This is a genomic window from Flavobacterium chungangensis, from assembly GCF_042654045.1.
In the GTDB taxonomy this organism is placed as follows: Bacteria; Bacteroidota; Bacteroidia; order Flavobacteriales; family Flavobacteriaceae; genus Flavobacterium; species Flavobacterium chungangensis.
Window position 1 is genome coordinate 1 of the sequence record NZ_JBHSFY010000013.1, and the last position, 57,671, is coordinate 57,671.

The following is a 57,671-nucleotide window of genomic DNA, read 5'->3' on the forward strand; positions in this document are numbered from 1 at the left end:
CCTTTAACCGAGTTATGCCTTTTCATAACTTCTTCTACACAACGAAGTTTAAATTCACAATTGTACTTGACTTTTCTTTCCATAAAAATGCCCCCAAATAGTGTCTAACTTTTTGGGGGCAGTTCACAAAAAAGACAGCTCTTTTTTGTAAGCTTCGGAGAAGCGAAATGTTTATAGAACTTTAATAGTGCAAATGGAAAAAGCTCCAGCGGAGCGACATATTTAGAACATAAGATTTCGCTCCGCTGGAGCTTTATATTGTAAACATTTCTTATTTTCTATAAATATTTCGCTTCTCCGAAGCTCTATGTGTATTTTTATAATAAAAAGGAGCTATTTCGTATTGAAATAGCTCCTTTTCTGTTTTTAGCTTTATATGTAAATTACTTCACTTGGAAAGTAACTCTTCTCACGATCTGACGTGCCTCTTTAGAATTTTTGTTAACAGAAGTATCTTCTCCGTTAGCAATTACATTCAATCTTGATGCGTCAATTCCTGCATTAACCGCTACTTTTTTCACAGCCTCAGCTCTTTTTCTAGATAATTCAGTGTTGTAGTTTGAATTTCCAATTTCATCAGCATAACCAATAATATCAGCCGATTTTCCAGGATTGTTTTTTAAGTATTTCACTAAGAAATCTACCCCTGATAAAGATGCGTTTGTCGGTTTAGACGAGTTGAAGTCGAAATAAACGTTTACATAACCTCCGTTGATTAATTCTTCAACAGTATTGTTTGTAGCCGTTCCAGCGCCTTTCTTTTCGTAAGTTTTGTCTAAATAGCTTTCTAACTCATCTGGCACACCATTTTGATTCGTATCAATAGATTGTCCTTTTGTGTTAACAGCAACTCCTGCAATGCTATTTGGTTCTAAATCGTATAAATCAGCAACTCCATCTTTGTCTGAATCGATAAGACCAGTTTCGATTAAGTCCACTCTTTTTTCCAATTCACCAATTCTATCTTCTTCACCAATCCAGTCAGCATGTTTCTGGTTTTTTCCTAAGTAGAAAGTCAAACCAACAGAAGCATTCAATAAAACACCATCAAAAGAACCTGTTGATGTGTTACCCATTCCGTCAAAGTTCCAATTTTGTCTTCCGTTTACAATTCCAGTAAGGTCTCCTGTTAAAGCTACACGATCACTTAATCTAATTTGTCCAGTTAAACCAGCAATTCCGTGAGCCATGTAATCTTGTCCTCCAAATCCTGTTTCTGTACTAATTTGAGAAACTCCAAAACCACCATGCGCCAAAAGACCGATTGTATTTGTCCAAGTTTCAAAATTTAAAGCACGTCCAACGTTAACAACCCCTTGTAAACTTGCTCTAACATAACGGCTTTCAAAGTCTGGAGTGTCTTTTTTCTCTTTAAATTGGTCATAACCAACATCTAATTTTAAACCAAATTTTGGATTAAACATATATCTTACACCTAAATCTCCGTGAAAAAAGTTCAATGATTCAGTAGTATACCCTGGAGTCATTGTTCTGGTTGGTTTATTAACACCACCATTTAGTTCGATCGACCATTTGTTGTATTCTTGATCTACGCTAGGTTTGGTAGAAGTGGTAGCCATATTTTGAGCGCCTGCAGCAAATGATAGTAATAATAAGGATGCTGATACTAATTTCTTTTTCATGATATCAAAAATTAAATTGTTTTTATTTTAAACTCATGAACAAAATTAGAGGTCGAATCTTAGAATGCGTTGTATATGCCCTTACATAATTCCCATCTTTTGGCTTTTAATTATGTAAATACGTTAAAATAAGTACAATAGAAAGCATAAAAAAAGGACAAAATTCACATTTTGTCCTTTTGCTCTCCTGAAAAAGTATTAATTATTTCAAATCTGGTTGATAAATTTTAACAGATCCATCTCCTTCACTGCTTACTATTAATAAGCTTCTTTTTGTAGGACTTTTTGAAGCTGGAATGAATAATAAACCTTCTGGTGCATCACCTGTTTTTACAGTTTGTAAATACTGTGGAGAAGTTGGATTTGAAGCATCATAGACCATTAGCGCATCAGATCTTTCTAAACCAACAAATAAAATATTTTGAGTTCCCATTTTTGCTACAACTACAGCTTCTGGCTCAGAACCTTTGTCATCACTTCTTTTATCGTCGTATGTGCCAATTTCATTCGTCTTTTTGTCCACATCATTTTTACTGTCAAAAACAATTTTTCCAGTGTTTCCATTCCAAATAGAAAATGATCTTCCTCCAAAACTTACCATTTGATCCAGATCTCCATCTCCGTCAGTATCTCCCATATCTGTAACAAGGTTTAATCTGCCTAAATTAGTATCTAATTTTAAAGTAGCAGCATCTGGAAAAGCGGTTGCATCAAGTGTCATGTTTTTCATACGCTTCACATCAGAGTAAGCAGCGTATTCTCTTGCATCACCTTCGTTAGCAGTAACAAAATATGGAATATTATTTACTGTATAATGGCTGATAGCATCTGGCATATATAGACCTTTTACTTTCCATGGACTAAAGGCGATTTTATTATCACTATCGCTTACATCAATTGCATTCTCAGCAGTATTGTAATCTTTTAAGCCTAAAGGATAAATTGCTGTGATGGTTTTAGAAGTTAAATCTACTTTTGCAACGCCATTGTTTTCTTGTAGTGTCACCCAAGCAGTTTTAGAATCGTCCGAAATAGTAATATATTCTGGTTCGATATCTTGAGCGAAACTAGTTTTAGCAAATTTTGAAATTCTGAAGCCATCTTTTACCAATGCCGCAGCTTGACCGGCAAACGAGCTGAAATCTAAAGTTGTGACATTGTAAGTGCTAGTTTCAATAATAGAAATTGTTCCGTTTGGATCTTGAGAATAATCGGTATTTGGCTCGCCTTCGTTAGCTGTCATGATATATTTTCCATCTGGAGAAAAAGTAATCATATCTGGCAATGCACCTACTGTAACTTGTTTGATTAAACTGTAATCAGAAGTATTAAAGACTACTACTTTCCCGTTTCCTTGTTTGTTTACAGTAGATTCTAAAGCAACAGCCAATTTTCCGTCAAAAACAGAAACACTGTTCGCGGCACCTTCGTAAGCAACTAAATCAATTTTTCCTATTTTAAGAGGTTTTGTTGGATCAGCAATATCAATAACGTCAATTTGGTTTACACCGCTGTTGTTTACCGTAAAAAGCCTTTTTGTTTTCTCACAATAAGCAGAGATTTCTGCAGCAGCTTCTCCGCCAATTGTAATAGAACCAATTTCTTTAAAAGTTCCTGGGTTTTCGTTTACAACAACTTCTGGTTCGTTGTTCGAATTTTCATCATTGTTACAGCTTGCCAATATAAAAAGAACAGCTAATAATGAGATTGATAAATTTTTCATGTGTTAGTTTTTAGTTTTTGCAAAAGTAATTCTGGCCTCTCTGTTAAATATTAAGGCTGTATTATTTAATCTTTAACTTAATTTTTGCAGGATATTTTTTGTGAAATAACATACGATTTTGGTTCAAATGTTTTAAAATCCTAACGAATGCTTATCTTTGCACTTTCTAAATTAGAACGTATTTATGTCAACAGATAATAGAAGATTTCCAGCAGAATGGGAAAAACAACAAGGAATTGTATTGTGTTTTCCGCACAATGGTAACGATTGGCCAGGAAAATACGAAGCTGTTCAATGGGCTTTTGTAGAGTTTATTAAAAAAGTAGCGACTTTTGAAACTGTTTTTTTAGTGGTTGCCGATGAAAAGCTTAAAGAAAAAGTAGCCGATATGCTTGAAAGAGCTCGTGTAAACCTTAAAAACGTTTCTTATATTATTCATAAAACCAATAGAAGCTGGATGCGTGACTCGGGACCAATTATCGTAAAAAACGGTTCGAAAAGAGAAGCATTGAATTTTAATTTTAACGGCTGGGCAAAATATAAAAACTATCAGTTGGATAAATTTGTTCCTGGTAAAGTGGCAGATTTTATTGATGTTCCTTTAACTCAGGTGATGTACAAAGGAAAACCTGTAATTGTTGAGGGAGGAGCAATTGATGTAAACGGAAAAGGAACTTTACTAACTTCTGAAGAGTGTCTAATGCATCCAACAATTCAGGTGAGAAATTCTGGCTTTACTAAAGAAGATTATGAAGCCGTTTTTAAAGAATATCTTGGAGTTACCAATGTAATTTGGTTAGGAGATGGAATTGAAGGCGATGATACACATGGTCATATTGACGATTTATGCCGATTTGTAAATGAAGATACTATTGTTACGATTGTAGAAACAGATAAAAACGATTCAAACTACAAACCTTTGCAGGATAATTTGAAACGTTTGCAAAATGCAAAATTAGAAAACGGAAAAGCGCCAGTAATTGTAGCGTTACCAATGCCAAAACGTGTAGATTTTGAAGATTTACGTTTACCAGCAAGTTACGCAAACTTCTTGATTTTGAATAATTGTGTTTTAGTGCCAACATTTAACGATAGTAATGATCGAGTAGCTTTAAATATATTAGCAGAATGTTTCCCTGATCGCGAAGTAATCGGTATAAGTTGTATTGATTTTATTTGGGGATTCGGAACATTGCATTGTTTAAGTCAGCAGATTCCTGCATAAAAATAGTAGCCTTGGATTAAAAAAAATCACTTTGGTCTTTTTAATCTTCGATAAAATAATCAGATAGAGAGAGACTTTCTTATATTATTTGAGCTGTCACCAAAAGTGGCAGCTTTTTTTTGTTGTATATTTAACAGACAGATTTGCCGTGTGTACTAACATCCTTCTTATATTCGTATGTTCAATAATGCAGAAATGCAGATTTAATTTTATATGAAGAAAATATTTTTTATCCTTTCCGTGCTTTCTTCCGGAGTTCTTTTTTCACAGTCTGAGTCGCAGGAAAAACCAGAACTTACATTTGCGACCTACAATGTAAGTATGGAATCTGATAATTACTCTCCCAAAGGCGCAATGGGAAAATCGGAGCAGATATTGATTTATCAACTTAATTCAGGGCATAATACTCAAATCAGAAATATCGCCAAAATTATTCAGACCGTTAGGCCAGACGTTATTCTGCTAAACGAATTTGATTATATTAAAGACCCTGAACTTGGTGTGAAGGCGTTTATTAAAAATTATTTGAATGTGAGCCAAGGCGGAGCAACATCTATTGATTATCCTTACTACTATTATTCGACAGTGAATACGGGGCAGCCAAGTCCTTACGATTTGAACAATGATGGAAAGTTGGATAGTTTTGGAAATGATGCATGGGCATTTGGTATGTATCCTGGTCAATATGGAATGATGCTTTTGTCTAAATATCCTATTGATGTTAAGGCGGTTCGTACTTTTCAACATTTTAAGTGGAAAGATATGCCAGGAGCATTGCTTACCAAAAAAGCAGATGGATCGGATTGGTACAGTAAGAAAGCATGGAAGGAATTTCCATTATCTTCAAAATCTCACTGGGATGTCCCTGTACTGGTAGACAATGAAACGGTTCATGTTTTAGTCAGTCATCCAACTCCTCCTACTTTTGACGGTGCTGAAGATCGCAATGGGAAAAGAAATCATGATGAAATTCGATTCTGGAGAGATTATATTTCAGATAATTCAGCTTCGTACATTTATGATGATAAAGGTGTTAAAGGTGGTTTGTCTCCTAATTCTCGATTTGTTATAATGGGTGATCAAAACGCTTCACCAGTTGAAGGGGATGCTATTAGAGAAGGAATAAAGTCTTTAATAGACAGTCCGAAAATTAATAACGACTTTACGCCTGCTAGTAAAGGAGGTGCTGAATTTAGTCCTGAAAATCCTTTTGGAGTTAATCATACAGCCTTTTGGAGAATGAGAGCTGATTACGTATTGCCATCCAGACTTGGATTTAAGGTTGTCAACAGCAGTGTATTCTGGCCTGCCAAAGGCCAACCAATGTCGGAATTGGTTGAAAAACGCGAATCAAGTTCAGATCATCGTTTGGTTTGGATAAAGGTAGTTTTGGAATAAATAAAACTTTGCCTTTTAATTTACGAGATTAAATAAAGCATAAAAAAACCTTGGGATAACCAAGGTTTTTTGTTTTATATCTCTTCAGTTTTATCTGCTCTTCATTGTTTAATAAAAGGAGGTAACAATTGGCTAGAAACTTCTCCAAAACCAATTCTAACTTCCGTATTTTCACAGAATCCACGAATAATTACAGTGTCATTATCTTCGATAAATTTACGTTCGCTTCCGTCTTTTAGCTTCAATGGATTTTTTCCTCCCCAAGTTAATTCTAGCATAGAACCAAAACTATCAGGAGTTGGACCAGAAATTGTTCCAGAACCCATCATGTCGCCAGAGTTTACACGGCATCCATTAGAAGTATGATGCGCTAACTGCTGACTCATTGACCAGTATAAATATTTGAAGTTAGATCTTGAAACAATAGTTTCTTCTTCTTGATTTTCAGGCTTTAAGGAAACTTCTAAATGAATGTCAAAAGCTTTTTTTCCTTTGGTCTGCAAATACGGAAGTGGTGTTGGATCTTGTTTAGGTCCCTTTGTTCTAAAAGGCTCCAAAGCATCCATAGTCACAATCCAAGGTGAAATAGAAGTCGCAAAGTTCTTAGCTAAGAATGGTCCAAGTGGCACATATTCCCATTTCTGAATGTCGCGAGCACTCCAGTCATTTAGTAAAACCATTCCGAAAATATAATCTTCAGCTTCATAAGTTGAAATATTTTCGCCCATTACATTGACATCTGTTGTAATAAAAGCAGTCTCTAATTCAAAATCTACTAAACGTGAAGCACCAAAAACAGGCGTGTCGTGTCCAGCTGGCAAAGTTTGTCCCATCGGTCTGTGAACTGGAATTCCAGATGGTACAATGGTAGAACTTCTTCCATGATATCCAACCGGAATATGAAGCCAGTTGGGCAACAAAGCATTGTCTGGATCTCGGAACATTTTACCCACGTTTGTAGCGTGCTCTCTACTAGAATAAAAGTCGGTGTAATCACCAATTAAAACAGGAAGTTGCATCTCTACATCTTCAATTTTAAATATAACAATATCTCTATGTTTTGTTGAATCTCTTAATTGTGGATTAGTTTCGTCGAATATATCTGCAATACGATTTCGAACTAAACGCCATGTTTTTTTTCCGTCAGAAATAAAATCATTTAGCGTATCCTGCATAAACATATCATCGGTTAATTCTATTCCTTCAAAATAGTTTAATTGCTGTAAAGCACCTAAATCTATGGCGTAATCGCCAATTCGCGTTCCTACGGTAACGACATTTTCTTTAGTAAGAAATACACCGAAAGGAATATTCTGAATGGGGAAGTCGCTATTTTCTGGCACTTCTAACCATGATTTTCTACTGGTATCGTTGGCAGTTATTGGCATGTTTAATGTTAATTATTTGTTGAAAAATTACTTGTCAAATATATCATAATCTAGCAGTTTGACAAACGTTTTTTTGTATTTTTGCGTGAAATTAACGAAAAACAAAAAAATGCAACGCGACGAACAAATTTTTGATCTTATCCAAGAGGAGAAAGAAAGACAAATTCACGGACTAGAGCTTATTGCTTCTGAGAATTTTGTAAGTGATGAAGTAATGGCAGCAGCAGGGTCTGTTTTAACTAATAAATATGCTGAAGGTTATCCTGGTAAAAGATACTACGGCGGTTGTGAAGTAGTTGACGTTATTGAGCAAATTGCTATTGACAGAGCTAAAGAATTATTTGGCGCTGAATATGCAAACGTACAGCCTCACTCAGGTTCTCAAGCAAACACAGCTGTTTATCACGCTTGTTTGAATCCTGGTGATACGATTTTAGGTTTTGACTTATCTCACGGAGGTCACTTAACTCATGGTTCTCCAGTAAACTTCTCAGGACGTTTATACCGTCCAGTTTTCTACGGTGTAGATGCTGAAACTGGTCGTTTAGATTATGATAAAATTCAAGAAATTGCAACTAAAGAACAGCCAAAATTAATTATCGCTGGAGCTTCGGCTTATTCTCGTGATATGGATTTTGCTCGTTTCAGACAAATTGCTGACAGCGTAGGAGCGATCTTATTTGCTGATATTTCTCACCCAGCTGGTCTTATCGCAAAAGGATTATTAAGTGATCCAATTCCACATTGTCATATTGTTTCTACAACAACTCACAAAACATTAAGAGGACCACGTGGAGGTCTTATTTTAATGGGGAAAGATTTCCCGAATCCACAAGGATTAACAACTCCAAAAGGAGAAATCAGAATGATGTCTTCATTATTAGATCTAGCTGTTTTTCCAGGAAATCAAGGTGGACCTTTAATGCACATTATCGCTGCTAAAGCGGTTGCTTTTGGTGAAGCTCTTAAAGATGAGTTCTTTACTTATGCAATGCAATTACAAAAAAATGCAAATGCAATGGCTGACGCTTTCGTAAAAAGAGGTTACAACATTATCTCTGGCGGAACTGACAACCACATGATGCTTATTGACTTAAGAAATAAAAATATTTCTGGTAAAGAAGCTGAAAACGCATTAGTGAAAGCTGAAATTACAGTAAACAAAAACATGGTTCCTTTTGATGATAAATCTCCATTTATCACTTCTGGAATTCGTGTTGGAACAGCTGCAATCACAACTCGTGGTTTAGTTGAAAAAGATATGGAAACTATCGTAGCTTTAATCGATAAAGTTCTTACTGATCATACAAATGAGGATGTTATTGAAGAAGTTGCTGAAGAAGTAAACGAATTAATGAGCGAAAGACCAATTTTTGCGTATTAGTTAGTTTAAAGTTTAAGGTTTCAAGTTTAAAGTTTTGTAATGCGTAAATAAACGTATTATGAAACTTTAAACTTTTTTTTCGTTTAGAAAAGAAACTTGAAACCTTAAACAAAATAAACCTAAAACAAGTTAAAAGACATGGGCGTATTAAGATTACAATTGCCAACCGACCCAAGATGGGTAAATATTGTTGAGAAAAACATTGAAGAAATCTTGACAGATCACGCTTGGTGCGAACAGAAAGCAGCAACAAACGCGATTACGATTATTACGAATAATTCGGAGCATCAAGATTTAGTAAAAGATTTATTGGCTTTGGCCAAAGAAGAAATAGATCATTTTGAACAGGTTCATAATATCATCATCAAAAGAGGACTAAAACTAGGACGTGAGCGTAAAGATGATTACGTAAACGAATTATACCAATACATGAAAAGAAGCGGAGATGGAAGCCGTGTTTCTGGACTTGTAGAAAGATTATTATTCTCCGCAATGATCGAAGCTAGAAGCTGTGAACGCTTTAAAGTGCTTTCTGAAAATATTAAAGACGAAGAATTAGCCGTTTTCTACAGAGAATTAATGGAAAGCGAAGCAGGACATTATACCACTTTTATCACATACGCTCGTAAATACGGCAAAGGAATAGACGTTGAAAAACGCTGGAGAGAATGGTTGGCTTTCGAAGAATCAATTATTACCAATTACGGAAAAGGAGAGACTATTCACGGGTAGTTTTTTTAGTGTTCAGTGTTCAGGTTTTTTAGTATTCAGTCGCGGTCACAGTCACAGATCTCAGTTTTTACGTTTGTCACGTTGAGCGAAGTCGAAACGCGTTCCAATTAGAAACTTTGTGAATCTCCGTGATATCTTTGTGAATCTTTGTGGAATTAAAAACAGCTTTCTCAAACACAAGTCAGTAATTGTTCACAAGTTCAAGCTTTTGTTAATCTAAAATCTACCATCTAAATTCTAAAATTCCTTACATTTGAGAGTAATCAAAATCTCGAACTATGAGAATAGAAATGGACCTGAAATTAGGATTTAAGGATGTAATGTTTAGACCTAAGAGATCAACGCTCAAAAGCAGATCTGAAGTTTCGCTAGAACAAAATTTCAAATTTTTGCACAGTACAGCAAGCTGGACAGGAATTCCAATAATGGCTGCCAATATGGATACGGTTGGAACTTTTGAAATAGCGAAAGTTTTAGCAAAAGAAAAACTCTTTACGGCCATTCATAAACATTACACTTTAGAAGAATGGAATGTATTTCTAAAGAACGTAAATCCAGATTTTTACGATTATATTGCCGTAAGCACAGGAACAGGAAAAGAAGATTTTGAGAAAGTAGGAGCAATAATTACTGCAAATCCGTTATTGAAATTTATTTGTATTGATGTTGCAAACGGTTATTCGGAACATTTTGTTCAATTTTTGAAGAAAACCCGTAAACAATATCCCGATAAAATTATTATTGCAGGAAATGTAGTCACAGGCGAAATGACCGAAGAACTTTTGTTGGCTGGTGCCGATATTGTAAAAGTTGGAATTGGTCCAGGTTCTGTTTGTACAACTCGTGTTAAAACAGGTGTTGGTTATCCGCAATTATCTGCAATTATTGAATGTGCCGATGCCGCTCACGGTTTAGGCGGTCATATTATCAGCGATGGCGGCTGTTCAACTCCTGGTGATGTTGCCAAAGCTTTTGGTGCTGGAGCAGACTTTGTAATGTTGGGAGGAATGCTCGCAGGACACACAGAAAGTGGTGGTGAGCTAATAGAAGTAAAAGGCGAAAAATTCAAACAATTTTACGGAATGAGTTCTAAAACTGCCATGGATAAACATTCTGGAGGCGTTGCAGAATACAGAGCAAGCGAAGGAAAAACAGTTCAAGTTCCGTTTAAAGGAGATGTGATTCACACTGTTTTAGATATATTAGGCGGAATAAGAAGTACTTGCACTTATGTAGGAGCTTCAAGATTAAAAGAATTGACTAAACGAACGACTTTCATCCGCGTAAGCGAGCAAGAAAATCAAGTTTTTACAAAATAAATATGATTAAAATTACCGAAGCATTTGTTGAAGATATTGCTAAAATTCAAGAAATAGCGCACATAACTTGGCCGATTACGTATGGCGAAATTTTAACAAAAGAGCAACTGGATTATATGTTGGATTTGATTTATTCTGATGAAGCATTATCAAAACAAATCCAGAATAAAGAGCAACTGTATTATTTGATTTCAGATTCTAATGCTGTAATCGGATTTATTGGAATTGAGCATCATTATAAAAGCGAAGCGATTACCAAAATCCATAAAATTTATCTTTTACCAGAAACGCAAGGAAAAGGTTATGGTAAAATTGTTTTTGAAGAAATTGCAAAAATGGCTTTAGAGAATAATTCAAAAGAGCTTTTATTAAACGTAAATCGCTTTAATACGGCATTAAATTTCTATAAAAAGCTAGGTTTTGATATCAAAGAAACGGTTGATATAGAAATTGGAAATGGATATTTAATGGAAGATTATGTGATGGGGAAAAAGTTAAACGTTTAATTGTAATATTCGATTTTTCGTTCCATAACCAAAGTTGGTATTCCTTCTTTTTTATTATCTAAAAATACATTACATTTTATCCAATTGTTGTAATTGTCATATTCATAGCTGTAAAAGAAATGCTTTGAAAAAAAAGTTTGTTCAGGATATTCGGGAATGAATTCTTTTTCAATTTCATCTCCTCCTTTGTTAAAAGTTTTTATTGTATTACTAGTATTCTCTCTTGTTTTATCGGCCGAATAATATTTTACTTTTTCAATATAATCTTCTGTAGAATTATAAAGGTATTCTTCACTAGAGGCTATATTTCCTTCTACATCATAAAATTGTACTTGTGAAATTCTTCCTTTTAAATCATATTTATATTTTACTTGTGTTTCTTCAAATTCTGATCCATATTTCTGAATGATTTTTTGAGAAATTATTTGATCTTTTTCATTGTACAGATATATTTTCTTGGTATCAAAATCTCCAAGTTTATAACTTTTTGAAAAATGATCGGTTGATGTTTTAATATAAGTTATTTCTTCTTTAATTCTGTTATTACTGTCAAAATTATATTTATAAATATATTGAAGTTGGGGTTTGATTTCAGTATTTATTGTTGCGGTTGTCTCGGATTCTTCAGAAGAAGAGTATGTATTATTGGCTTGAATTAAGAGATAATAATCGTTTATTGGAAAATACTTTTTGTTATATGATTTATATTTTTCTTTGTTTTTTCTATCAATAGAATCATAATCAATATAATTGACATATATTGCTTTTAAATTCAAAGGAGTGTCTTTTTTTACTAAAAGATCAACGATATTAATTTTTCCATAACCATTTTTATCAAGGTCTAAATATAAATATTTGTAAAAAGACGCATTATGTTGTAAAAATATATAATTCTTAACGCCAAGGGATAAGTTTTCATCAATTTGCGAATAATAGACTTGTGATGATTTAACAGGGCCTTTAAGATTTGCTTCTGATTTTTGATTGTATAAGGTGTTACGCTTTTCAATGTTTTGTGCGTTTGTAATAAATGAAAATAAAATTAAATTTAGAAAACAGTATTTTATAATAAACTTCATAGATAATATTTTTTAATTTTTGTCAGCTATTATCACATCATGCTTAAATAATAATCCTTTCACTTCATTCAAAGAAAAAACAGCTTTTTTCAATTTCGTTTTAGAAGGATCGATAGTATAATTATAACTCGTTTTAAAATCGGCTTTATTGGCGATGGCTTTGTTGAATTCAGAACGGTATAAATCACAATTATCGAAAATTACGCCAGTTAAATCAGCGGCCATAAAATCTACCGCTATTAAACTGCAATTGATAAACGGAGTTCCTTTTAATTTTAAAGTATAAAACTTAGAAAAGTCAAGGATGCAATCATTAAAGCGAACTTCAAAAATAAGCTTGTCACACATGGCAAAATTCACTTCTTTAATTTCGCAACGATTAAAAGTTACGGTTCTAAAAGCGACATAATTAATTTTTGCTTCACTGAAAATACAGTCATTAAAAACACAATCGATAAAAGTAACAGCTAGAAAAGTGCAAGCAGAGAAGTTACAATTGTTAAAAACACAGCATTCGAAGTCTTTAAAATTAAGATCATCTTTGGCGTAAACAATCGTATTGTATTCTTTATCAAGAAAATATTCGCTTTCTTTTTTCAACCTTTTTCGATAATTATTTGAAGGTGAAAAGGTAATAATTTACCATAGAAAAATGCGAACAAATTATAAATGATTTTGATTCCATTCTCATTTTTAATCCATAAAATGCTGTAGCTTTACACTTATTTTTTAAGTTAAAACATATCAATTTTTATTATATGGAACCAACAAGAAAGGAACATGATTTTTTAGGAGAATTAGAAATTCCGAATCATTTATACTACGGAATCCAGACTTTTAGAGCTGTAGAGAATTTCAACATCACAGGAATTCCAATTTCAAAAGAACCTTTATTTATCAAAGCTTTAGGATATGTAAAAAAGGCTGCAGCTTTAGCCAACAAAGATTGTGGCGCTATTGATGCAAAAATAGCAGAAGCAATCTGTTACGGAAGCGATCAGGTTATTGGTGGTAAATTTGATCAAGAATTTGTGAGCGATTTAATTCAGGGCGGTGCAGGAACTTCTGTAAACATGAATGCAAACGAAGTTATTGCCAATATCGGACTTGAATATTTAGGTCATAAAAAAGGAGAATACAATTTCCTTCATCCCAATAATCATGTAAACTGTTCTCAGTCTACTAACGATGCATATCCATCGGCATTTAGAATTGCATTGTACTTGAAAATGGAAACTTTTATTAAAACTTTAGCTGGTCTAGAAGTTGCTTTCGCTAAAAAAGGCGAGGAGTTTAAAGAAGTTTTAAAAATGGGAAGAACACAATTGCAAGATGCAGTTCCTATGACTTTAGGACAAGAGTTTAAAGCTTACGCGACAACAATTGGCGAAGATATTCAGCGTTTGAAAAATGCTCAGGAATTATTGTTGGAAATTAATATGGGCGCAACAGCGATTGGAACAAAAGTAAATGCTCCAGAAGGTTATCCAGAAATCTGCGTAAAATATTTGGCAGATGAGGTTGGAATTCCTTTAACGCTTTCTCCAGATTTGATTGAAGCAACGGTAGACACAGGCGCTTACGTTCAGATTATGGGAACATTAAAACGTTCTGCGGTTAAGATTTCTAAAATCTGTAATGATTTACGTTTATTAAGTTCAGGCCCAAGAACGGGTTTAAACGAGATTAATCTTCCGGCGCGTCAGCCAGGATCTTCAATTATGCCAGGAAAAGTAAATCCGGTAATTCCAGAAGTGGTAAATCAGACTTGTTTTTATGTGATTGGGCAAGATTTAACGGTTACAATGGCAGCAGAAGCAGGACAATTGCAATTGAATGTAATGGAGCCTGTTATTGCTTTTGCGATGTTTACTTCGTTAGATTATCTTTCAAATGCGATTCAGACTTTAATTGATAAATGCATCAACGGAATTACTGCAAACGTTGATCATTGCTATAATATGGTTATGAATAGTATCGGAATTGTAACCCAATTGAATCCGATTATTGGTTACGAAGAAAGTGCAAGTATTGCTGGAGAAGCGTTAAAAACGGGTAAAAGCGTGCATCAAATCGCTGTTTTAGAACGAAAACTAATTACACAGGAAAAATGGGATGAGATTTATTCTTTAGAAAATCTAATTCATCCAAAATTTATCACTAAATAAAAATAACAATACTATAAATTAAAGCCGTCAAATTTATTTTTGACGGCTTTTTTTGTTAAAATATTTTTGAATTAATTAGTTTAAGTTTGTAAGATGTTGAAAATAAGACTTATATTTACAAGAGGATTGAATCTCGTTTCCTAAAACAAAACTTTGTAATGGTGATTTTTTTAAAAAATAATGCCGGTCAATACAAGTCTAAAATCTTAGGATTATTACTTCTTATTTCTTTTAATTTATCTGCTCAAGAGGAAATTAAAAATCCTGAAATTAAAACTCCAACAATCTGTCCTCCTAAAACATTATTTGATCTTTTTAAGAAAGATGACGATGCTTTGGTTGTTAAACCCACAAAGAACAATTTCTTTTTATTAATTCCCGCAATTGGTTCACAGCCTGCAACGGGTTTCTTTTTTGGCGCTGTGGCTCAGTATACCTTTAAAGGAAAAGAAGAAAAAGACAAATATTCAATTGCCAACGTAGGAATTACTTATACGGTAAAAAATCAGTGGCTGGTTAACATTAAAAACAATATTCTGCTGAAGAATAATAAAATCTTTTTGAGTGGAGATTATCGATTGTACTTATTTTCGCAACCTAATTATGGTTTAGGAACCGATATTATTCCGCCCAGACGTGACCGCCCGCCAGGGTTTAGTGTAGATTCTCTTGCTCAGGCAATGGATTACAATTATTTGAAGTTCCATCAAACAGTTTCTTTTGAGGTCAAAGAGAACTACTATGTCGGAGGGGGTATAAATATTGACTGGTACTCAAGGATACAAGATGAGGAATTGGATGTTGCAAACGGAAAATATACTTATCATTACAATTACAGCCAAAAATACGGATTTGATAATTCTGAATATTTTTTAAATGGAGTTAGCCTGAATCTGGTTCATGATTCTCGTGATAATCAAGTAAATGCGTCAAAAGGCTGGTTTGCCAACATAAATTATAGATTTAATCCTGTTCTATTTAATAATCAGGATTATAGCAATGTTCTATTTGCAGAATACCGTCATTTTATTCCTGTTTCTCATAAAAATCCGCATTATATTTTAGCTATTTGGACATACGGGCAATTTGTGACCAGAGGAAAAGTTCCGTATTTAAATCTTCCTGCAATTGGCTGGGATCAGCGTAGTAGGAGCGGAGAAGGGTATACACAGGGATTATTTAGAGGAAATGGGTTGATTTATTTGTCTACAGAATTTAGGTTTCCCATTACATGCAATCAATTGTTAAGCGGTACGGTTTTTACCAATTTTGTAACCGCCAGTAATTCTGATAATGATTTAAAATTATTCAAATCGATACAACCAGCGGCTGGTGTTGGTTTGAGAATCTTAATTGATAAAGCTTCCAAAACAAATCTGATTTTGGATTATGCTTGGGGGAACAATTCTAAAGGATTCTATTTGAATGCTGGAGAGACTTTTTAATCTCAAAAATTAGGAATCAGAAACTTTAAGTGCAAAATAATATCAAAAAGCAGACTATCGTGTCTGCTTTTTTGATTCTTCATAATTAAATCATAATTTGTATTGATGTGCCAAATTATGTTAAATTGTATTCTTATTTTTGTTGTATATACAAACTTCTTAAGATGAAATTACTTATAGTTGAAGACGAACCAAATCTATTATCAATATTAAGAAAAGGATTTGCAGAAAATAATAATGAAGTAAGCGTTGCAATGGACGGTAAAACGGCTATGGAGATGATTCATAATTATACCTTCGATGTAGTGATTTTGGATGTTATGCTTCCTGATGTTAATGGAATTGAAATTTGCAGAAGACTTCGCGCAGCAAAAAACTTTGTGCCAATTTTACTTTTAACAGCTTTAGGAACTTCAGAAAACATTGTAACAGGATTAAATGCTGGTGCCGATGATTATTTGGTTAAGCCTTTTAAATTTGGCGAATTAGATGCCAGAGTAAATGCGCTGTACAGAAGATCGCAACAGGAAACAGAAAAAATAGATACCATCACAATTGCTGATTTAGAAATAAACGGACGCGCCAAAACCGTTAAAAGAGATGGAGAAAACATCATTTTAACCGCCAAAGAATTCAAACTTTTATATTATTTGGCTAAAAACACAGGCAGAATCGTATCGCGCGATCAGATTTTGGATAATGTTTGGGATATTAATTTTGATATGAATACCAACGTTGTTGATGTCTATATTACATACTTAAGAAGAAAGATAGATAAGCCTTATTCGTCTAAACTTATTCATACCATGAAAGGTTTGGGGTATGTTATAAAACCATAATATGGATATTAGAAAAAAAATTACTTTTAATTACGTTGCTCTTTCTACCTTCAGTACTTCGTTATTGTGTATCATCGTGTTTTTCTTATTTAGAGAAAACAATCGATATCATTTTTTGAAGCGTCTGGATGATAGAGCAAAAATTGTTTCTTCTATTCATTTTCAAAAGGACCCAGAAAAGATCAAATATTACAAGAACCTTAAAAAGAATGGTCTTGAAGAATTGATCGAGGAAGAAGAATATGTATTGAAAATAAACAGCCACAATAGTTTTGATTACAATACCAATCTAAATCTTCCAAATTCTTTTTATACCAATATTTTAAGAACAGGAAAAGATTCTTTTGAAAGAGATAACAAATATTATTTAGGACAGATTTTTCAAGAAAACAATCAAAAATATATTGTAATTGTTGGCGCGAGAGATCGAAAAGGAAAAGATACGACCGTTTATATCGTTAAAATTATGCTTTTTGGCGGAATCGGTTTTGTGATTCTGGCTTTTCTTTTAGGGCGATTTTTAGCAAAACGTGTTGTCGATCCGGTGGCAAGAATTACAAAAGAAGTAAAAAGAATTAGTGCTTCTAATCTTCATAATCGTTTGCCTGAAGTTAAAAATTCTGATGAAATTTCAGATTTGACCAATACTTTTAATAATATGCTGGATCGTTTGGAAACGTCTTTTGAAATCCAAGCCAACTTTATTAATAATGCCTCTCACGAATTAAAAACGCCAATTACAACTATTATTGCCGAAGCAGAAATTATGCTGCTGAAAGAAAGAGAGCAACAAGAATATATAGAGTCGCTGCAAAACATCTACAGTCAGGCTTCAAGATTAGGAAATTTGACGGAAAGCTTGCTGAAATTGACTCAAACGGGTTATGACGGACAAAAACAAGTGTCTGATATTGCTCGAATGGATGAATTGTTATTGGATGTAAAATCAGATTTGGATAAAATTTATCCAGACAATCGCGTAAGCATTAGACTTAATTTTGCTCCAGAAGATTCTAATCTATTATTGCTGCCATGCAATAAACCGCTTTTAGAATTGGCAATCAATAATATTATTACCAATGGTGTAAAGTATTCTGATAACAATGAAGTGTTTGTGAGTCTTTCTGCTAATAAAGAAATGATTAAAATATCGATTAATGATATCGGAATCGGAATTCCGCCTGAGGATATTCCGCATTTGTACGAGCCTTTCTTTAGAGGTAAAATCGCTGCCAAGTATATAGGATATGGTTTGGGACTTCCGTTAGCATCTAAAATCATTAGAATGCATGATGGCGAACTTCAAGTGCAATCGGAGCAAAATAAAGGAACAATTGTCACGATTATCTTTAAAAAAGGCAACATTAAAAAATCTAATGTTTAATTTTAGAAAATTCTAATTTTAGATTAATTAAGGTCTAATTTGCGGACAGTTATTTTGTAAGTATAAACTAAAAGATGTACTTATGAAAAACTTTCTTATACCTACGACTTTAAAAGATGATACAATCTCTGCTGTTAAATCTGCGGTGAATCAGTCCAAAAATACGGAATCAGAAATTATTTTAGTATTAGTTTCAGAAGCGCCCGATACGTTTTCTTCTTCTGGTTTTTTGAGAGAAATGAAATCTGGACTTACCAGAAGTCAGGAAGAAGTTCTAGAAACCTGCCGCTATATTGTTGAACACACTTCAAACATAAAATTAAAAGTCCACAACCAATACGGACTTTCAGCACCGATTTTTAAAAGGCTAATTGAAGCTTTTTCAGTCAAATTGGTCATTCTTACCCATTCTTATAAACAAGAAACCAAAAGAATTCATCAGTATTTGGTGCAATTGGCAGGAAATCAGAAATGCCCAATTCTACATTTAAGCACAGAGATTAATAAAGAAGTTTTCCATAAAGCACTTTACGTAGAAAATTCTAGTATGAACATTCATGTAAAAGATGTTCAAGATTTTTTGAGCGCCAATTTCTCTTTTGAGATTGTAAGTCAAACTGCCAGTTTTGAAGACGACTACGAAAAAGTCGCTCCATTCTTATCAGAAGCCATTTCTAAACATAATATTGATATGTTGGTAGAAACCAGAAAAGGCGAAAAAATCAAATTTAAAAAATCGAAAAAAGAAAATGTCAATGAAAAACTAGGTCTTCCTGTTCTTTCATTGTACGAAGAGATGGTTTGATTTCTGAGATTCTAAGTTCCTAAGACACTAAGTCTCTAAGCTTTTTAATTCTTAGCATCTTAGAAACTTAGAATCTTAGCCTCTTAAAGAATATTAATTTAATTTAAAACCGAAAATATGTTATTAAAGAAAAGAATACCAATGAAGTACGTTCTCGGGAAAATTAAAGTAGAAATTGTATTGGTATTAGCATATACCATACTATTTGAGATTTTTCATCATTATTTCATCAATCTTCCTGTAGATATCCCGATTGCTATTCCGACCATGATTGGAACCATAATTTCCTTACTGTTAGCTTTTAAATCAAATCAAGCTTATGACAGATGGTGGGAGGCACGAATTGTTTGGGGCGCTGTTGTAAACGACTCCAGAACTTTGATTCGTCAGGTTTTAACGTTTTACGAAGATCCAGATTTCTCTGTTGGAGCAAGCGAATTCAAAGAAAATTTTGCTAAAAGGCAAATTGCTTGGTGTTACAGTTTAGGTCAGTCACTTCGAAATAGAGATGCAATACAACCAATTGAAGGCTTAATTAGCGAAGAAGAAATCAGATACATCAAAAATCATCAAAACGTTCCAAATGCAATTTTGATGCTACATGCAAGAGATTTACGAACTGCTAAAAACGAAAAGAAAATTAACATGTATCAGCAAGTTGAAATCGATAATACTCTGTCTAGATTATGTGATGAAATGGGGAAATGTGAGCGAATTAAAAATACGATTTTCCCAACAACCTACAGTATGTACATTAGATTGACTTTGTGTTTGTTCATTTTTCTATTGCCTTTCGGACTAACGAGCGTTTTAAGCTGGTTTGCAATTCCGTTGATTACTGCTATTGGAGCTGCTTTCTTTTTGATCGAAAGAATGGCGATTCATTTGCAAGATCCGTTTGAAAACAGACCAACAGATACTCCAGTTACTGCAATTGCAAATACAATTGAAAAAAATATTAAACAAATGCTAAACGAATATCAAAGCGAATTTGATATCCTGAAAGAATTTGATTTAAAAGACGAGCCTAAGAAAGTCGAAAAAGACGCTTATTTTGTCTTATAACTAATTAATTTTGGTCTGCTTTTAATTGTTGGCTGGACAGTGTGTAGTTGCGCTGTCCAGTTTTTTTATTGTTATTTTGAAGCAATAAGGCACAAAAATATTTTAAATATAGCCAGCGGTTTCAACCGCTGGAACGCAAAGAATGGTAAAACCCACTATGTGTTCCCGTGGTTGAAACCACGAGCTATGTTAATTTGATGGTGTTAATCTTGGGTGTTTTTATTTTACAGATTCAATTTTATCATTTCGAATGAAATGAGAAATCACGCAAGTATATAGGGAATAATTATAACACAAACATCTTAAATATAGCCAGCGGTTTCAACCGCTGGAAAATAAAGAATGGCAAAAAACTACTATGTGTCCCCGTGGTTGAAACCACGGGCTATGTTAATTTGATGAGGTTCTAAATATTTACAACTGCTTCGCCAATCTCCCCAAGGTCTGAATAGCAGTTCTCAACTCATTAGACCAAGGCAATCCAAAACTCAGTCGCATGCAATTTGAAAATTGATTCTGAAAGGAAAAAATCCTCCCTGGCGCAATACTAATATTATGTTTAAGCGCTAAATGATAAAAAGCTGCGGTATCGATTTTTTTATCCAATTCTACCCAAAGAAAGAATCCCCCTTGAGGCTGGCTTACTTTTGTTCCCGCTGGAAAAGATTCCAAAACGGTATTGATGTAATTGGTGCAATTTCGATTTAAAATCTGTCGAATTTTTCTCAGATGATTCTCATAACGGCCATTTTTCAAGAAATCTCCAACCACTTCATGTGTAATAGTGGTGTTAGAAATAGTATGATATAATTTCGTTCTTAAAACTTCTTTTTTAAATTTTCCTGGCGAAACCCAACCCACTCGATAACCTGGCGCTAAAGTTTTAGAAACAGAACTGCAGCACAAAACAATGCCGCTTTCATCATAAGTTTTGCAATTAGTTGGTCGACTTGTACCAAAGTATAGATCGCCATGAATATCGTCTTCAATTAGTGGAACATTGTAGAAATCCATCAAACGAACAATTTCTTTTTTATGTTCATTTGGTAGCATGCTTCCCGACGGATTACTAAAATTACTCATCAAAACGCAAGCTTTTACCTTATTGGTAGAAAGTGTTTTTTTGACCGCTTCCAATTCGATTCCCGTAGTCATATTGGTAGGAAGTTCCATTACGTATAAGCCTAGAGATCGAGCCAATTGCAGGATTCCAAAATAAACTGGACTTTCTGTAATAATTGTATCTCCCGGTTTAGTCAGTGTTAATAAGCAATCTGAAATAGCAGAAATACATCCTGGAGTAGTGATAATATCCTCTTCCGTTAGAGAGCCGCCCCATGTAAAAGACCATCGCGCAATTTCTTTTCTTAAATTGCTATTTCCTTGAATTTCCTCATAACTCGTTCCGCTGTTCGGTAATTGTCGCATTGCCTGAACCATTCCTTTATTCAGTTTAGCAATCGGAAGTAATTCATTGGATGGAAAACCAAGCGAAAGCATGGTAACATCTTTAGTTCGCATATCACCGTAAACCAAATCGATTAAATCTTCGGGTTCAATGTTTTCTAGGCTTAATTGCGGTTTGCTTGCCGAAGGTTCAGCAATTACTCGAGCAGAAATATTACTCACATAATAGCCAGATTGCGGTCTAGATTCGATAAGAGAACGGCTTTCAATTTCGTAATAGGCTTTACTTACAGTACTCATGCTGTAACCCGTTTCGGCGCAAACTTCGCGTATAGAAGGCAGTTTATCGCCAACGTTTAAAACGCCCGATTTGATCTGTTTCTCGATTCGATCAGCAAATTGAAGATATAAGTAATTCGAATTTTTCATAAAATAAAAACTGTTATGCTGCAATTTACAAAAACTGTATCTGTATTGCTGTTTTATTTTTAAGAAATTTGCCAAATCAAAACAGAACAATTTCAAAAAGCAAGTTTGTGAAGACAACAAAATATTATATCGCGGCGATTTCAGCCTTTATTATATGGGGACTTTTTAGTTTGGTCTTAAAGCCAATACATGAATATCCGTCATTAGATATTTTGTTTTTTCGTGTTTTTAGTTGTGCGGGTTTAATGCTTTTAATTGCTTTTTTATTTAAAAGAAAACAAATAAGAGAAACCGTTGCCATTTTTAAAGCTATGCCAAAATCAGAAAAAAGAAAATCGATTCTTCTGAATATTGGCGGAAGCGCATTTTTAATGGCCAATTGGTTTACATTTATCTATGTAGTAAATCATGTAAGCGTAAAAGCGGCTTCTCTAGCTTATTTGGTTTGTCCCATTTTAACGACTTTATTGGCTTATTTTATACTGAAAGAAAAACTGCTTAAAACACAATGGCTTTCTGTAGGATTAAGCATTTCAGGTTGTATACTACTTTCGTACAGTGATATAATGGATATGCTGTTCAGTATTATTATTGGCTTAACCTATGCGGCTTATTTAGTAAGTCAGCGTGCCAACAGAGGGTTTGACAAGTTTATTGTTTTAACTTTTCATATAACTTTATCAGCATTATGTTTATTGCCATTTTATCCAAGTTACGGAGGACCAGTTCCAACAGAGTTTAAATTCTATTTCTGTATCGAGACAATTGCAATTTTGTTTACAATTATTCCGCTTTTCCTGAATTTGTACGCGCTTTCTGGAATCAATTCTTCAACAGTTGGAATGTTATTAAACATCAATCCGATGATTGCATTTGGTTTGGCGGCCTTTTTTTTCAGAGAAAACATTACACCTTTACAAATTACAGCATATGGTATCATTTTTACCGCAGTGTTAGTTTTTAATTCACATCATATTTTTGCGATTAAGCAAAAAATGACCTCAATATCCAAAGGTTCATAAGGGTTAGTTTTCATATTTTTTATTGGTTTAAAATCGAAAATTATAAGAACCTTAACAGGATGTTTAAACAGGAATGACTATTTTTCATTCCTGTTTTTTTATGCGATAAGCCGAAAAAATATTTAGCCACAGATTTTACAGATTAAAAAGTTTTTTTTGCGTTGTATTTTTCACGCAGATTTTGCAGATTTAAGCAGAGACTCGCAGATTTATATAATTTAAAATCAAAAATAAATCTGCTGAAATCTGCAAAATCTGCGTGAAAAATCCTTTTAATCCTTTTAATCTGTGGCAGAAAAAAATACTATTAAAAACCGAATACTATTGATATGAAAAATACCAAACTTCAAGCCTTTACTCCGTTGTTTTATTTAGTGTGGTCAGATGATTTATTGACTCAGAAAGAATTTGCAACTTTAAAAGAGTTTATAAATTCCCTAACTGTTTTATCAGAAGAAGAAAAAGAATATCTGCTTTCTAAACTAGATATTTCTAATCCGCCTTCGCGAAATGAACTCACACAATGGAAATTGGATATTGAAACAAGTATTCACGACAAATCTTCGATCAAGTCGATTTTTGATATTGCGAAAGCACTTTCAGGAAACGATTTGGATTTAACGCCAATCGAATCAGATTTCAAAAAACTAGAAAATGATTTAGGAATTTTAGGAGAAGAAGCGCTTCAAAACTTCAAAACTAAAGCTGGTTCTTTTACGGCCAATTCTCATACCGACGCAAGTTTTGATATTCAGAAAATAACTCAAATTTTAGACGGAAAAGAAGCGGACATAATCAAAAGAGTAAAATCGGTCATTTCAAGGCCTGAATTTGCTTATGAAACTTCGACCGATATTAATGTTTTCAGACAAACCGTTTACAAATGGTGCAAAATTTTAGCCGATGAAAATCTGGGAAATATGGCGTACCCAAAACAATATGGAGGAGGAGAAAACATAGCCGATTATTTTGCGATTATGGAAACGTTGAGCTATCATGATTTGAGTTTGGTAATCAAATTTGGTGTTCAGTTTGGACTTTGGGGAATGAGCGTCCAATCGTTAGGAACAGAAAAACATTATGCTAAATATTTAAAAGATATTGGTTCGCTGAAACTTCCAGGTTGTTTTGCCATGACTGAAACACATCACGGATCGAACGTAAAAGGTTTGGAAACTACAGCAACTTACAATCATAACGATCAGACTTTTACCATTCATACACCAAATAAAAACGCTCAAAAAGAATATATCGGAAATGCAGCTGTTCATGGACAAATGGCAACTGTTTTTGCGAAATTGATTATCGACGATCATGATTATGGTGTAAATGCTTTTGTGGTGCCGTTGCGAGATCCAAACGGAAATGTGGTAAACGGAGTAACAATTGGCGATTGTGGTCATAAAATGGGATTAAACGGCGTTGATAACGGAACCATCAGTTTTGATAACGTTGTGATTCCGAAAGACAATATGCTAGATCGTTTTGCTTCTGTAAATGATAAAGGCGAATTCGAAAGTCCGATTCCGAGTGATAACAGACGATTTTTTACCATGTTAGGCACTTTGGTTGGAGGAAGAATTGGGATTCCGCGTTCGGCTTTAGCCGCAGCAAAATCGGGACTAACAATTGCCATTCGCTACAGCGACCAAAGAAGACAATTTGGACCAGAAGGAGGTTCTGAGGTTCCAATTTTAAATTACAGAATGCACCAGCGCAGATTGTTGCCACATTTGGCTAAAACGTATGCAGTTCATTTTGCATTGCAATACTTAACCAACAGATTTTTAAACAAAACTGAAGCCGAAATGCAAGAAATTGAAGCTTTAGCAGCGGGAATGAAATCGTATTCTACTTGGAGTACGAGAGATATTCTGCAAGAATGCAGAGAAGCGTGCGGAGGAAAAGGTTATTTGTCTGAAAACAGAATTGATGCGCTTAAAAACGATACCGAAATTTACACAACTTTTGAAGGAGATAATACGGTTTTGATGCAATTGGTTGCTAAAAACCGTTTAGCAGAATTCAGAAAATCATTTGGGGAAATGGGCTCGTTAGGAATTATTAATTATGTGTACGAAAATGCAAAAACGGCTATTTCAGAGAAAAACCCGATAGCGACACGAAGAACAGACGAGGAACATTTGTTAGATGGAGAATTTCATCTTCAGGCATTCGTTCATCGAGAGAAAACAATCTTGGCTTCGGCTGCAAGACGTATCAAGAAATTAATAGACGGCGGATTAGAACCTTACGATGCGTTTAATGTCGTTCAGCACCAAATGATTGATGTAGCTGAGGCCTATTTAGAAAGAATAGTTTTAGAGCAATTTCAACTTGCCATAAAAGCAGTTGAAGATGAATCTTCAAAAGCCATTTTGACGAAATTGACTCAATTGTATGCTCTTTCGCAAATCGAGAAAAATAAAGCTTGGTATCTGGAAGACGGTTATATGGAAGCGGTTAAAACCAAAGCAGTTCGTAAAATCGTAAATCAGCTTTGTTGGGATATTCGTCCCGATGCTGTTGCTCTTGTAAATGCTTTTGATATTCCAGAAAGCTGTTTATCGGCGCCGATTGCGCTTTAGATTTTATATGATTTTAGAGGAGCTTTGTCAAAGTTTAAAGCTTTGATAAAGCTCTTCTTTTATAAATTTATTTATAGGATTGACATTCTGTTTGCTAAATTATTTATATCATAAAGATTGTAATTCTATTTTTGGTTAATTATAACCACTGTTGAAATAATTCATTTTTTATATTTTCGCTTTGCTATATTTGTAATTCCTTTATATTAAAATCGCTTTGAAAAAATATTACTTATTTCTATTTCTTATCCTAAACTTTCCTCTTTTTGCATCGGAAAGTACAGATAGTATTTTAAAAGAATTAAACGAAGCGATTAAAAACAAACAGCATTACGTAAAGATTAAAGAAGAAAGAATTGCGAACTTCAAGAAAATAAAATCTGATAATCTTACGAAAGAGCAGGAGTACAATTATAATAAAACACTGTATTTAGAATATCAGAAATTAAATTCAGATTCTGCTATTCAATATGTAAAAAAGAACCTCAAAATTGCAGAAGAACTTCATGACAAAGAGCTCTTTAATTTAGCGCAATTGCAATTGGTAACGCTCTATTCTTCGTCAGGAAAATATCGTGAATCTGAAGCTCTTTTAAAAAGCATTAATAAAAAAAGTATAGCGACTTCATTACTTCCCAACTATTATATTTCGTATCGCGAGTTTTTTGAACATTATGCGGCCAACAGCTATAGCCCTGAATACAGAAAACAGATTGGAAAATATCGAGATTCATTATTAAGTATTTTAAATCCGAATACATTGGATTATAAAATTAATAGAATCCAGCAAGATATTTTTAGTGATAAGAAATACAACGATCCCAAAAAACAGTTATTAGCTTTATTAAATAAAACCAATGAGGAAAGTCCGCAATATGCGATGATTACTTATTTGCTTGGAAAAATTGCCGAAGCTACACATGATTTAGAATCGAGAAAAAAGTATTACGCGCTTTCTGCTACTTCAGATCTTAAAAATGCCAATAAAGACAATGCTTCATTGCAAGAATTGGCATTGGTTTTTTATGAAATTGGCGATGTTGATATGGCTTATAAACTCACACAATCTGCTATTGAAGATGCATTGTACTGCAATGTACAGTTTAGAACTTTATTGATGTCAGAAGTGTATTCTATTATCAATACCGTTTATCAGGAGCGCGAAGCGCAGAGAAAAAGCGAATTACAGATTTATTTACTTTGCATCAGTTTGCTTTCTCTGTTTTTGCTAGTGGCTATTATCTATGTTTACAAGCAGATGAAAAAGGTTTCGAGAATTAGAAGCGAATTGTATGACACGAGCCAGAAATTGGCAGAATTAAACAAAGATATTACCGAAACCAATAGTCAACTTCAGGAAAGCAACCTGCAATTGTCTGAATCTAATTTGGTTAAAGAAGAATATATTGCGCATTTCTTCAATCTGTGTTCGACTTACATCAATAAATTGGAAAATTATCGCATTATTCTAAACAAAAAAGCAACGGCAAAACAATTCGATGAAATTTATAAAATTCTAAAATCAACTACTTTGGTTGATAATGAGTTAGAAGAATTGTACAAGAATTTTGACATTATCTTTCTGAATTTATATCCCACATTCGTTAAAGATTTTAATGCTTTATTGATTCCAGAAGAACAGATTGTTTTAAAACAAAATGAATTGCTAAATACAGAACTTCGAATTTTTGCTTTAATCAGACTTGGAATTACTGACAGTGTTAAAATTGCAGCATTTTTACGTTATTCTTTAAGCACAATTTACAACTACCGCACACGAGCTCGAAATAAGGCTGCAGTTTCGCGAAATGATTTCGAAGAAATGGTCATGAAAATTGGTTCGATGGCTTTGAAAGCGTAAATATTTATTTTAAAACCACTACTTTTTTTACTATAGATTTTATTTTAAATATTTGTAAATCAGTTTTTTAATTTTTTAAACCACTACTTTTTTCTATCTAAAAATGTAACTTGTACGATAACGTTTTAGTTTTACAATATGATAGAGAAAGTTTTTATAATAGACTTTATAATATTATCTAACTAATGCTTAATTATTACTGTTATGTTAAAAAACGTTAAAACAATTGTTGTTTTACTTTTACTGAGTTCTGCGGGAATGAATGCTCAGAACAAAGTTCCAGTTTATCTAGACGATAAAAAACCGATTGAAGAGCGTGTAGAAGATGCGCTTAAACGAATGACTACCGAAGAGAAAATTGCCATGATTCATGCGCAATCTAAATTTAGTTCTCCAGGTGTAAAACGTCTTGGAATTCCAGAAAACTGGATGACTGATGGACCACACGGAATTCGTACTGAGGTAAAATGGGACGAATGGGATCAGGCAGGATGGACAAACGACTCTTGTATTGCTTTTCCAGCGCTTACAGCACTTTCGTCAACTTGGAACAAAGAATTGGCTTCTTTATATGGTAAATCTATTGGAGAAGAGGCACGTTACCGTAACAAAAACGTATTATTAGGGCCAGGTGTAAACATTTACAGAAGCCCGTTAAACGGACGTAACTTCGAATATATGGGAGAAGATCCGTTTTTGGCTTCAAAAATGGTTGTTCCTTATATTAAAGGAGTTCAGTCCAATGGAGTTGCTGCCTGCGTAAAGCATTTCGCTTTAAACAATCAAGAAACCAATCGTAACTCGGTTGACGTAATTGTTGACGATCGCGCATTGTACGAAATTTATCTTCCTGCTTTTAAAGCTGCAGTTCAAGAAGGTGATGTTTGGTCGATTATGGGAGCTTACAATAAATACAAAGGTCAGCAATGCTGCCATAACGAATATTTGTTAAACGATATTCTTCGTGGAGAGTGGGGCTTCAAAGGTGTTGTGGTTTCAGATTGGGGTGGAGTTAATGACACTAAACAAGCTATCCACAATGGTTTGGATATGGAATTTGGTTCATGGACAAACGGACTTTCTTGGGGAACAAGTAATGCTTATGACAATTATTACTTAGCAAAACCATATTCTGAAATGATCAGAAAAGGAGAAATTGGAACAAAAGAATTAGACGAAAAAGTACGTCGCATTCTACGTTTGTCTTTCTTGACGACAATGGATAGAAATCGTCCTTTTGGATCTTTTGGAACAGAAGAACACGCTATTGCTGGGCGTAAAATTGCTGAAGAAGGAATTGTTTTATTGCAAAACAACAATAACATTCTTCCAATCAATCTTTCTAAAACCAAAAAGATTGCTGTAATTGGAGAAAACGCTATCAAAATGATGACTGTGGGTGGAGGAAGTTCTTCGCTTAAAGCTAGATATGAAATCACTCCGCTAGAAGGTTTAAAGAAAAGAATCGGAAATCAAGCTGAAATTGTTTATGCAAGGGGTTATGTTGGAGATCCTACAAGCAACTACAATGGCGTTGTAGCTAAAGTAAGTTTAGAAGAAAAACGTCCACAGGCTGAATTAACGGCAGAAGCTTTAAAAGTTGCTAAAGATGCAGATATTGTTCTTTTTATTGGAGGATTAAATAAAAGTCCAAATCAAGATGATGAAGGACATGATCGTAAAGAATTGAATTTATCTTATGGTCAGGATAAATTAATTAGCGAATTAGCGAAAGTAAACAAAAACATTGTTTTCGTAAATATTTCTGGAAATGCAGTGGCAATGCCTTGGATTAAAGAAGTTCCAGGAATTGTTCAAGGATGGTTTTTAGGAACTGAAGCAGGAAATGCTTTAGCAAATGTTTTGGTCGGAGATGTGAATCCGTCAGGAAAATTATCTTTTACTTTCCCAGTAAAATTAGCGGATAACGGAGCTCACGCTTTAGGCGAATTTCCAGGAGGCGATTCAGTAAAATACAATGAAGGAATTTTTGTAGGTTACCGTTGGGCAGATAAAAACAAAATTAAACCTTTATTCTCTTTCGGACACGGTTTAAGCTATACGACTTTTGCTTACGGAAAAGTAACAGCAGATAAAAAACAAATGAATGCTGGAGATAAAATTACATTCTCAGTTAGCGTAAAAAACACAGGAAGCAGAGAAGGTTCTGAAGTAGTGCAATTGTACATCACAGACGTGAAATCTTCATTGCCTCGTGCCGTAAAAGAATTGAAAGGTTTTGAGAAAGTTGCTCTTAAAGCTGGAGAAGAAAAAACAGTAACGTTTACAATTGACAAAACGGCTTTAAGTTTCTTTGACGATAAAAAACATGACTGGGTTGCAGAACCTGGTGATTTTGAAGCGATAATTGGCGCTTCGTCTACAGATATAAAATCTAAAGTGAATTTTTTACTTAAATAAGTTTTTTATTTCTAAAATTGGTTGGTTTGTAAAGCTGCAAGTGTAAAAATTTGCAGCTTTGCTTTTGATTAAAAATTCACCATTAAGACATTAAGAAATATAAAGAATGGCTTTATTGTCTTATATATTGAGTTAAGTTCATGAAGTAAAAGCTTAATTTTCTTAATGTCTTAATGGTTTAAAAATAATGAATATGAAAAAAATTACGCTTGCAATATTGACTTTATTTTTTGCGAATAATATGGTAGCGCAAAGTCTGAATAAAATGCAATGGTTTAATGAACCTGAAAAATGGAACATTAAAGACAATGCTTTAATTATCAATGTGACCGCAAACAGCGATTATTGGAGAATTTCGCATTACGGATTCACCGTTGATGACGCACCATTTTATTATGCTAATTATGGGGGCGAATTTGAAGCAAAAGTAAAATTGACTGGAAACTACATTGCGCGTTTTGATCAAATGGGATTAATGATTCGCATTGACGAAAAAAATTATATTAAAACAGGAGTAGAGTTTGTTGACGGAAAATTTAATGTAAGCACCGTTGTAACACACGATAAAAGTGATTGGAGCGTAACAACTTTAGAAAAAGTGCCTCCTTTTATTTGGATTAAAGCCGTGCGACGATTAGATGCTGTCGAAATATTCTATTCTTTTGATGATAAAAATTATATTATGACTAGAAATGCGCCTTTGCAAGACAACACGCCAGTTATGGTTGGTTTAATGGCCGCTTCTCCAGACGGAAAAGGTTTTGAAGCCAAATTTGAGAACTTTACGGTAAAACATTTACCAGATCAGAGAAGATCGGAATGGCTGAAAAACCACCAATAGTTTTTAAGTTATAAGTTATTATAAGTTAGGAGTTATAAGTTATAAGTTAGGAGTGATAAAACTGATAGTCAAATCAACAAAGAGCTTCAAACTTGAAAATTTAACTAGTAACACTTCACACAATAACTTTAACCCATAACTCTTAACTCTTAACTTTTAACTCTTAACTTTTAACCCATAACCCATAACCCATAACCAAATGAATATTAAACCAAAAAAACACTACGAAATTCTTGATGGACTGCGTGGAGTTGCAGCTATTTTAGTAGTCGCTTTCCATATTTTTGAAGCTTTCGCAGGCGGAAATCGTTTTGTACAAATTATAAATCACGGATATCTTGCTGTTGATTTCTTTTTCCTTTTATCTGGATTTGTTGTCGCATATGCGTATGATGACCGCTGGGGGAAAATGGGACAATGGGAATTTTACAAACGCCGATTAATCCGTTTACAGCCCATGGTAATTCTAGGAATGATCATTGGGGCTATATTTTACTATTTTCAAGCTTCAGATATATTGTTTCCAATGATTGGAGGTATGGAAGTTTGGAAAGTTATTTTGACAATGGTAATAGGATTTACATTATTACCAATTCCGCCTTCATTAGAAATTAGAGGCTGGGGAGAAATGCATCCTTTAAATGGTCCGGCATGGTCACTTTTTTTCGAATATATTGCAAACATCTTGTACGCCTTAATCTTTCGTAAATTTTCGAATAAAGTAATGTTAGTTTTTGTATTGATATTTGCCGGACTGTTAATTAATTATACTGTTTTTGGACCAAAAGGAGATGTAATCGGCGGCTGGTCATTGAATTGGGAACAAATGAATGTGGGTTTCACAAGATTACTTTATCCATTTTTTGCTGGAGTTTTATTATGCCGTTTAGGAAAATTAATTCATATTAAAAATGCTTTTTGGATTTGCAGTATTTTAATCACAATTGTTTTAGCATTGCCAAGACTTGGAGATGAAAACAGTCTTTGGATCAACGGTTTATACGAATCTTTCTGCATCATTGTAATGTTTCCAATTATTGTAGCAATTGGAGCGGGAGGAGAGATCAAAAATGAGTTTTCACTTAAGATTTGCAAACTTCTCGGAGATATTTCATACCCAATTTATATTACACATTATCCATTAATTTATTGGTTTACAGCATGGGTTGTAGATAATAAAGTTTCGATGGAAAATGGCTATTTGGAAGGAATCGGCGTATTAATCGTAAGTATCATTCTCGCTTTTGTATGTTTAAAATTATACGACGAACCAGTTAGAAATTGGCTTGTAAATAAGTTTCAAAAGAAAAAGCCAATAGAGGCATAATGAGTTTTTTAGAGTTTGTAATTTTTGTTAGTTACAAATACAGAAAGGGATCGACTTTAATGGTTTGTCCCTTTCTTTTTTAGATTATAAAAGAAAATTTATTAAGTTTAAAATAAAAAATAGCCACAGATTAAATGATTAAAATGATTTTGGTTCTGTACTGTAGAGACGCGCAGCAGTGCGTCTAACACTTAGATAACAAAAACGAATGAAGAAATGTCAAGATTAGATGAAACGCACAAAATGCCCATTTTTCAAAAGGCAGAGCAGATTTTGAAGTTAACGGAAGGTTTAGTTCATATTATCCCAGCTGAGAATGAATTCCTGCAAGAAACAACCGTTCGATTTATGTTGGAGAATGCTATGATTATTCCCGCTAAAATCGCTGGAGCAGAAGCTGGTGACTTGTATGATCTAAGAATGGAAAATGCTGCAATTATTAGAAAAGCGGCAAGAGAATTATATGTCCAAGCAGGAAGTCTTCGTTACGAGGATGGAATTACAGATACTGATTATATTTATCTGTTACGAAATACAATTGAAGAATTTCGCTTTTTATTTATTGATTGGGTGGCGAGTTTTGATGTTTGGAATTATATAAAAGACAGTTGGGGATTATTTAATCCGCCGGGTGTAAATGCACATGATAAAGATCCAGATGAGGATATTCCATTTAATCCAAATGATTTTTTTAATTCGGATGATGATGATGACGATAAATAATATAATTGTTTCAAAAGCAAGACTTTTTGTAAGCTTCGGAGAAGCGAAATATTTATAGTAAAGTATAAAATTTTACAACAGAAAGCTCCAGAGGAGTGACATATTTTTTACAATTTATAATGGTATGTCTCTCCGTTGGAGCTTTTTTTATTTGTCTTATTGAATCTCTATAAATAGTACATCTGATAAAAAGAGATTGTCTTTTTTTAGTCAAACCCTTTTATTTTTCAGATAAAATAAAGACAATAAAAGAAAAACCTGTGTCACTTTGGATTTCTATCTCTTTATAGCTTAACCTAAATTAACTCATAAAAATTTCGTTTTCCAATCTTAATTTTGGTCTCTTTTTTTAATGAAATCAATTCATACGGATCGATAATTTTTTCATTGTTAATCTGAACTGCACCACTTTCAATCAATCTTCTGTTTGCTGATTTTGTAATATCATTTTTTATAAAGGCACAAAGGTCAATTAATGCAATTTCATTGGTTTTGCTTTCTAAAGAAGAAATTGAAACAGGAACAAATGATTTGGTTTCGGCATTTTTACTTTGAAATTGATTAATAAAAAATTGTTCTGCTTGTTCCGCTTCAGTTTGATTATGGTATTGGCAAATGATATTTTTGGCAATCAGTTTTTTAATATTCATCGGATTTTCATTCTCTAATCTTTTCTTGATTTCTTCTTTTTCTTCAAATGAAAAATCGGTTGTCAATTCTAAAAATTCAAGAATAAGAGCGTCAGGAATTGACATCGTTTTACCAAACATTTCATTTGGTTCATCAATTAAACCAATTGTATTATGAAGTGATTTACTCATTTTTTCTTTTCCATCCAATCCTTTCAGTAAAGGCATACACATCACAATTTGCCCTGAAAGTTTAAAACTTTCCTGCAATTGTCTTCCCATTGTACAGTTGAATAGTTGATCTGTTCCGCCCATTTCGATATCAGCATTAATTTTAACCGAATCAAAACCTTGTAAAATTGGGTAAACCAGTTCGTGCATGGCAATTGGCGTATTTTCTGTAAAACGTTTATTAAAATCATTTCTATGCATCAATTGAGCAACCGTCACATTGGACATAATCTGAATCACTTCAGAAAAAGAAAGTTCATCGAGCCATTCTGAATTAAAAACAATTTTAGCTTTTTCAATATCAATAATTTTAGATAATTGCGAAATGTAGGTTTCTGCATTATGCTGAACTTCTTCAATGTTAAGAGGTTTTCGGCTTTTATTTTTTCCTGTCGGATCACCAATTCTTGCGGTAAAACTTCCCACAACGATTACGATTTGATGCCCTAAATCTTGAAATTGTTTCAACTTTTTCAAGACAACTGCATGTCCCAAATGCAAATCTGGAGCAGTTGGGTCAAAACCTAGTTTGATAATTAGTTTTCTGTTTTCTTTTTCAGCCTGATTGATTTTTTCTTCTAAGCCATTTTCGGGAAGAAAGATGGCGGCATTTTCTTTTAATTTTTCAATTGTTTCCATTTTTTTTTGAAAATAAAAAAGCCCGGACGTAATGCCCGGGCTTTAAGGTTTATATAATTTATCTATTTAATTTATAGTCGTGAATACGTTGAATTATATGCATAGCCTATCCGAGCAGATATTATTGCATAATAATAAGTGCTGAAAAAAGGAAGGCGTAATATGCTGTTCAAGAATTTCATATTGATTGCAAAGATAAATTTTATGTATTAAACTGGCATCATATTTTAATCATTTTAAACAAAATATCATTAAATGCTTGAAATGGATAACCTTCAGCAGAGAAAGAAAAGATAAATATTCTATTTATCCCTTAGTATTTTAGAAAATAAAAAAGGTTCAAAGGAAAAACTTTGTCCCTTTGAACCTTTGTAACTTTGTAACTTAAAAAAATTATTCTAAAACCAATTGGCTTAGAGCTTCTTTAGTAAAACCTTTTAATTCTTCAGTCTTTCCTGCTTTGATTTTAGCAACCCAATTCGGATCTGATAAAAGAGGTCTTCCAACGGCAACCAAATCAAAATCGCCTCTGTCGAAACGTCTGTTTAATTCTTCTAAAGAAGTCGGTTGCGAACTTTCTCCTGCAAATGCACCAAAGAAATCGCCAGAAAGTCCAACAGAACCTACTGTAATAGTTGGCGCTCCCGTTACTTTTTTAGCCCATCCAGCAAAGTTTAAATCAGAACCTTCAAATTCTGGTTCCCAGAAACGACGTTGCGAAGCGTGAATAATATCAACACCAGCATCAACAAGAGGAGTAAGCCAAGCTTCTAATTCCTGTGGATTCTTAGCCAATTTATAATTATAATCAGAAGGTTTAAATTGAGAAAAACGCATAATCACAGCAAAGTCGTTTCCAACTTGCTTTCTCACTTCTTTAATTACTTCAATAGCAAAACGATTACGTTCAGGAAGTGTTTTTCCTCCATAAATATCTTCACGTAAATTGGTTTCAGTTCTAAAGAATTGGTCAATTAAATAACCGTGCGCACCGTGAATTTCAACAGTGTCAAAGCCTAATCTTTTTGCATCAGCAGCAGCTTTTCCAAAAGCAAGAATAGTATCTTCAATATCTTTTTCAGTCATGGCAACACCATTTCTAAAATCAGGACGGTTTAATCCAGATGGACCTTCAAATGGAACTGGCGGAACCCATCCAGAATGGTGGTTGTCCATAATTCCCATGTGCCAAATCTGCGGACCCATTTTTCCACCCGCAGCATGAACTTCGTCAATCACTTTTTTCCATCCGTTTAAAGCTAAATCGCCATAAAAGTGAGGAACATTCGCATCATTAGAAGAAGATTTTCTGTCAATAACAGTTCCTTCAGATAAAATTAAACCAACTTCGCCTTCAGCTCTTTTTTGGTAGTAAGCTGCGACTTCATCAGTTGGAACTCCGTTAGGAGAAAAAGAGCGCGTCATTGGCGCCATTACGATTCGGTTTTTCAGATTTAACGATTTTAGATTAAATTCTGAAAATAGGTTGTTTGTACTCATAGTAATTTTACAAATTAGATTGAATTAATTTACTGAGTGCTTCAAAGGCACCTTCGTTACGTTTATAATAAGTCCACTGTCCAACACGTTTGGCCTCGATAAAACCAGCGCGCTGTAAAATAGACAGGTATTCGGATACTGTGGATTGTGTCAAACCAGCTTTGGCCTGAATCTGCCCAACGCAGACACCATGCTCAAATCCGGCATGTTCTAGCTGTCCCGGAAAGTTAATTTCGGGCTCTTTTAACCATTCCAGCATTTGCAATCTGGATTTGTTCGATAATGCTTTAAAAATTTCTATCGTTTCCATGATGCAAATATATCGACTTTTCTCGATATATAGATTTAAAGAAAAATATTTAGGATAATTTTATGATTGGGGAGGACAAATGAAGAAGATTTTAATAAAGAAAATTTATATTTGTTGTTTAATGTTTCTTAGGAATACACAATATTTTTACTCTCATTTTATGTCATTTCGACGAAGGAGAAATCTCCGCGAGAAGCTCGACAAAGATTGGATTCTCGTTGCAGAGTTACTTGTGGAGATTTCTCCTTCGTCGAAATGACAAATATTGAGGCAATAACATGATTAAAAAACAACCCCAAATCCAAATTAAACTTAATCTATTATGAAAAAAACTTTACTTATTGCAGCATTTTTATGTTGTGTAATTACCAGTTCTAAAGCTCAAGTTGTAGGCGTAGATGTTGGAGATATTGCTCCAGAAATTGATCTTCCAGATACAAAAGGAGAGAAAGTTGCACTTTCTTCTTTAAGAGGAACTTTAGTTTTAGTAGACTTTTGGGCTTCTTGGTGCGGACCTTGCATTAAAGAGCAGCCTCTATTAATAAAATTACACAATGCGTATCCAGACAAACTATCAATTTACGGAGTTTCTATGGATACCAAAAAGCCATTATGGACAGGAGCTATCGCAAAAGCAAAACTGCCTTGGACAAATGTGAGTGATTTAAAATACTGGCAATCTCCAGTTATTGGAGATTATATGCTACAATCTATTCCATTGAATTTTTTAATTGATAAAAACGGAATTATTTTAGCAAAAAACATTCACGGACCAGCTTTAGAGGCTAAAATTAAAGAGCTTTTAGAGGTTCAGTAAGATTTTCTTTAACCGGAAAGAGCGCTAAGGTTTACGCAAGGTTCGCAAAGTTTTTAAATTCTTAGCGTGCTTAGCGTAAACCTTAGCGCTCTTTGCGGTTAAAAACAAAAAAGCCCAATCGATAATATATTGGGCTTTTAATTTCTAAGACTCTTTAATCACTTTTTTTACACCTCCAAAACTCGTTTTCAGCATTTCTCTTATCTGAAACTGCGTTTTGTTTCCCGATGCGCTTTTCCAATCTTTGAGATCAAAAATGTGAATTTGATCTGCGTAAGGATTTGTTAAGAATGAAATTCTTGAAATGGTATATTTATAGTATTTCAGTTCGTGAGAAACATGTCGATTGGGAACCACAATTAATATATTTTCCCAGTTCAAAAAGTCCTTCGGAACGTCTTTTCTTTCTAATAATCCTAAAGATTCAAAAAAAGCCACAATCTTCTGATCATTAAGTTTGTTAATCTTATGATCAAGGTTTTTGAAAGTCGTTTGGAGTCTATTTTCATTCATAATAGTACTCATAGTAGAATTGCTTTTTAAGATTTCAATATAAAATTACATTAAAAGAAAATAATTTTTGAATCTGAAGCCATTAGATTCATTCTAAATTTTGAAAGCCTTTCTAGAAACATTTGTTATGAATGAGTTATCATATTTTGATAAAATACTATTAATGTTTCTTCTCTAAAAACTTTATTTTTATCGCTATCTGATTTTACTAACAAACCAAACTTATGAAAACCACTTTTGTTCAAAAAACAATTCTCTGTTTTTTTCTTGTATGTTCATTCCATTTATTGGCTCAAAATAAATCGGGGAGAGCACTTATTTTAATCGATAAAGATTGGAGCTTTTCATTTGGCCATCAATACGATACCAAAAAAGATTTCGGTCACGCCGAAGGCTATTTTTCGTATTTAACCAAAACGGGCTTTGGTGATGGACCAGCGGCTTCTGGGTTTGATGATCGCGCTTGGAGAAAATTGGATTTGCCGCATGACTGGGCAGTTGAACAGCCTTTTAGTGAAACCGCAAGTTTCAGTCACGGATTCAAATCAGCAGGCAAAAATTTCCCAGAGAAAAGTATTGGCTGGTATAGAAAAAAGATAAATATTCCGAATGAAGATTTAGGGAAAATTATTTCTCTAAAATTTGATGGCGTTTTTAGAAATTCAAAAGTCTTTTTCAACGGATTTTATTTAGGAACCGAAGAAAGCGGTTATAATGGTTTTGAATATGATGTGTCGGCTTATGTTAATTATGGAGGCGAAAATACAATTGTAGTGCGTGTCGATGCTTCGATGGAAGAAGGCTGGTTTTATGAAGGTGCCGGAATTTATAGACATGTTTATCTTCAGAAAACAAATCCACTGCATGTGAAGCAAAACGGAACTTATGTTACATCAGAAATTTCAAAGGATAATGCTTTAATTACTGCAGAAGTTAAATTGGAAAACAAAGGTCATTTTAAAGGAAATGTAGAAATAAATCAAATTATTTTGGACGCTTCTGGAATACAGGTTGCTACAAAATCTGAAAATGTTACAGCTCCAGAGTTTTATAAAACAAATGCTTATTCATCAAAATTGAATGTCAAAAATCCGCTTTTGTGGGATATTGATTCGCCTAATTTATATCAGTTAATTACTGAAATAAAAAAGGATGGAGAAGTAATTGACAGCTATAAAACCTCTTTTGGAATTAGAACGATTGAATTTAATCCAGAAAATGGTTTTTTCCTTAACGGAAAACAGGTAAAACTGAAAGGAACAAACAATCATCAGGATCACGCGGGAATTGGAACAGCACTTCCAGATGAAATTCAGTATTATAGAATTGCAAAACTGAAAGCAATGGGTTCGAATGCTTATCGCTGTTCACATCATCCGCCAACGCCTGAATTGCTGGATGCTTGCGATAAATTAGGAATGCTGGTTATTGACGAAACTCGTTTAATGGGAATCAATGAGTATCATTTGAATGATTTACAGCGAATGATGGAGCGTGACCGAAATCATCCGAGTATTTTCTGCTGGTCAGTTGGAAATGAAGAGTGGCAGATTGAGGGCGGAATCACGGGTGAAAGAATTACCAATATCATGCAGGATTTTAGTAAAAGTATCGATCCAACAAGACCTGTAACAGTAGGAATCAGCAGCGGATTTAAAAGCGGAATCTCTTCTGTTGTAGAAATTATGGGATATAATTATCTCGGAAATGGAGATATTGATGCGCATAGAAATCAGTTTAAGCAACAGCCAGGAATGGGAACAGAGGAAGGTTCGACTTTTGCAACGCGTGGAATTTATTTTACAGACGATGCCAAACATTATAAAAGTGCATATGATAAAAAGCCTCGACCAACTTTTTATAGTATAGAAGAAGGCTGGAAGTTTTATGCTGAACGACCTTATCTCGCAGGAATGTTTATCTGGACAGGTTTTGATTACCGCGGAGAGCCAACGCCTTATGGTTGGCCGTCTGTAACATCTTATTTCGGAATGATGGATGTTTGCGGTTTCCCGAAAGACAATGTTTTCTATTTGAAATCTTGGTGGGGAAAAGAACCCGTTTTGCATGTATTGCCACATTGGAATTGGAGTGGAATGGAAGGCAAAGAAATTGATGTTTGGGCGTATTCCAATTGTGATGAGGTAGAGCTTTTCCTTAACAAAAAGAGCTTAGGTAAAAAGAAAATGGAGCAAAACAGCCATTTAGAATGGAAAGTAAAGTATACTCCAGGAACTTTGGAAGCGGTTGGTTATAAAAACGGAAAAAAAGTACTTTCTGATGTTCAGAAAACTACTGGAAGAGCAGAAAATATCAAGCTTTCTTTGGATAAAGAAAATGTATTGAAAGGAAATGTTTCTGTTTTAACGGTTGAAACTACAGATAAAAAGGGCTTGCACATTCCGACAGCAAATGATGAAATTATGTTTTCGATCAAAGGCGGTAAAATTTTAGGAGTAGGAAACGGAGATCCAACTTCATTAGAAAGCGATCAATTTATTGATGATATCGCTTTGGTTGCTATAAGTAATTTTATGGAGCAAAAAGCAACAACTGCCTCTCTGCCTCAGAAATTGCCTAATTATTCAGAAAAAGAGTGGACAGAAGCTTTTAAAGACCGCGATTACAAAAAGCAAGCGCCATCTTATATTTATAAAGGAGAATTTGATTTGAAAAACAACTCCGCTTCGAATGTTGTGAGTTTCTTTTACAAAAAAATAGGAGTTGAAACAGTGGTTTTCATCAACGGAAATAAAGTTGAACCTAGTAAAGATGATTCTCAAAAATATGTTTTGAATTCGGCTATTTTAAAAGAAGGAAAAAACACCATTCACATTGCAGCAACGCCTTTACAAAAAGTAAAAGACTGGGATGTTATGAATACAGATCCAGGAATTATTCAAGTAATTACACCAGCAGAATCTTGGAAAAGAAAGCTTTTTAATGGTTATGCGCAAATCATCATCCAGAAAGATGAAAATGCGAAAGAAGTGGTTTTATCTGCTTCTGGGAAAGAGTTAAAGAATGGTTTGATTGTGGTGAAGTAGTTTTTTTAACCGCAAGGCACGCTAAGAATTACGCAAAGTTCGCAAAGTATGTTTAGCTTTAGCTAAATGTAGATTCAGATTTGTCCTCCTGAGCGAAGTCGAAGGATATGCGCATGTTAAATCCTATTCGGAGCTACTTGTGTGTCCTTCGACTTCGCTCAGGAAGACATAAATTGAAAAAACTTTGCGACTCTGCGACTTTGCGAGATTCTTTCATAAAGCTAAAAAAAACTTAGCGAACCTTGCGTAAATCTTAGCGCTCTTCGCGGTTAATTTCAAAAACCTGAAACTTTAAACTTTAAACATGAAACAAAAAATATTGTTTGATTTTCATAACTTTGCAAAATGAATAATCAAACAGAAACACAGAATTGCGATTTCACTTCAGATTTGAAGATGAAAGGTTTTAAAGTTTATCCTATAAATGGAGATTTCAGCAAAGTTCCCGTTTACAGCCGAAGAGACTTTTATAAAATCTGTATTAATACTAGTAAAAGTATCATACAATACGCCGACCGCGGAATAGAAACCGACGGAACGATTCTGTTTTTTGGTAATCCTATTATTCCATATTCTTGGGAAACTATTTCTGAGAAATTCGAAGGTTATGCCTGCGTTTTTACCGAAGAATTTTTTAAAACCAAAGACCGTTCTGAAACCCTTCAGGAATCGCCTTTGTTTAAAATAGGAGGAACTCCAATTTTTACTTTAACTACTGAACAAAAGGTTTTTATCGATTCCTTATTCCAAAAGATGATTGAAGAGTACGAAACCGATTATGCTTTCAAAGACGATCTAATGCGCAGTTATGTCAATTTGATTATTCATGAATCAATGAAAATGCAGCCTTCAGAGAACTTCTTTAAACATAAAAATGCTTCTTCGAGAATTACTTCTTTGTTTTTAGAATTATTAGAAAGACAATTTCCAATAGAAACCAAAGATCAGCCGTTAGCTTTAAAAACTCCTCAAGATTACGCGCAGAGCCTTTCTGTTCATGTAAATCATTTAAATCGTTCTGTAAAAGAAGTTACGGGGAAACCAACTACTGCACACATTACAGAAAGAGTCATTAACGAAGCAAAAGCTTTATTGCAGCACACAGATTGGAGTATTTCGGATATTGGTTATTCGCTTGGATTTGAATATCCGAGTTATTTCAATAATTATTTTAAAAGACTTACAGGAACGGTTCCGAAATCGCTTCGAATGTAAATTGTTTCAATTTCTTAATTTTTTGTTTGAATATTGTTATTTCGGCATTGTAGTATTGCACTACATTTGCCCTGAAATAAACAACGAATCTTTGTATCAGTTTTTTTAATGACTAAATAACACTTCACAAAAGCATGCTCCGCTTTGCATTTAGTTTTAAATTTTGATAATAGAAAAATATAATTTTTTTTAAAGTATTAATTAAAATCAAAATCTCCTTCTATCAAGAGATTCGATGTACTGATTATTTCATTCAAATAAGCTTATAAGAATTTAAAAATTAATTATTAACCTAAAAACAACGAAATTATGTCGACACATTTCACTGCCGTAACCGAAGAAGGTAAAATTCCAAATACTTATATGACAGGCGAAGTGTCATATAAAAAGCAGACAAGCGAAATTCATCCTGAAAATACTGTTATCAAAGATATTTCTTTTGAACCCGGAGCAAGAAGTAATTGGCACAGTAACGCTAGTCTGCAGTTGATCATTGTAACAGATGGAGTTGGCTATTACCAAGAAAGAGGCGGACAAATTAATCTTATCGAAAAAGGCAAAGTAATTACGGTTTTACCTGGAATTGAGCATTGGTACGGAGCAACACCAACGACAAAATATTCTCATATTACCATTGTAACAGAAATAGATAAAGGTCATGGAACTTGGCTGGACAGCGTTACTGATGAAGAATATTATTCTTTTGAAAGATGCTAGATTCTAAGATGCTAAGGTTCTAAGATTCTAAGATTCTGAGATTCTAAGTTTTGCGCAGATTTTACTGATTTATAACAGATTATATTTTTTGATTAGGTAAAAATAATCGAAATTTATATAACTATTTGTAAATCAATATGATTTGGTAGATTCTCTATGCCTTTTTTTAACAGTTTTAGAACTTGAAACAAAAAACAACAAATAAATTATGGAAACAAAAAACATTAAAGCCTTTGGTACCGAAGCTGCCGAAGCACCGTTAAAGACCCTAGATATTAAAAGAAGAGCAGTACAGGCACACGACGTAGAAATCGAAATTTTGTATTGCGGAATCTGTCATTCAGATTTACACTCAGCTAGAAATGAATGGCATGGCACAATTTATCCGATTGTTCCTGGACATGAAATTGTTGGTCGTGTAACAAAAGTTGGAGATCACGTAAAAGGTTTTAAAGTTGGTGATTTGGCAGGAGTGGGATGTTTGGTTGATTCTTGCAGAGAATGCGAACACTGTAAAAATGATTTAGAGCAATTTTGTGATGAAGGAAATATTCAAACATTTAATTCGCCTGACAAACACTTAGGAGGACAAACTTATGGAGGTTACTCTCAAAGTATTGTAGTGGATGAGAGCTTTGTACTGCATATTTCAGATAAACTAGAACTTTCTGCTGTTGCACCATTATTGTGTGCAGGAATTACAACTTATTCGCCTTTAAAACACTGGAAAGTTGGTCCTGGTCAAAAAGTTGGAATTGTAGGTATTGGCGGTCTTGGCCATATGGGAATCAAAATAGCAAAAGCTATGGGGGCTCATGTAGTTGTTTTTACTACATCTTTATCTAAAACGGAAGATGCAAAACGCCTTGGAGCAGATGAGGTTGTATTGTCTACAGATGAAGCTCAAATGGAAGCACACGCCAGAAGTTTAAACTTCATTTTAGATTGCGTTTCTGCTGAACACAGTATCGATTCGTATTTAAATTTATTGAAAGTAGACGGAACCTTAACTTTAGTTGGAGCGCCAATGGATCCGCTTCCTGTAACTTCTTTCAGCTTGATTTTAGGAAGAAGAAGTTTCTCAGGATCTCTAATAGGAGGAATCGCAGAAACTCAGGAAATGCTAGATTTCTGTGCCGAACATAATATCACATCAGACGTAGAAGTAATCGGTGTGAATGATGTTAATGATGCCTACGAAAGATTACTAAAAGGAGATGTTAAATACCGTTTTGTAATTGATATGGAGTCGCTTAAATAAGATGCTAAGTTGCTAAGGTTCTAAGATACTAAGTTTTCTCTTTAGTGCTTAGATCTTGGCTAATTTAGAAAGTGATAAAATAGGATGTTGATTTAGCTCAAAGTAAAGAAAATTATAAGATACTAAGTTGCTAAGGTTCTAAGATACTAAGTTTTCTCTTTAGTGCTTAGAATCTTGGTTAATTTAGAAATTATGTAAAAAACAAGGAGTAGAGATTAAAAGGATTAAAGAGAAAAAAACTTAGAACCTTAGCGTCTCAGCATCTTAGAAACTTTAAAAAAAACATGCAAACACGTAAACTAGGAAATAGCGGCTTAGAAGTCTCAGCGTTGGGACTGGGCTGCATGGGAATGAGTTTTGGCTACGGGCCAGCTCATGATAAAAAAGAAATGATAAGTTTATTGCGTTCTGCTTACGAAAAAGGAATTACCTTTTTTGATACGGCAGAATGTTACGGACCATTTTTGAACGAAGAGTTATTGGGAGAGGCATTATCGCCTTTTCGCGATAAAGTTGTAATTGCGACAAAATTTGGTTTTTTGGAAGGCGATTCTAAAAAAGGATTAGACAGCCGTCCAGAATGGATTAGAAAAAGCATTGAAGGATCCTTAAAAAGATTAAACACAGATGTAATCGATTTGTATTACCAACATCGTGTTGATCCAAATGTTCCTATGGAAGACGTTGCAGGAACTATAAAGGATTTAATTCAGGAAGGAAAAGTAAAACATTTTGGACTTTCAGAAGCAGGCGTAGAAAGTATTCGACGTGCACATGCGGTTCAGCCTGTAACAGCACTTCAAAGTGAGTATTCTCTTTGGTGGAGAACTCCAGAAGAAGAAATTTTACCGCTATTAGAAGAATTAGGAATTGGTTTCGTGCCTTTTAGTCCCCTAGGAAGAGGTTTTCTAACGGCTAAAATTGATGAAAACACGCAATTTGATAGTACAGATTTTAGAAATACACTTCCGCGTTTCACACCAGAAGCCCGAAAAGTGAATCAAGCTTTGGTAGATTTATTATCTAAAATTGCTTCTGATAAAGGAGCAACAAACGCACAAGTAGCGCTTGCATGGATTTTGGCTCAAAAACCTTGGATTGCACCAATTCCAGGAACAACCAAACTGCATCGTTTGGAAGAAAACCTTGAAGCAACAGATTTAGTGCTCTCAGCCCAAGATCTAGCAGAAATCGAACATGCAGCTTCAAAAATAACAATTGAAGGATCAAGATACCCAGAACATCTGCAGAAGATAGCTGGAAAGTAAGTTTCTGAGATTCTAAGATGCTAAGTTACTAAGCAACTAACAGAAAACTTAGAATCTCAGAAACTTAGCATCTTAGAATCTAAAAAAAAAACAAACCCCTCAAGCAATTCAACTCTTGAGGGGTTTTTTTAGCAAAGATTTGAGGTTCTTAGATACTTTATTCTTAGAATCTCAGAACCTTAGAATCTTAGCGTCTTAATTCATTTTTACTTTTTGTCTAGATTTTGTTTCAGCAATTTAGCGTGCTCTAAATGCGCTGTTAAACCTGCAATATTGTTAGAAGCCCAAGTTTTTACATCTTGGTCAACGGCATCTTTTGTTGCATCTTGAAGTTTTTTAATCGCTTTTTCGTGACCATCAATCATCATGTCTGCAAATTTTTTATCGAAATCAACTCCCGTTTTTTCGTTTAGTTTATTGTATTCCTCTTGACCTTCTTCAGTTAGAGAAGTTGGTAGAGTAAAGTTTTTCGCCTTTGCTAAAGCACTCACTTCAGAAGCCGATTTAGTGTGCTCATCAACAAGCATTTTACCAAATTTTTTCACTTCAGGGTTTGTACTTTTTGTTTGTGCCAGTTTACCGATTTCGATTTCAGCTAAATTAATTTCAGCTTGATCTACTAAAAATTCAGAATCATCTTCTTTGCTGTCAATAGAATCAAATTTCGCTTCATTTGCATCTTCTGCAACTTCTTTTGGATCTTCTTGTTTAGTTTCGTTTTTGCAAGATTGAAGGAATAATATAATAAGTCCTGCTCCTAAAATGGCTTTTCCGGCTAATAATAACTTTTTCATGATTTTAATAGTTTAAATGTTATGATGTAAAATTATTAAGAACATACAGGAATGTCTTACAGGATTTTGAGAGATTGTTATAGGATTTGGATGCTCTTTTTATAATTAGAAAATGTATGTTTGTATATTAAGAAGTAAAAAGATTATTCATGAAACAAAAAATTACAATCCTATTTCTTTTAGCGACCGCTTTTTTATCAGCCCAAATCAATTATAAAGGTTTCATTGATAAATATCCAATTGAATTTGTAACCGATATTTATTCTGACGGGCAAGGATCGGCAATTTATGCTTATTCCAATTATGACACTCCAATTGTTTTAAACGCTAAGTTGAAAGGAACTACTCTTATATTTACTGAAAAAGATAAAAATGATAAAGAAACGGCCCAATTAAGTTTCGAAAATTATAATGCAGAAAGCGATCAATTAAATGGAATTTGGAAAGATTTGATTTCGGGAAAAGAACTTAAAATTAGTTTGACAAAAGAGTTTGACCTTAATTATAATAATGGTGAAGAGGGAACAGAAAGGGAAATTCTACAGCCCGTTTCTTTAAAAGGGAAGTATTTTAAATTAATTATTTCAAAAGAAAAAAGAGTTTCGGGAGTAAAAATCATCGAAAAAAAGACCGATAGATTAATTCAGAAAATTGAAGTAGGAGGAGATTTTTGGGGATTGTTTAGCTTAAATGTTGGAGATTATAATTTTGACGGATTTGAAGATTTTTCCGTTTTCGAAACAAGTTATGCGGGACCAAATACTTCTAGAACTTATTTTCTGTACAATCCAAAAACAGAAAAATATTTTGATGGAGGGTTTACTGGGACTTCTTTAGAATTTGATAGTAAAACTAAAAGAATAGTCGAACACAATCAGTGTTGTGCAGGCAGAAGCATTGAAAGAACCGAATACAAAGTCGTTAACAATAAAATGGTTCAAGTAAAAAAGACTTGCTTAGAATATGACGATAAAACAGGAGATTATAAGAAAATTAAATGTGATTAGCTACTTATTTTAAACTTCTTTACTTATACAATCCCAACTCCAAAAGAGTTGGGATTTTTTTTTGACTTCTAACATTTCACAAATAAAATTTCACAAAAACAAAAATTTTACATTTCCACTTTCACAATTCCCATCCCACAAAAATGAAATTTCCTGCAAAAATTGTATAACAGAATGATCTTATTTTTTGAAGAACTTTGACTTATCAGATTTTTAGAAATAATATTAAAAATTAAAGTTATGCCAAATCCAAGAATTAAGAACGAAGAGCAATATGAAGCATTGGTAAAAAAAGGATACAGCAAAGAAAAATCGGCTCGTATTGCCAATAATCCAGATGCGGGGAAGAAAGGTGGAAAAGCAAAACCTTATGACGAATGGACAAAAGATGAACTTCTGAAACAAGCCAGTAAAGTTGGCATAAAAGGAAGATCTTATATGAATAAAAAATCCTTGATTGAGTCTTTAAGAAATAACTAAAATTTAAAACAAAACATTAATGCGATAAAAATAGCAATATCATGAACGCCACAGCCAAAAAAGAAATCTTAATGAATCAGCTGATAAAAGCACCACATTTAGTAATTGAAAAACTAGATTTGGAATACATCAATGATTATCAATTGACAATTGTACGCTGTCGCGAAGGAGAAAATTTCGTTTATAAAAAGAACGGAAAGAATGTAAAAAGCAAACATGAAATTAAACGCATTAATAGTCTGGTACTCCCGCCAGCTTGGGAAAATGTTCGTATCACCGATATTACAAATGGACATTTACAAGCCGTAGGAACCGATCTTAAAAATAGAAAACAATATCGTTATCATCCAAAATGGAATTTGATTCGAAATCAGACCAAGTTTTATAAAATTGCTGAATTTGGATCTAAACTCCCAGCGATTAGAAAGCAAGTTGATCTTGATTTGGAACAGAAAGAATGGTCTAAAGAAAAAGTAACTGCTTTGGTCATTCGATTAATGGAAGAAACGCATATTAGAATCGGAAATGAGAAATATGCCAAAGACAACAAATCGTACGGACTTTCGACGCTTAGAAAACGTCATATTAATATCAATAAGAATTCGCTCCGATTTGAATTTGTTGGCAAAAAAGGGAAACAGCATACCATTACGACCCGAAACAAACAATTGATAAAATTGGTGAGTCGTTGCGAAGAAATTCCAGGCTGGGAAGTTTTTAAATATTACGATAAAAATGGAGAGAAAAAAGTACTGGACAGCCATATGGTCAATGAATATCTGCATAATATATCGGGTGAATATTTCAGTGCGAAAGATTTTAGAACCTGGGCAGCCTCTATTATTTTCTTTGAAAGCCTAATGGAAATAGGAGTGACCTCAGATGAAAAAGAAATCAAGCAAAATATCATAACTGCTTTTGATCTGACAGCCGAAGCGCTCGGAAATACCAGAAAAGTATGCAAAGATTATTACGTTCATCCGCTTTTGATTTCGACTTATGAAGATGGCTCTATTCAGGAGTATTTTGATAAAGTTAAAAAAAGCAGAAGCACGAAAAAATATTTTACAAAAGCAGAAAGTGCATTCTCTGAATTGATTCAGAATTATGAGATCAATCTAGAATCATCATGTCAATAAAAAGAGTTGGAGCATCTCTCCCAAAAGTTTCAAAAGTTTGAAGTACAAACAAAATCATTATTAACTAAAAAACTATTATTATGTTACGTTGGACAGTCACTTTTATTATTCTAGCCATAGTGGCGGGAATATTTGGTTTCGGTGGAATTGCCGCTGGAGCTGCTAGTATAGCAAAAATTTTATTCTTTATATTTTTAGTTCTTTTTGTTATTTCTTTAATAAGCGGAAGATCAACAAGAGTATAGAAGAAGTATCAGTAAATACAAACAAATCAAAAACGACACATTTCATTTAGTAAATGTGTCGTTTGTGGTTTCAATAAAAAAAGCCAAGTCATGGGAACAAAAAGCGGTGCTTACCAGGATGTTTATATCAAAAGAGAAGATGAAATGGTAAGCCTAAAGAATGATGTGACAGATTTTTGCGAAAAGTATATAAAACCTGTTCATCCTAAAGATTGGGATTGGTCAGTACGTGATTTTGAAAATCCTGAAAATGATCCGACAACTGCAGAAGCACGAGCTATTGCAAATGTGGTTTTCAAAGATTTAAATGATAAGAATCACACCGATGTTGATCTTTCTACAATGAATAATGTTCATGCAATAAAAGCTTATCTGGATCCGAAAAGCAAACATGAAGCTTTTAATATGGAAGAATTTGCTTTTGCATTAAAAGTAGAGTTGGAACACGGTAGGGTAAAAGATGTAAATGTGACCAATAACCATCCGTTTTTGACCGCTATGATTGCGCTTGCACACATGACCGAAAGTCTGACTTATTATAAAAGGCTAAAAGTAATGGAGGCAGAGGGTGAGATTTATGAAATTATCAGAAAAATAGAGTCATCGCCAGTAGGTAAAGAAAAATGGTATATAGAATTAGGGAAAGCTGAACAAGAGCTTAATGAAGCAAGAGCCGGATTAGCAGAACGTTTAGCCCGAATGGACGATATTCCAGTATTAAAAATTATTGGAGATTAATTAGTTAAGTTTTAGACTCAAAAAAAAACCGTCTCGTTGTTTAACGAGACGGTTTTTATTTTTGTAGAATGAACTATTACAATCTTCGAGGATCATTTTCTGGATACCTTTCATCATCCTTATCTTCCTGAACATCGTCTTCGATATAATCAGTATCATCTTCTTCATCAATATCTTCTTCGATGTACTCGTCTTCATCTTCATCTTCATCATCTTCATCATCTTCATCGTCTTCATCATCTATGTCTTCCAAAACATCTTCGGTTTCGTTAAAGTCGTATTCGTCTTCTTTTAAATCGGAAGGATTATCAAATTCGTCATTTTCTTCTACATAATTATCGTCTTCCAGTTCAACTTCATAAACATCGTCGTTGTTATCTTCGAGATCTCTATCAGTATGAAAATCATCGTTTAGATCGTCCAAATCATCATCACTTACAAAATCTTCTTGATCTGGATTTGGTCTGTTCGGATTGTAGCCATTTCTTACTGTATAACCTCGCTCTGCAATCTCACGATTATCATTGTCGGGTTTTTTAACATCATCTAGATCTTCTGCCAAGTTTCTATCATTTGAGAAATGATTTTTGAAATCCTTATTCGTGCTGTCGTTTTTATCTATAGTATTCATGATCGCTGTTTTTTAATGATTATATATACAAAGCTAGCATGAAGTTGGCGGAATATATTATAAAATTATTTAGCGTAATTCTATAATTAACAGATGTTTAGAATGGAATTTTAACTTGTAATCATATAACCAGTCTCATAGAGCAGGCAGTAATTTTACCATTATATTAATCATAAAAACTATTACCATGAAAACTACAGATAGTAAAAATGCAGCTGCTGCAAAAGAAACTACACCGAGAGGAGTTACGAAGCCAAAATCTAACGCCGCTTCAGGATTAACAGAATTATTTGAAGACGGATTAAAAGACATTTATTGGGCAGAAAAAGCACTGATAAAAGCTTTGCCTGTAATGGTTAAAAATGCTTCTTCTGTTGAATTGAAAGATGCAATCGATAATCATTTAACCGAAACAGAAGAACAAATTGTCCGTTTGGAAGAGGTATTTAAAATTATTGGCAAAAAAGCAACGGCAAAAAAATGCGATGCCATGGAAGGTTTAATTGAAGAAGCCAAAGGAATGCTGGAAGAAACAGAGCTTGGAGTAGTGCGTGACGCAGGAATTATTGCGGCAAGTCAGAAAATTGAGCATTACGAAATTGCCACTTACGGTACTTTAAGACAATTTGCAGAAACGCTTGGTTTGCCAGAAGCAGCAACTTTATTGGAACAAACACTCGATGAAGAAAAAGGAGCCGATAAAACCCTTACAGAAGTCGCTGTAAATGCAGTGAATCTTGAAGCTGCCGAAATTGAATAGCAGTTTAAGAAATGAAATAAAAGTGCAGTTCTAAAACTGCACTTTTTTAGTTGAATAAAAAATACAGTATATGCCCGAAGGTCCGTCTATAGTAATCTTAAAAGAAGAAGTGCAACAATTTACTGGACAGAAAATAATTTCTGTATCTGGAAACACTTATATTGATATTTCACGACTGAAGGATAAAACGATTCTTGCCTTTAAAACTTGGGGAAAGCACTTTTTAATCTGTTTTGATTCTTTTACGGTAAAAATTCACCTGCTGATGTTCGGAACCTATCGAGTTAACGAGCGCAAAACTTCAAAACCCAGACTGAGTTTAGTTTTTGATAAGGGCGAAATTAATTTCTACACCTGCTCAGTTAAAATCTTAGAAGGTGATATCAATTCTCATTATGATTGGAGCGTTGATGTGATGAATGAAAATTGGAATCCGAAGAAGGCAAAAACCAGTGTTGATAAAATGGAAGATAAAATGATCTGCGATGTAGTATTAGATCAGGATATTTTTTCTGGAGTGGGCAATATCATAAAAAATGAGGTTTTGTACCGCTGTTATGTTCATCCAGAGTCGATTGTAGAGAAGATTCCGCCTCATCTTATAAGCCAGCTCATAGCCGAATGTTCTATTTACAGTTTTGAATTTTTATACTGGAAAAAGAAATTCGAACTGAAACAACATTGGGAAGCTTATACCAAAAGTATTTGCTTACGATGTAATCTGCCGTTTGAAAAAAAACAGACCGGAGATCGTAAACGCAGAAGCTTTTTCTGCACCAATTGTCAACAACTATACAAATGAAAAATCAAGTAATAATAGGATGTTCAAGTTTTTATAACAGTTTTTGGAAGAATATTTTTTATCCACAAAATCTGCCTTCAAAGCAATGGTTTGATTTTTATTGCCATCATTTTGATACTTACGAATTTAATGGAAGTTTTTATAAATTTCCAACAGTAAGAATCTTTCAAAATTGGTACAGTAAAACGCCTGAATCTTTCAAGTTTTCGATTAAAGTGCCAAAAGAAATTACCCATATCAAAAAACTGCAAGAATGTGAAGGTCTGCTTAATGACTTTTATCAGGTCTGTAAAGTAGGTATGAAAGAAAAACTTGCAGCTGTTTTGTTTCAATTTCCGCCGAGTTACGTTTTCAGCCGGGAAAAATTAGAAACCATAATCAATAGTTTGGATTATAATTTTAAAAATGTGGTTGAATTTCGTCACGAAAGCTGGTGGAATGATGAGGTTTGGAATATGTTCAAAGAAAATAATATTACATTTTGCAGTGTAAGCCATCCTAATCTTCCTAGAACTATTTTTAAAGATTTTCCACTGCTTTATGTGCGATTTCATGGAGTTCCGAAATTATTTCATTCTAGTTATTCTACAGAAGAATTACAGCAAGTAAATCACCAAATTCATTCCAAAAAAGGATTTGTATACTTTAATAATACGGCAAGCGAAGCAGGTATTTTGAATGCTTTGGAATTGAAGAGAATGAATGCTTAAGTCTGTCTGTATTTTTTTTAGCACAAAGTTCGCAAAGTTTTTTTTTATTTTGAAGGCTTAATGCATGCGTGAAAAGTTCGCAAAGCTTTGAGTTTAATTTTCTTGCTGAATAATTTTTATTTCCCGCAGATTTTACAGATTTAGCAGATTTTATTTTAATCTTTTTAATTCTCTTAATCTTTGGCAAAAAAATAACCGTGTCTATCTAAACTCATTTTTTTAACGCAAAGCGCGCGAAGTTTTTTTATTTTGAAGGCTTAAGGCATGCGTGAAAAAGTTCGCAAAGCTCTGTGTTTTGTTTGCTATCTGAATAATTAGTTTCATGCATATTTTTTTTAAATCTTTTTAATCCTCTTAATCTGTGGCTAAAAAAAAATTAACCGCAAAGCTCGCAAAGATTTACGCAAGGAACGCAAAAGAAAAAATCTTAGCGAACTTAGCGTAAACCTTTGCGCTCTTGTGCGGTTAAAAAACTTTAAATAAAAAAACTACAATTTCAAGCTTCCTTCAATTCCGTCATCCATTGTTTTTCCAGTTATTAGAGCGGCCGTCATTTTTGCAATGGCAACCATTTTTCCGTTTTTGTTGTTCCAATAGTAACCATCTTCAGGAACTACTTTTATAACACTCAAATTGGGATCGTCTACACCGCCAGGCATCCAGATTTTTACTATAGGATTCCATAATTTTTCGATCGTTTCTCTATCGTAAGAAATACTTGCGGTTCCGTGAAGCGTTAGAAACTTGTCATGCGGTTCAGAAAAGAATATTTCAACCATCGGATTTAATGTAATATCTGCATTCTGACTGCTGTTTCGGTCAGATAAAAACCAAAGCTGTCCCAAATCATCAATTTTCTGAACAGACATTGGTCTTGACTGTAATCTATATTCATTGTATGTACAAAACATACATGTTTTAATATGCTCAGCAAGATCTTTTATTTTATCTACTGCAAATTCATCTGTAAGGTCTTTATGATCGCCCATAATATTAATATTTTTAAGTTAATTATTTGACAAATAAAGTCTTGTTTGTCATTGAAATAGCTAAAAGTAAAGTTGGCTCTTTTTGTCCATTTACAGATTATATAATTAAACTTATAAATTATGAGATTTCAATTTGCTTTTTTTGTAAGAAATTAGTTTAAAATCTGGTTGTTACATAAAATTACATTATATTTGAGACATTATAATTCGAGCCAAAAGATAATGACTGATTTTACGATATACTATACTGATGACGATGAAGATGATTTGTGTATTTTTGCTGATGCCGTAGAATCTATACCTCAGAACATTAAACTTCAAACGTATTCTGGTGGACAGAATTTTTTAAACGCAATTTGCGATCCGCCTGCTACACCTTATGTCGTTTTTTTAGATTTAAACATGCCTGGAAAAAATGGCTTTGATGTTCTAGAAGAACTTCGAAATTCAGATTATAAAAAAGATATTCCTGTTGTAATTTATTCTACTTCAAGCGAACCTGGAATTATAGAAAAATGCCGTAAACTTGGCGCCAACTGCTTTATTACAAAGCCAGTTTTAATGAATGACATTATAAAATCTATAGAGCATGCAATGCAAATAGATTGGGAAAAATTTATTCCCAATCAATCCAATTTTGTGTTTAAATATTAATTTCAGACAAATCGGGAATATAAATATTAAAAGTAGAACCTTTACCTTTTTCGCTAGAAACTGTGATAAAGCCTCTATGATTTTCAACGATTTTTTTCACGATTGCCAAACCAATTCCAGTTCCTTTGTATTCGCTGTCGGTATTTAAGCGCTGAAAAACTTCAAAGATTTTTTCTTTATAAATAGGTTCAAAACCAATTCCGTTATCTTCCACTTGGAGATGAAGGTAATTTTTGTCTTTAAATTCCGCATTAGGAAGCGATTTTCCATCAATTTGCGTAGCAGAAATTTTCACTTCTGGAGGAACACCAGGTATAGAAAATTTCAAAGCATTTTCAACCAAATTATGTACCAACTGTCTAAACTGGAACTGAATAAGATTTGCTTCTCCTAAATCGTGATATTCTACAACAGCATTTTTTTCTTCAATTCGATCAGAAAAATCACTTATTACTTCTTCTGCAATTTCGTCTATTTTGACCGTTGTAAAAATACGATCGGCAGAATTGGTACGCGAATAGGTTAATAAATCCTGAATGAGATTTTGCATTTTCTTTGCCGAAAACTCAATTCTAGTTAAATAAGATCTGGCATTTGCCGAAATATTCTGCTCGTCCAAAGTTGCCAATCGACTTGCAAAAGTCTGAATTTTTCGCAGCGGTTCCTGCAAATCATGGCTTGAGATATAAGCAAACGACTGCAATTCTATATTCATATTAATCAAATCCCTGTTTTTGAGTTCCAATTGTGTGGTACGCTCTATAATTTGATCTTCTAGTTTATTGGTAAAGTTTTTTTGTTCTTCTATATCAGTGCTTGTTCCAACCCACATTTGAATCTTTCCAGATTCATCCAATTGCGCTATTGCACGGCTGAGCTGCCATCTGTATTCGCCATCATAGCGCTTAAAACGGTGAATGAACAGAAAATCATTTCCTGTTTTTACAGATTCCATCCATAGTTTTACATTTTCCTCACGGTCGTCGGGATGCACAATTTGAAGCCAGCCGTTTTTCTCAATTTCTTCTTTAGACAATCCAGAATAGTTGTAAACTGTTTCATTAAAATAATTCAGATTTCCTAGAGTATCACTCGTCCAGATGAACTGAGGGATAGAATCGGCGAGAAGTCTAAATTTTTGTTCGCTCTTCATTAAAACGTGCTGACTTTCTTTTTCGCTTGTAAAATCCATCACAGTTCCCAACATTTTGGAAGGTTCGTTATTTTCATCAAAAAAGATTTTCCCCTGAACTTTAATCCATGCAATCGATTGGTCTAGTTTTAAAATTCGAGCTTCATATTTGTAAATTCCAGTTTTTAATGCTTCCGCGAAAGCGTCTAAAACAATATCCTCGTCTTCTGGAAGTATACGGTTTCGAATGTCTTGATGTACAATCTTTGTATTTTTCTCAAATCCAAAAATATCTAGAATAGTATCGCTATAGATGAGTTTCTTTGTTTTAAGATTCAAATCCCACATGGCAATTTCGGCGATTTCAGTAGCCAAACGTGTTCTTGCTTCGGCAGTTTCCACTTTTTTTCTAGCTTTAACCTTAGAAGTTACATCATAAACCGTACACATTACACCAGATGCTTTTCCGTTTTTTTCGTATAGCGTAGTATATTCGTAATCCAGATAGAATTTTTTGAGACTTCCTTTAATGTCAACATAAGCCACAGCTTCATTCTCCCGAATCGTTTTTCCATTAACCAAAACATCATGTAATAATTCAGGATATTTTTGGTTTTTCAATTCAGGGAAAACATCTAGTAACGGAATGCCAATACATTCTTTTTCCTCCTTTTGCCAAATATTATACATCATGGCTTTATTGGCCATTTCGATAACGAAATCTTTTCCTCTAAAGATTGCCATTGCAATAGGAGAATCAATTACAATATTTCGAAAAGCTTTTTCATTTTCTTCAAGGAGATATCTGCCTTTTACTTCTTCGGTTACTTCATATGCAACTACAATAACTCCAGTAATCTCGTTTTCTTCATTTAAAGGGTAAAAAACGAGATTGAAATAAGCTAATTCTTCTTTGTTATAACGATTTAAGGTAACAGCAAATTCATCTGCATAGTAAGGTTCGCCAGTTTCGAAAACCTTTTTTATAATAGGATATGCAGTTTCTCTAGTTTCGGGAACAGAATCAAAAATAGACTTGTTTAATATGGCACTTTCTTCTCTATCAATAATATGGAGATAAGTGGTATTGGCCATCTCGACAATTAGATCGGCTCCTTTTAAAACACAAATTCCGAGAGGCAATTGTTTAACTGTATTTCTAAAACGTCTTTCGCTTTCTTCGAGTTTTTTGCGAGTAATGATTTGATTGGTAGTTTCATTACAAATTACCAAAACGCCATTTGTTTTTCCGTTTTCATCATTTACAGGACTATAACTAAATGTCCAGTAAACGTCTTCCAATTTTCCATTTCTATAAATCGGTAATAATTGGTCTTCGTGCCATGTGGCTTCTCCGTTTTGAAGCACTTGATCAATTAAGGGCTTAATAAAATCCCAGATTTCAGGCCAGTAATCGGCTCCTTTTTGGCCTAGAATAGAAGGATGTTTTCCATCATTTCCTAGACTTGGACGATAGGCATCATTGTAAAAACAAATATGATCTTGTCCCCAAAATAAAAACATGGGGAATTTAGAGTTTAGAAGAATTCCTAAAGTAGTCCTAAGACTTTGAGGCCATGATTCTATAGGCCCAAGTGTAGTTTTACTCCAATCTTTTGCGCGAGTAAGCATACCCATTTCTCCTCCGTTTGCGAGAAAATCATATTTGTTGCTATTCATTAAAATCTTATTTTTCGTCTTGTTAACAAGCTACTTTTCATTCGTATTAAAGTTAGTAAATTCTTGTTTTGAATTAAGTTTTATTAAAATTAATGAAAATAAATATTCGCAGAAAAGAGATTTTTAAATGAGGCAAGATTAAAATCGTTAGAGTTAATTTTATCGCTTTCCTATGCGGAAATTTGAATAACAGTTAAAAATAAAAAACAATGAAAAGGGAAGATTCAAAACACGAAACCGATAATATAAAGAGATATCAAGAAGAAGGATACACGGTAAATTATTTATTCGAAAACGATCATTTGATAGATTCAGAGAGCAAAGTAGCCTATAAACCAGAAGATATTTTTATTGTGGCGCATCATCGTTATGAAGGTATGAGTGATCCCGATGATATGTCAATTTTATACATAATAGAAACTAAAGATGGAGGCAAAGGAACTCATTTATTAGGATATGGTCCAACGGCAGATTTGGAAGAAGCCGAATTTTTTAAAGACATCCCGAAAGCCAATTATTCCAAAAATGCAGACATAAACGAATTAACATAAAAGAATAAAAATAGATTGGTATTTTTATTTTGCTGATGAGCAGTTGTTTCAAATTTATTTGAGGCAGCTGCTTTTTTTTTTTGAAAGTTGCAAAGATGCTGAGATACTGAGATCCTAAGTTTTTTTGTTCTTTGTTTTTTAAAAGTGAGAAAGGTAGAAGTTTAGTTCCTTAGTTTGAATTCATTTGAGGTAGTTTTTTACTGTTTTTTGAGTTTGAGAAACTTAGTATCTCAGTATCTCAGCAACTTTAAATAATAATTATGAAATATCTGCACAAAATTGTATAAAGATTTGACTGACAATATAAACGAAATTTGGATTATAGAAAGTTAGCAACCAAGGTTGGTTTTTATACTTAAATAAATAACTAACCGCTTTTACTAAAACCAAACCATATAATGAAAAAACTTTACATAAATACTGGAAGCTTTGATGCTGTTTTTAATAATCTGAAAGAAAGTTTTGGAGGAAAATTAAAAGTCACTGCTAA

General features: G+C 33.7%; 50 protein-coding genes (1 of these 50 running past the window's edge). 36 read left to right on the top strand and 14 right to left on the bottom strand.

The genetic code is table 11. The annotated features are described in order from the left end of the window. Positions 1-383 precede the first annotated feature (383 nt). The gene (locus tag ACFO3N_RS18490; protein WP_379800217.1) at positions 384-1,643 is read right to left on the bottom strand and encodes an OmpA family protein; all 1,260 of its coding nucleotides are present in this window, start codon (positions 1,641-1,643) and stop codon (positions 384-386) included. A 202-nt stretch (positions 1,644-1,845) separates the two neighbouring features. Beyond that, positions 1,846-3,366 carry a choice-of-anchor I family protein gene (locus tag ACFO3N_RS18495; protein WP_379800219.1) on the bottom strand — a complete coding sequence of 507 codons (1,521 nt, stop codon included), beginning with the start codon at positions 3,364-3,366 and terminating at the stop codon, positions 1,846-1,848. 184 nt (positions 3,367-3,550) lie between these two features. On the opposite strand from ACFO3N_RS18495, the gene ACFO3N_RS18500 reads away from it, so the two are divergent. Both ACFO3N_RS18500 and ACFO3N_RS18505 read left to right on the top strand, forming a co-directional pair. Further along, positions 3,551-4,591, top strand: a complete 1,041-nt coding sequence (locus tag ACFO3N_RS18500; RefSeq protein WP_379800221.1) for an agmatine deiminase family protein — start codon at positions 3,551-3,553, stop codon at positions 4,589-4,591. Positions 4,592-4,804: 213 nt separating this feature from the next. Next, complete coding sequence (locus tag ACFO3N_RS18505; RefSeq protein WP_379800223.1) at positions 4,805-5,989, top strand: endonuclease/exonuclease/phosphatase family protein; 1,185 nt, start codon at positions 4,805-4,807, stop codon at positions 5,987-5,989. 101 nt (positions 5,990-6,090) lie between these two features. Here the strand turns inward: ACFO3N_RS18505 and fahA are convergent, their stop codons facing one another. Next, positions 6,091-7,377: a fumarylacetoacetase gene (gene fahA, locus ACFO3N_RS18510; RefSeq protein ID WP_379800225.1), complete on the bottom strand. Its 1,287-nt coding sequence runs from the start codon at positions 7,375-7,377 to the stop codon at positions 6,091-6,093. 109 nt (positions 7,378-7,486) lie between these two features. On the opposite strand from fahA, the gene glyA reads away from it, so the two are divergent. The 4 genes from glyA to ACFO3N_RS18530 all read left to right on the top strand — a co-directional run bounded on the left by glyA (position 7,487) and on the right by ACFO3N_RS18530 (position 11,318). Continuing rightward, positions 7,487-8,761 (top strand): serine hydroxymethyltransferase, encoded by a 1,275-nt coding sequence (gene glyA, locus ACFO3N_RS18515; protein ID WP_379800227.1) that lies wholly within the window; start codon positions 7,487-7,489, stop codon positions 8,759-8,761. A gap of 138 nt (positions 8,762-8,899) precedes the next feature. Continuing rightward, complete coding sequence (locus ACFO3N_RS18520; protein WP_379800229.1) at positions 8,900-9,493, top strand: MiaE family protein; 594 nt, start codon at positions 8,900-8,902, stop codon at positions 9,491-9,493. A 278-nt stretch (positions 9,494-9,771) separates the two neighbouring features. Next, positions 9,772-10,812, top strand: coding sequence for a GMP reductase (locus ACFO3N_RS18525; RefSeq protein WP_379800231.1), 1,041 nt, complete (start codon positions 9,772-9,774; stop codon positions 10,810-10,812). A gap of 2 nt (positions 10,813-10,814) precedes the next feature. Beyond that, the gene (locus ACFO3N_RS18530) at positions 10,815-11,318 is read left to right on the top strand and encodes a GNAT family N-acetyltransferase (RefSeq protein WP_379800233.1); all 504 of its coding nucleotides are present in this window, start codon (positions 10,815-10,817) and stop codon (positions 11,316-11,318) included. On the opposite strand, the gene ACFO3N_RS18535 is transcribed toward ACFO3N_RS18530, so the two are convergent. Both ACFO3N_RS18535 and ACFO3N_RS18540 read right to left on the bottom strand, forming a co-directional pair. Next, a complete protein-coding gene (locus tag ACFO3N_RS18535) occupies positions 11,315-12,397 on the bottom strand; it encodes a hypothetical protein (RefSeq protein ID WP_379800236.1) in 1,083 nt (360 codons plus the stop codon). The genes ACFO3N_RS18530 and ACFO3N_RS18535 overlap by 4 nt on opposite strands. A gap of 12 nt (positions 12,398-12,409) precedes the next feature. Beyond that, positions 12,410-12,997 (bottom strand): pentapeptide repeat-containing protein, encoded by a 588-nt coding sequence (locus ACFO3N_RS18540; RefSeq protein ID WP_379800238.1) that lies wholly within the window; start codon positions 12,995-12,997, stop codon positions 12,410-12,412. Between the two features lie 158 nt (positions 12,998-13,155). On the opposite strand from ACFO3N_RS18540, the gene aspA reads away from it, so the two are divergent. From aspA to ACFO3N_RS18570, 6 genes are all read left to right on the top strand, one after another. Continuing rightward, complete coding sequence (gene aspA / locus ACFO3N_RS18545; RefSeq protein WP_379800240.1) at positions 13,156-14,565, top strand: aspartate ammonia-lyase; 1,410 nt, start codon at positions 13,156-13,158, stop codon at positions 14,563-14,565. A gap of 158 nt (positions 14,566-14,723) precedes the next feature. Then, positions 14,724-16,010: a BamA/TamA family outer membrane protein gene (locus tag ACFO3N_RS18550; protein ID WP_379800242.1), complete on the top strand. Its 1,287-nt coding sequence runs from the start codon at positions 14,724-14,726 to the stop codon at positions 16,008-16,010. Positions 16,011-16,174: 164 nt separating this feature from the next. Continuing rightward, entirely contained in the window at positions 16,175-16,849 is a 675-nt protein-coding gene (locus ACFO3N_RS18555; RefSeq protein WP_250835739.1) for a response regulator transcription factor, read from the top strand. Position 16,850: 1 nt separating this feature from the next. Then, entirely contained in the window at positions 16,851-18,233 is a 1,383-nt protein-coding gene (locus ACFO3N_RS18560; protein WP_248726433.1) for a HAMP domain-containing sensor histidine kinase, read from the top strand. A gap of 82 nt (positions 18,234-18,315) precedes the next feature. Then, positions 18,316-19,038 (top strand): hypothetical protein, encoded by a 723-nt coding sequence (locus tag ACFO3N_RS18565; RefSeq protein WP_095927632.1) that lies wholly within the window; start codon positions 18,316-18,318, stop codon positions 19,036-19,038. Between the two features lie 117 nt (positions 19,039-19,155). Continuing rightward, positions 19,156-20,103, top strand: a complete 948-nt coding sequence (locus tag ACFO3N_RS18570; RefSeq protein WP_379800245.1) for a bestrophin family protein — start codon at positions 19,156-19,158, stop codon at positions 20,101-20,103. Between the two features lie 414 nt (positions 20,104-20,517). On the opposite strand, the gene ACFO3N_RS18575 is transcribed toward ACFO3N_RS18570, so the two are convergent. Continuing rightward, positions 20,518-21,939 (bottom strand): aminotransferase-like domain-containing protein, encoded by a 1,422-nt coding sequence (locus ACFO3N_RS18575; RefSeq protein WP_379800247.1) that lies wholly within the window; start codon positions 21,937-21,939, stop codon positions 20,518-20,520. Between the two features lie 107 nt (positions 21,940-22,046). Here ACFO3N_RS18575 and ACFO3N_RS18580 point away from each other — a divergent pair, with 107 nt between their 5' ends. From ACFO3N_RS18580 to ACFO3N_RS18610, 7 genes are all read left to right on the top strand, one after another. After that, the gene (locus ACFO3N_RS18580) at positions 22,047-22,961 is read left to right on the top strand and encodes an EamA family transporter (RefSeq protein WP_379800249.1); all 915 of its coding nucleotides are present in this window, start codon (positions 22,047-22,049) and stop codon (positions 22,959-22,961) included. A 329-nt stretch (positions 22,962-23,290) separates the two neighbouring features. Further along, positions 23,291-25,549, top strand: a complete 2,259-nt coding sequence (locus tag ACFO3N_RS18585; protein ID WP_379800251.1) for an acyl-CoA dehydrogenase family protein — start codon at positions 23,291-23,293, stop codon at positions 25,547-25,549. Between the two features lie 217 nt (positions 25,550-25,766). After that, positions 25,767-27,410 carry a DUF6377 domain-containing protein gene (locus ACFO3N_RS18590; RefSeq protein WP_379800253.1) on the top strand — a complete coding sequence of 548 codons (1,644 nt, stop codon included), beginning with the start codon at positions 25,767-25,769 and terminating at the stop codon, positions 27,408-27,410. A 204-nt stretch (positions 27,411-27,614) separates the two neighbouring features. Continuing rightward, positions 27,615-29,831 (top strand): glycoside hydrolase family 3 C-terminal domain-containing protein, encoded by a 2,217-nt coding sequence (locus ACFO3N_RS18595; RefSeq protein WP_379800255.1) that lies wholly within the window; start codon positions 27,615-27,617, stop codon positions 29,829-29,831. 193 nt (positions 29,832-30,024) lie between these two features. Further along, positions 30,025-30,672: a DUF1349 domain-containing protein gene (locus tag ACFO3N_RS18600; RefSeq protein WP_379800257.1), complete on the top strand. Its 648-nt coding sequence runs from the start codon at positions 30,025-30,027 to the stop codon at positions 30,670-30,672. Between the two features lie 199 nt (positions 30,673-30,871). Next, positions 30,872-31,999, top strand: coding sequence for an acyltransferase family protein (locus ACFO3N_RS18605; RefSeq protein ID WP_379800259.1), 1,128 nt, complete (start codon positions 30,872-30,874; stop codon positions 31,997-31,999). A gap of 216 nt (positions 32,000-32,215) precedes the next feature. Then, positions 32,216-32,722: a hypothetical protein gene (locus ACFO3N_RS18610; RefSeq protein ID WP_379800261.1), complete on the top strand. Its 507-nt coding sequence runs from the start codon at positions 32,216-32,218 to the stop codon at positions 32,720-32,722. A 296-nt stretch (positions 32,723-33,018) separates the two neighbouring features. On the opposite strand, the gene tyrS is transcribed toward ACFO3N_RS18610, so the two are convergent. The 3 genes from tyrS to ACFO3N_RS18625 form a co-directional block, all read right to left on the bottom strand. Continuing rightward, a complete protein-coding gene (tyrS, locus tag ACFO3N_RS18615; RefSeq protein ID WP_379800263.1) occupies positions 33,019-34,221 on the bottom strand; it encodes a tyrosine--tRNA ligase in 1,203 nt (400 codons plus the stop codon). Between the two features lie 393 nt (positions 34,222-34,614). Beyond that, positions 34,615-35,721 carry an NADH:flavin oxidoreductase gene (locus tag ACFO3N_RS18620; RefSeq protein WP_379800265.1) on the bottom strand — a complete coding sequence of 369 codons (1,107 nt, stop codon included), beginning with the start codon at positions 35,719-35,721 and terminating at the stop codon, positions 34,615-34,617. Between the two features lie 7 nt (positions 35,722-35,728). Beyond that, positions 35,729-36,031: an ArsR/SmtB family transcription factor gene (locus ACFO3N_RS18625; protein ID WP_091496855.1), complete on the bottom strand. Its 303-nt coding sequence runs from the start codon at positions 36,029-36,031 to the stop codon at positions 35,729-35,731. 322 nt (positions 36,032-36,353) lie between these two features. Between ACFO3N_RS18625 and ACFO3N_RS18630 the strand changes: the two genes are divergently transcribed. Next, positions 36,354-36,848, top strand: coding sequence for a TlpA family protein disulfide reductase (locus tag ACFO3N_RS18630; RefSeq protein ID WP_379800267.1), 495 nt, complete (start codon positions 36,354-36,356; stop codon positions 36,846-36,848). A gap of 144 nt (positions 36,849-36,992) precedes the next feature. Here the strand turns inward: ACFO3N_RS18630 and ACFO3N_RS18635 are convergent, their stop codons facing one another. Beyond that, a complete protein-coding gene (locus ACFO3N_RS18635; protein WP_095927623.1) occupies positions 36,993-37,373 on the bottom strand; it encodes a hypothetical protein in 381 nt (126 codons plus the stop codon). A gap of 212 nt (positions 37,374-37,585) precedes the next feature. On the opposite strand from ACFO3N_RS18635, the gene galA reads away from it, so the two are divergent. The 5 genes from galA (at position 37,586) to ACFO3N_RS18660 (ending at position 44,869) form a co-directional block, all read left to right on the top strand. Further along, positions 37,586-40,408, top strand: a complete 2,823-nt coding sequence (gene galA, locus ACFO3N_RS18640) for a beta-galactosidase GalA (RefSeq protein ID WP_379800269.1) — start codon at positions 37,586-37,588, stop codon at positions 40,406-40,408. 345 nt (positions 40,409-40,753) lie between these two features. Next, complete coding sequence (locus ACFO3N_RS18645) at positions 40,754-41,623, top strand: helix-turn-helix domain-containing protein (protein ID WP_379800271.1); 870 nt, start codon at positions 40,754-40,756, stop codon at positions 41,621-41,623. Positions 41,624-41,932: 309 nt separating this feature from the next. Further along, a complete protein-coding gene (locus tag ACFO3N_RS18650) occupies positions 41,933-42,340 on the top strand; it encodes a cupin domain-containing protein (RefSeq protein ID WP_379800273.1) in 408 nt (135 codons plus the stop codon). A gap of 208 nt (positions 42,341-42,548) precedes the next feature. Next, entirely contained in the window at positions 42,549-43,601 is a 1,053-nt protein-coding gene (locus ACFO3N_RS18655) for an NAD(P)-dependent alcohol dehydrogenase (RefSeq protein ID WP_379800275.1), read from the top strand. Between the two features lie 284 nt (positions 43,602-43,885). Continuing rightward, a complete protein-coding gene (locus ACFO3N_RS18660; protein WP_379800277.1) occupies positions 43,886-44,869 on the top strand; it encodes an aldo/keto reductase in 984 nt (327 codons plus the stop codon). A 206-nt stretch (positions 44,870-45,075) separates the two neighbouring features. On the opposite strand, the gene ACFO3N_RS18665 is transcribed toward ACFO3N_RS18660, so the two are convergent. Further along, positions 45,076-45,663 carry a DUF4142 domain-containing protein gene (locus tag ACFO3N_RS18665; RefSeq protein ID WP_250835757.1) on the bottom strand — a complete coding sequence of 196 codons (588 nt, stop codon included), beginning with the start codon at positions 45,661-45,663 and terminating at the stop codon, positions 45,076-45,078. 149 nt (positions 45,664-45,812) lie between these two features. On the opposite strand from ACFO3N_RS18665, the gene ACFO3N_RS18670 reads away from it, so the two are divergent. The 5 genes from ACFO3N_RS18670 (at position 45,813) to ACFO3N_RS18690 (ending at position 49,272) form a co-directional block, all read left to right on the top strand. Further along, the gene (locus ACFO3N_RS18670) at positions 45,813-46,670 is read left to right on the top strand and encodes an XAC2610-related protein (protein WP_379800279.1); all 858 of its coding nucleotides are present in this window, start codon (positions 45,813-45,815) and stop codon (positions 46,668-46,670) included. A gap of 240 nt (positions 46,671-46,910) precedes the next feature. Further along, positions 46,911-47,150, top strand: coding sequence for a DUF7218 family protein (locus ACFO3N_RS18675; protein ID WP_379800281.1), 240 nt, complete (start codon positions 46,911-46,913; stop codon positions 47,148-47,150). Positions 47,151-47,191: 41 nt separating this feature from the next. Further along, positions 47,192-48,289: a DNA topoisomerase IB gene (locus ACFO3N_RS18680; RefSeq protein WP_379800283.1), complete on the top strand. Its 1,098-nt coding sequence runs from the start codon at positions 47,192-47,194 to the stop codon at positions 48,287-48,289. Between the two features lie 80 nt (positions 48,290-48,369). Beyond that, entirely contained in the window at positions 48,370-48,534 is a 165-nt protein-coding gene (locus ACFO3N_RS18685; RefSeq protein WP_008463190.1) for a DUF1328 domain-containing protein, read from the top strand. A 90-nt stretch (positions 48,535-48,624) separates the two neighbouring features. After that, complete coding sequence (locus ACFO3N_RS18690) at positions 48,625-49,272, top strand: DUF5661 family protein (RefSeq protein WP_095927612.1); 648 nt, start codon at positions 48,625-48,627, stop codon at positions 49,270-49,272. Positions 49,273-49,348: 76 nt separating this feature from the next. Here ACFO3N_RS18690 and ACFO3N_RS18695 read toward each other — a convergent pair whose 3' ends face one another. After that, positions 49,349-49,903 carry a hypothetical protein gene (locus tag ACFO3N_RS18695; protein WP_379800285.1) on the bottom strand — a complete coding sequence of 185 codons (555 nt, stop codon included), beginning with the start codon at positions 49,901-49,903 and terminating at the stop codon, positions 49,349-49,351. 187 nt (positions 49,904-50,090) lie between these two features. Here ACFO3N_RS18695 and ACFO3N_RS18700 point away from each other — a divergent pair, with 187 nt between their 5' ends. The 3 genes from ACFO3N_RS18700 to ACFO3N_RS18710 all read left to right on the top strand — a co-directional run bounded on the left by ACFO3N_RS18700 (position 50,091) and on the right by ACFO3N_RS18710 (position 52,175). After that, entirely contained in the window at positions 50,091-50,663 is a 573-nt protein-coding gene (locus ACFO3N_RS18700) for a YciE/YciF ferroxidase family protein (protein ID WP_095927611.1), read from the top strand. Between the two features lie 70 nt (positions 50,664-50,733). Continuing rightward, positions 50,734-51,465: a DNA-formamidopyrimidine glycosylase family protein gene (locus ACFO3N_RS18705; RefSeq protein ID WP_379800288.1), complete on the top strand. Its 732-nt coding sequence runs from the start codon at positions 50,734-50,736 to the stop codon at positions 51,463-51,465. Beyond that, the gene (locus ACFO3N_RS18710; protein ID WP_379800290.1) at positions 51,462-52,175 is read left to right on the top strand and encodes a DUF72 domain-containing protein; all 714 of its coding nucleotides are present in this window, start codon (positions 51,462-51,464) and stop codon (positions 52,173-52,175) included. The genes ACFO3N_RS18705 and ACFO3N_RS18710 overlap by 4 nt, the downstream gene beginning before the upstream one ends. A gap of 488 nt (positions 52,176-52,663) precedes the next feature. Here ACFO3N_RS18710 and ACFO3N_RS18715 read toward each other — a convergent pair whose 3' ends face one another. Then, positions 52,664-53,164: a pyridoxamine 5'-phosphate oxidase family protein gene (locus tag ACFO3N_RS18715; protein WP_379800292.1), complete on the bottom strand. Its 501-nt coding sequence runs from the start codon at positions 53,162-53,164 to the stop codon at positions 52,664-52,666. 222 nt (positions 53,165-53,386) lie between these two features. On the opposite strand from ACFO3N_RS18715, the gene ACFO3N_RS18720 reads away from it, so the two are divergent. Next, positions 53,387-53,818: a response regulator gene (locus tag ACFO3N_RS18720; RefSeq protein ID WP_379800294.1), complete on the top strand. Its 432-nt coding sequence runs from the start codon at positions 53,387-53,389 to the stop codon at positions 53,816-53,818. Here the strand turns inward: ACFO3N_RS18720 and ACFO3N_RS18725 are convergent. Next, positions 53,808-56,630 carry a PAS domain-containing sensor histidine kinase gene (locus ACFO3N_RS18725; RefSeq protein WP_379800296.1) on the bottom strand — a complete coding sequence of 941 codons (2,823 nt, stop codon included), beginning with the start codon at positions 56,628-56,630 and terminating at the stop codon, positions 53,808-53,810. The two genes, ACFO3N_RS18720 and ACFO3N_RS18725, sit on opposite strands and share 11 nt — an antisense overlap. Positions 56,631-56,839: 209 nt before the next feature. On the opposite strand from ACFO3N_RS18725, the gene ACFO3N_RS18730 reads away from it, so the two are divergent. Together ACFO3N_RS18730 and ACFO3N_RS18735 are read left to right on the top strand one after the other, a co-directional pair. Then, positions 56,840-57,181: a hypothetical protein gene (locus ACFO3N_RS18730; protein ID WP_379800298.1), complete on the top strand. Its 342-nt coding sequence runs from the start codon at positions 56,840-56,842 to the stop codon at positions 57,179-57,181. Positions 57,182-57,579: 398 nt separating this feature from the next. Next, positions 57,580-57,671 carry the start of a hypothetical protein gene (locus tag ACFO3N_RS18735; protein ID WP_379800300.1) on the top strand. The gene runs 721 nt beyond the window's last position, so only the first 92 of its 813 coding nucleotides appear in the window; its start codon is at positions 57,580-57,582; its stop codon lies off the right edge, out of view.

What these genes read in the sequence shown, in the direction of transcription:
- ACFO3N_RS18490 (WP_379800217.1), bottom strand. Translation starts at nt 1,643, where the DNA reads ATGAAAAAGAAATTAGTATCAGCATCCTTATTATTACTATCATTTGCT.
- ACFO3N_RS18495 (WP_379800219.1), bottom strand. Translation starts at nt 3,366, where the DNA reads ATGAAAAATTTATCAATCTCATTATTAGCTGTTCTTTTTATATTGGCA.
- ACFO3N_RS18500 (WP_379800221.1), top strand. Translation starts at nt 3,551, where the DNA reads ATGTCAACAGATAATAGAAGATTTCCAGCAGAATGGGAAAAACAACAA.
- ACFO3N_RS18505 (WP_379800223.1), top strand. Translation starts at nt 4,805, where the DNA reads ATGAAGAAAATATTTTTTATCCTTTCCGTGCTTTCTTCCGGAGTTCTT.
- fahA (WP_379800225.1), bottom strand. Translation starts at nt 7,377, where the DNA reads ATGCCAATAACTGCCAACGATACCAGTAGAAAATCATGGTTAGAAGTG.
- glyA (WP_379800227.1), top strand. Translation starts at nt 7,487, where the DNA reads ATGCAACGCGACGAACAAATTTTTGATCTTATCCAAGAGGAGAAAGAA.
- ACFO3N_RS18520 (WP_379800229.1), top strand. Translation starts at nt 8,900, where the DNA reads ATGGGCGTATTAAGATTACAATTGCCAACCGACCCAAGATGGGTAAAT.
- ACFO3N_RS18525 (WP_379800231.1), top strand. Translation starts at nt 9,772, where the DNA reads ATGAGAATAGAAATGGACCTGAAATTAGGATTTAAGGATGTAATGTTT.
- ACFO3N_RS18530 (WP_379800233.1), top strand. Translation starts at nt 10,815, where the DNA reads ATGATTAAAATTACCGAAGCATTTGTTGAAGATATTGCTAAAATTCAA.
- ACFO3N_RS18535 (WP_379800236.1), bottom strand. Translation starts at nt 12,397, where the DNA reads ATGAAGTTTATTATAAAATACTGTTTTCTAAATTTAATTTTATTTTCA.
- aspA (WP_379800240.1), top strand. Translation starts at nt 13,156, where the DNA reads ATGGAACCAACAAGAAAGGAACATGATTTTTTAGGAGAATTAGAAATT.
- ACFO3N_RS18550 (WP_379800242.1), top strand. Translation starts at nt 14,724, where the DNA reads ATGGTGATTTTTTTAAAAAATAATGCCGGTCAATACAAGTCTAAAATC.
- ACFO3N_RS18555 (WP_250835739.1), top strand. Translation starts at nt 16,175, where the DNA reads ATGAAATTACTTATAGTTGAAGACGAACCAAATCTATTATCAATATTA.
- ACFO3N_RS18560 (WP_248726433.1), top strand. Translation starts at nt 16,851, where the DNA reads ATGGATATTAGAAAAAAAATTACTTTTAATTACGTTGCTCTTTCTACC.
- ACFO3N_RS18565 (WP_095927632.1), top strand. Translation starts at nt 18,316, where the DNA reads ATGAAAAACTTTCTTATACCTACGACTTTAAAAGATGATACAATCTCT.
- ACFO3N_RS18570 (WP_379800245.1), top strand. Translation starts at nt 19,156, where the DNA reads ATGTTATTAAAGAAAAGAATACCAATGAAGTACGTTCTCGGGAAAATT.
- ACFO3N_RS18575 (WP_379800247.1), bottom strand. Translation starts at nt 21,939, where the DNA reads ATGAAAAATTCGAATTACTTATATCTTCAATTTGCTGATCGAATCGAG.
- ACFO3N_RS18585 (WP_379800251.1), top strand. Translation starts at nt 23,291, where the DNA reads ATGAAAAATACCAAACTTCAAGCCTTTACTCCGTTGTTTTATTTAGTG.
- ACFO3N_RS18595 (WP_379800255.1), top strand. Translation starts at nt 27,615, where the DNA reads ATGTTAAAAAACGTTAAAACAATTGTTGTTTTACTTTTACTGAGTTCT.
- ACFO3N_RS18600 (WP_379800257.1), top strand. Translation starts at nt 30,025, where the DNA reads ATGAAAAAAATTACGCTTGCAATATTGACTTTATTTTTTGCGAATAAT.
- ACFO3N_RS18605 (WP_379800259.1), top strand. Translation starts at nt 30,872, where the DNA reads ATGAATATTAAACCAAAAAAACACTACGAAATTCTTGATGGACTGCGT.
- ACFO3N_RS18610 (WP_379800261.1), top strand. Translation starts at nt 32,216, where the DNA reads ATGTCAAGATTAGATGAAACGCACAAAATGCCCATTTTTCAAAAGGCA.
- tyrS (WP_379800263.1), bottom strand. Translation starts at nt 34,221, where the DNA reads ATGGAAACAATTGAAAAATTAAAAGAAAATGCCGCCATCTTTCTTCCC.
- ACFO3N_RS18620 (WP_379800265.1), bottom strand. Translation starts at nt 35,721, where the DNA reads ATGAGTACAAACAACCTATTTTCAGAATTTAATCTAAAATCGTTAAAT.
- ACFO3N_RS18625 (WP_091496855.1), bottom strand. Translation starts at nt 36,031, where the DNA reads ATGGAAACGATAGAAATTTTTAAAGCATTATCGAACAAATCCAGATTG.
- ACFO3N_RS18630 (WP_379800267.1), top strand. Translation starts at nt 36,354, where the DNA reads ATGAAAAAAACTTTACTTATTGCAGCATTTTTATGTTGTGTAATTACC.
- ACFO3N_RS18635 (WP_095927623.1), bottom strand. Translation starts at nt 37,373, where the DNA reads ATGAGTACTATTATGAATGAAAATAGACTCCAAACGACTTTCAAAAAC.
- galA (WP_379800269.1), top strand. Translation starts at nt 37,586, where the DNA reads ATGAAAACCACTTTTGTTCAAAAAACAATTCTCTGTTTTTTTCTTGTA.
- ACFO3N_RS18645 (WP_379800271.1), top strand. Translation starts at nt 40,754, where the DNA reads ATGAATAATCAAACAGAAACACAGAATTGCGATTTCACTTCAGATTTG.
- ACFO3N_RS18650 (WP_379800273.1), top strand. Translation starts at nt 41,933, where the DNA reads ATGTCGACACATTTCACTGCCGTAACCGAAGAAGGTAAAATTCCAAAT.
- ACFO3N_RS18655 (WP_379800275.1), top strand. Translation starts at nt 42,549, where the DNA reads ATGGAAACAAAAAACATTAAAGCCTTTGGTACCGAAGCTGCCGAAGCA.
- ACFO3N_RS18660 (WP_379800277.1), top strand. Translation starts at nt 43,886, where the DNA reads ATGCAAACACGTAAACTAGGAAATAGCGGCTTAGAAGTCTCAGCGTTG.
- ACFO3N_RS18665 (WP_250835757.1), bottom strand. Translation starts at nt 45,663, where the DNA reads ATGAAAAAGTTATTATTAGCCGGAAAAGCCATTTTAGGAGCAGGACTT.
- ACFO3N_RS18670 (WP_379800279.1), top strand. Translation starts at nt 45,813, where the DNA reads ATGAAACAAAAAATTACAATCCTATTTCTTTTAGCGACCGCTTTTTTA.
- ACFO3N_RS18675 (WP_379800281.1), top strand. Translation starts at nt 46,911, where the DNA reads ATGCCAAATCCAAGAATTAAGAACGAAGAGCAATATGAAGCATTGGTA.
- ACFO3N_RS18680 (WP_379800283.1), top strand. Translation starts at nt 47,192, where the DNA reads ATGAACGCCACAGCCAAAAAAGAAATCTTAATGAATCAGCTGATAAAA.
- ACFO3N_RS18685 (WP_008463190.1), top strand. Translation starts at nt 48,370, where the DNA reads ATGTTACGTTGGACAGTCACTTTTATTATTCTAGCCATAGTGGCGGGA.
- ACFO3N_RS18690 (WP_095927612.1), top strand. Translation starts at nt 48,625, where the DNA reads ATGGGAACAAAAAGCGGTGCTTACCAGGATGTTTATATCAAAAGAGAA.
- ACFO3N_RS18695 (WP_379800285.1), bottom strand. Translation starts at nt 49,903, where the DNA reads ATGAATACTATAGATAAAAACGACAGCACGAATAAGGATTTCAAAAAT.
- ACFO3N_RS18700 (WP_095927611.1), top strand. Translation starts at nt 50,091, where the DNA reads ATGAAAACTACAGATAGTAAAAATGCAGCTGCTGCAAAAGAAACTACA.
- ACFO3N_RS18705 (WP_379800288.1), top strand. Translation starts at nt 50,734, where the DNA reads ATGCCCGAAGGTCCGTCTATAGTAATCTTAAAAGAAGAAGTGCAACAA.
- ACFO3N_RS18710 (WP_379800290.1), top strand. Translation starts at nt 51,462, where the DNA reads ATGAAAAATCAAGTAATAATAGGATGTTCAAGTTTTTATAACAGTTTT.
- ACFO3N_RS18715 (WP_379800292.1), bottom strand. Translation starts at nt 53,164, where the DNA reads ATGGGCGATCATAAAGACCTTACAGATGAATTTGCAGTAGATAAAATA.
- ACFO3N_RS18720 (WP_379800294.1), top strand. Translation starts at nt 53,387, where the DNA reads ATGACTGATTTTACGATATACTATACTGATGACGATGAAGATGATTTG.
- ACFO3N_RS18725 (WP_379800296.1), bottom strand. Translation starts at nt 56,630, where the DNA reads ATGAATAGCAACAAATATGATTTTCTCGCAAACGGAGGAGAAATGGGT.
- ACFO3N_RS18730 (WP_379800298.1), top strand. Translation starts at nt 56,840, where the DNA reads ATGAAAAGGGAAGATTCAAAACACGAAACCGATAATATAAAGAGATAT.